The organism is Brotonthovivens ammoniilytica, assembly GCF_025566885.1.
Taxonomy (GTDB): domain Bacteria; phylum Bacillota; class Clostridia; order Lachnospirales; family Lachnospiraceae; genus Brotonthovivens; species Brotonthovivens ammoniilytica.
On sequence record NZ_JAOQJQ010000005.1, the window covers coordinates 142,632 to 200,302 of the forward strand.

Annotated in this window: 54 protein-coding genes, 3 tRNA genes and 2 pseudogenes (1 of these 59 only partly in view); 22 read left to right on the forward strand and 37 right to left on the reverse strand. The window is 43.7% G+C overall.

Annotated features, from left to right (window positions below):
- The 6 genes from spoIIR to hisC form a co-directional block, all read right to left on the reverse strand.
- Positions 1-543, reverse strand: a 543-nt coding sequence (gene spoIIR / locus OCV88_RS12320; RefSeq protein ID WP_158425879.1) for a stage II sporulation protein R, incomplete at its 3' end; no start/stop codon positions are given.
- 111 nt (positions 544-654) lie between these two features.
- Complete coding sequence (locus OCV88_RS12325; RefSeq protein WP_158425747.1) at positions 655-2,718, reverse strand: GerAB/ArcD/ProY family transporter; 2,064 nt, start codon at positions 2,716-2,718, stop codon at positions 655-657.
- Positions 2,719-4,257, reverse strand: a complete 1,539-nt coding sequence (locus OCV88_RS12330) for a spore germination protein (protein ID WP_158425748.1) — start codon at positions 4,255-4,257, stop codon at positions 2,719-2,721. It lies immediately after the preceding gene.
- A gap of 157 nt (positions 4,258-4,414) precedes the next feature.
- A complete protein-coding gene (locus OCV88_RS12335; RefSeq protein ID WP_158425749.1) occupies positions 4,415-5,089 on the reverse strand; it encodes a GntR family transcriptional regulator in 675 nt (224 codons plus the stop codon).
- A gap of 55 nt (positions 5,090-5,144) precedes the next feature.
- A complete protein-coding gene (gene ispE, locus OCV88_RS12340; protein ID WP_158425750.1) occupies positions 5,145-6,017 on the reverse strand; it encodes a 4-(cytidine 5'-diphospho)-2-C-methyl-D-erythritol kinase in 873 nt (290 codons plus the stop codon).
- Positions 6,018-6,058: 41 nt separating this feature from the next.
- The gene (gene hisC / locus OCV88_RS12345; protein ID WP_158425751.1) at positions 6,059-7,135 is read right to left on the reverse strand and encodes a histidinol-phosphate transaminase; all 1,077 of its coding nucleotides are present in this window, start codon (positions 7,133-7,135) and stop codon (positions 6,059-6,061) included.
- Positions 7,136-7,434: 299 nt separating this feature from the next.
- On the opposite strand from hisC, the gene OCV88_RS12350 reads away from it, so the two are divergent.
- Entirely contained in the window at positions 7,435-8,685 is a 1,251-nt protein-coding gene (locus OCV88_RS12350) for a PocR ligand-binding domain-containing protein (RefSeq protein WP_158425752.1), read from the forward strand.
- A gap of 89 nt (positions 8,686-8,774) precedes the next feature.
- On the opposite strand, the gene OCV88_RS12355 is transcribed toward OCV88_RS12350, so the two are convergent.
- From OCV88_RS12355 to OCV88_RS12375, 5 genes are all read right to left on the reverse strand, one after another.
- Positions 8,775-9,830: a sulfate/molybdate ABC transporter ATP-binding protein gene (locus OCV88_RS12355; RefSeq protein WP_158425753.1), complete on the reverse strand. Its 1,056-nt coding sequence runs from the start codon at positions 9,828-9,830 to the stop codon at positions 8,775-8,777.
- A gap of 9 nt (positions 9,831-9,839) precedes the next feature.
- The gene (modB, locus tag OCV88_RS12360; protein ID WP_158425754.1) at positions 9,840-10,544 is read right to left on the reverse strand and encodes a molybdate ABC transporter permease subunit; all 705 of its coding nucleotides are present in this window, start codon (positions 10,542-10,544) and stop codon (positions 9,840-9,842) included.
- A 117-nt stretch (positions 10,545-10,661) separates the two neighbouring features.
- Entirely contained in the window at positions 10,662-11,573 is a 912-nt protein-coding gene (modA, locus tag OCV88_RS12365) for a molybdate ABC transporter substrate-binding protein (RefSeq protein ID WP_158425755.1), read from the reverse strand.
- A 345-nt stretch (positions 11,574-11,918) separates the two neighbouring features.
- Positions 11,919-12,800: a substrate-binding domain-containing protein gene (locus OCV88_RS12370; RefSeq protein ID WP_158425756.1), complete on the reverse strand. Its 882-nt coding sequence runs from the start codon at positions 12,798-12,800 to the stop codon at positions 11,919-11,921.
- Between the two features lie 29 nt (positions 12,801-12,829).
- Entirely contained in the window at positions 12,830-14,380 is a 1,551-nt protein-coding gene (locus tag OCV88_RS12375) for a L,D-transpeptidase family protein (RefSeq protein ID WP_158425757.1), read from the reverse strand.
- A 152-nt stretch (positions 14,381-14,532) separates the two neighbouring features.
- On the opposite strand from OCV88_RS12375, the gene OCV88_RS12380 reads away from it, so the two are divergent.
- Positions 14,533-14,606 (forward strand) — tRNA-Pro (locus OCV88_RS12380).
- Positions 14,607-14,630: 24 nt separating this feature from the next.
- The gene (locus tag OCV88_RS12385; protein WP_158425758.1) at positions 14,631-15,299 is read left to right on the forward strand and encodes a phosphatase PAP2 family protein; all 669 of its coding nucleotides are present in this window, start codon (positions 14,631-14,633) and stop codon (positions 15,297-15,299) included.
- A gap of 62 nt (positions 15,300-15,361) precedes the next feature.
- Here OCV88_RS12385 and OCV88_RS12390 read toward each other — a convergent pair whose 3' ends face one another.
- The 10 genes and pseudogenes from OCV88_RS12390 to thyA form a co-directional block, all read right to left on the reverse strand.
- Positions 15,362-16,186 (reverse strand): Mrp/NBP35 family ATP-binding protein, encoded by an 825-nt coding sequence (locus OCV88_RS12390; RefSeq protein WP_158425759.1) that lies wholly within the window; start codon positions 16,184-16,186, stop codon positions 15,362-15,364.
- 180 nt (positions 16,187-16,366) lie between these two features.
- A complete protein-coding gene (gene mtnA / locus OCV88_RS12395; protein ID WP_158425760.1) occupies positions 16,367-17,464 on the reverse strand; it encodes an S-methyl-5-thioribose-1-phosphate isomerase in 1,098 nt (365 codons plus the stop codon).
- A gap of 132 nt (positions 17,465-17,596) precedes the next feature.
- Positions 17,597-18,844 (reverse strand): peptidoglycan-binding protein, encoded by a 1,248-nt coding sequence (locus tag OCV88_RS12400; RefSeq protein WP_158425761.1) that lies wholly within the window; start codon positions 18,842-18,844, stop codon positions 17,597-17,599.
- A 99-nt stretch (positions 18,845-18,943) separates the two neighbouring features.
- Positions 18,944-20,227 (reverse strand): threonine/serine exporter family protein, encoded by a 1,284-nt coding sequence (locus tag OCV88_RS12405; protein WP_158425762.1) that lies wholly within the window; start codon positions 20,225-20,227, stop codon positions 18,944-18,946.
- Between the two features lie 196 nt (positions 20,228-20,423).
- Positions 20,424-21,461 (reverse strand): annotated as a pseudogene (locus tag OCV88_RS12410) (branched-chain amino acid aminotransferase); the annotation flags it as partial.
- 98 nt (positions 21,462-21,559) lie between these two features.
- Entirely contained in the window at positions 21,560-22,057 is a 498-nt protein-coding gene (gene ilvN / locus OCV88_RS12415) for an acetolactate synthase small subunit (RefSeq protein ID WP_158425764.1), read from the reverse strand.
- A 12-nt stretch (positions 22,058-22,069) separates the two neighbouring features.
- Complete coding sequence (ilvB, locus tag OCV88_RS12420; protein ID WP_158425765.1) at positions 22,070-23,797, reverse strand: biosynthetic-type acetolactate synthase large subunit; 1,728 nt, start codon at positions 23,795-23,797, stop codon at positions 22,070-22,072.
- A 19-nt stretch (positions 23,798-23,816) separates the two neighbouring features.
- Complete coding sequence (locus OCV88_RS12425; protein ID WP_158425766.1) at positions 23,817-24,767, reverse strand: AEC family transporter; 951 nt, start codon at positions 24,765-24,767, stop codon at positions 23,817-23,819.
- 3 nt (positions 24,768-24,770) lie between these two features.
- A complete protein-coding gene (locus OCV88_RS12430; protein ID WP_158425767.1) occupies positions 24,771-25,265 on the reverse strand; it encodes a dihydrofolate reductase in 495 nt (164 codons plus the stop codon).
- A 30-nt stretch (positions 25,266-25,295) separates the two neighbouring features.
- Positions 25,296-26,144, reverse strand: a complete 849-nt coding sequence (gene thyA / locus OCV88_RS12435; protein WP_158425768.1) for a thymidylate synthase — start codon at positions 26,142-26,144, stop codon at positions 25,296-25,298.
- A 195-nt stretch (positions 26,145-26,339) separates the two neighbouring features.
- On the opposite strand from thyA, the gene OCV88_RS12440 reads away from it, so the two are divergent.
- A complete protein-coding gene (locus OCV88_RS12440; RefSeq protein WP_158425769.1) occupies positions 26,340-26,579 on the forward strand; it encodes a hypothetical protein in 240 nt (79 codons plus the stop codon).
- A gap of 70 nt (positions 26,580-26,649) precedes the next feature.
- On the opposite strand, the gene OCV88_RS12445 is transcribed toward OCV88_RS12440, so the two are convergent.
- Positions 26,650-27,219, reverse strand: coding sequence for an FMN-binding protein (locus tag OCV88_RS12445; RefSeq protein WP_317258627.1), 570 nt, complete (start codon positions 27,217-27,219; stop codon positions 26,650-26,652).
- Between the two features lie 178 nt (positions 27,220-27,397).
- On the opposite strand from OCV88_RS12445, the gene OCV88_RS12450 reads away from it, so the two are divergent.
- The 3 genes from OCV88_RS12450 (at position 27,398) to OCV88_RS12460 (ending at position 28,559) form a co-directional block, all read left to right on the forward strand.
- Positions 27,398-27,470 (forward strand) — tRNA-Gly (locus tag OCV88_RS12450).
- A gap of 149 nt (positions 27,471-27,619) precedes the next feature.
- A complete protein-coding gene (locus OCV88_RS12455) occupies positions 27,620-27,805 on the forward strand; it encodes a ferredoxin (protein ID WP_158425770.1) in 186 nt (61 codons plus the stop codon).
- Positions 27,806-27,899: 94 nt separating this feature from the next.
- On the forward strand, positions 27,900-28,559 hold the full coding sequence (locus OCV88_RS12460; protein WP_158425771.1) for a YczE/YyaS/YitT family protein: 660 nt from the start codon (positions 27,900-27,902) through the stop codon (positions 28,557-28,559).
- 37 nt (positions 28,560-28,596) lie between these two features.
- Here the strand turns inward: OCV88_RS12460 and OCV88_RS12465 are convergent, their stop codons facing one another.
- Entirely contained in the window at positions 28,597-29,040 is a 444-nt protein-coding gene (locus OCV88_RS12465) for a bifunctional (p)ppGpp synthetase/guanosine-3',5'-bis(diphosphate) 3'-pyrophosphohydrolase (protein ID WP_158425772.1), read from the reverse strand.
- Positions 29,041-29,097: 57 nt separating this feature from the next.
- Complete coding sequence (locus OCV88_RS12470; protein ID WP_158425773.1) at positions 29,098-29,829, reverse strand: S1 RNA-binding domain-containing protein; 732 nt, start codon at positions 29,827-29,829, stop codon at positions 29,098-29,100.
- 441 nt (positions 29,830-30,270) lie between these two features.
- On the opposite strand from OCV88_RS12470, the gene OCV88_RS12475 reads away from it, so the two are divergent.
- Genes OCV88_RS12475 through OCV88_RS12525 form a run of 11 tightly spaced genes read left to right on the forward strand, consistent with a single transcriptional unit; the run spans position 30,271 to position 37,684 of the window.
- The gene (locus OCV88_RS12475; protein WP_158425774.1) at positions 30,271-30,867 is read left to right on the forward strand and encodes a Na+/H+ antiporter subunit E; all 597 of its coding nucleotides are present in this window, start codon (positions 30,271-30,273) and stop codon (positions 30,865-30,867) included.
- Positions 30,849-31,109: an MrpF/PhaF family protein gene (locus OCV88_RS12480; RefSeq protein ID WP_158425775.1), complete on the forward strand. Its 261-nt coding sequence runs from the start codon at positions 30,849-30,851 to the stop codon at positions 31,107-31,109. The genes OCV88_RS12475 and OCV88_RS12480 overlap by 19 nt, the downstream gene beginning before the upstream one ends.
- A complete protein-coding gene (mnhG, locus tag OCV88_RS12485) occupies positions 31,109-31,447 on the forward strand; it encodes a monovalent cation/H(+) antiporter subunit G (RefSeq protein WP_158425776.1) in 339 nt (112 codons plus the stop codon). The genes OCV88_RS12480 and mnhG overlap by 1 nt, the downstream gene beginning before the upstream one ends.
- On the forward strand, positions 31,428-31,673 hold the full coding sequence (locus OCV88_RS12490; protein ID WP_158425777.1) for a Na(+)/H(+) antiporter subunit B: 246 nt from the start codon (positions 31,428-31,430) through the stop codon (positions 31,671-31,673). Before mnhG ends, OCV88_RS12490 begins: the two co-directional genes overlap by 20 nt.
- Positions 31,670-31,966, forward strand: coding sequence for a hydrogen gas-evolving membrane-bound hydrogenase subunit E (gene mbhE, locus OCV88_RS12495; protein WP_158425778.1), 297 nt, complete (start codon positions 31,670-31,672; stop codon positions 31,964-31,966). Before OCV88_RS12490 ends, mbhE begins: the two co-directional genes overlap by 4 nt.
- Complete coding sequence (locus OCV88_RS12500; protein WP_158425779.1) at positions 31,963-32,409, forward strand: MnhB domain-containing protein; 447 nt, start codon at positions 31,963-31,965, stop codon at positions 32,407-32,409. Before mbhE ends, OCV88_RS12500 begins: the two co-directional genes overlap by 4 nt.
- Entirely contained in the window at positions 32,402-32,770 is a 369-nt protein-coding gene (locus OCV88_RS12505; protein ID WP_158425780.1) for a sodium:proton antiporter, read from the forward strand. Before OCV88_RS12500 ends, OCV88_RS12505 begins: the two co-directional genes overlap by 8 nt.
- Before the next feature lie 6 nt (positions 32,771-32,776).
- On the forward strand, positions 32,777-34,273 hold the full coding sequence (locus OCV88_RS12510) for a complex I subunit 5 family protein (protein ID WP_158425781.1): 1,497 nt from the start codon (positions 32,777-32,779) through the stop codon (positions 34,271-34,273).
- Positions 34,274-35,758, forward strand: coding sequence for a monovalent cation/H+ antiporter subunit D family protein (locus OCV88_RS12515; RefSeq protein ID WP_158425782.1), 1,485 nt, complete (start codon positions 34,274-34,276; stop codon positions 35,756-35,758).
- Positions 35,759-35,772: 14 nt separating this feature from the next.
- Positions 35,773-35,997: a hypothetical protein gene (locus OCV88_RS12520; RefSeq protein WP_158425783.1), complete on the forward strand. Its 225-nt coding sequence runs from the start codon at positions 35,773-35,775 to the stop codon at positions 35,995-35,997.
- Positions 35,966-37,684 carry a Na(+)/H(+) antiporter subunit D gene (locus tag OCV88_RS12525; protein WP_158425784.1) on the forward strand — a complete coding sequence of 573 codons (1,719 nt, stop codon included), beginning with the start codon at positions 35,966-35,968 and terminating at the stop codon, positions 37,682-37,684. The genes OCV88_RS12520 and OCV88_RS12525 overlap by 32 nt, the downstream gene beginning before the upstream one ends.
- Positions 37,685-37,790: 106 nt before the next feature.
- On the opposite strand, the gene OCV88_RS12530 is transcribed toward OCV88_RS12525, so the two are convergent.
- On the reverse strand, positions 37,791-39,152 hold the full coding sequence (locus tag OCV88_RS12530; RefSeq protein WP_158425785.1) for a short-chain fatty acid transporter: 1,362 nt from the start codon (positions 39,150-39,152) through the stop codon (positions 37,791-37,793).
- Between the two features lie 220 nt (positions 39,153-39,372).
- Between OCV88_RS12530 and OCV88_RS12535 the strand changes: the two genes are divergently transcribed.
- A tRNA-Gly gene (locus OCV88_RS12535) sits at positions 39,373-39,445 on the forward strand.
- Between the two features lie 123 nt (positions 39,446-39,568).
- Here the strand turns inward: OCV88_RS12535 and OCV88_RS12540 are convergent.
- From OCV88_RS12540 to OCV88_RS12570, 7 genes are all read right to left on the reverse strand, one after another.
- Entirely contained in the window at positions 39,569-39,745 is a 177-nt protein-coding gene (locus OCV88_RS12540) for a hypothetical protein (RefSeq protein WP_262591260.1), read from the reverse strand.
- 36 nt (positions 39,746-39,781) lie between these two features.
- Entirely contained in the window at positions 39,782-40,603 is an 822-nt protein-coding gene (locus tag OCV88_RS12545) for an SH3 domain-containing protein (RefSeq protein ID WP_158425786.1), read from the reverse strand.
- A 240-nt stretch (positions 40,604-40,843) separates the two neighbouring features.
- Complete coding sequence (locus OCV88_RS12550; RefSeq protein WP_158425787.1) at positions 40,844-41,485, reverse strand: ABC transporter permease; 642 nt, start codon at positions 41,483-41,485, stop codon at positions 40,844-40,846.
- Positions 41,482-42,240, reverse strand: a complete 759-nt coding sequence (locus OCV88_RS12555; protein WP_158425788.1) for an ABC transporter ATP-binding protein — start codon at positions 42,238-42,240, stop codon at positions 41,482-41,484. The genes OCV88_RS12550 and OCV88_RS12555 overlap by 4 nt, the downstream gene beginning before the upstream one ends.
- Complete coding sequence (locus OCV88_RS12560; RefSeq protein WP_158425880.1) at positions 42,224-43,174, reverse strand: 4Fe-4S binding protein; 951 nt, start codon at positions 43,172-43,174, stop codon at positions 42,224-42,226. The genes OCV88_RS12555 and OCV88_RS12560 overlap by 17 nt, the downstream gene beginning before the upstream one ends.
- 57 nt (positions 43,175-43,231) lie before the next feature.
- Positions 43,232-44,125 carry a glycine betaine ABC transporter substrate-binding protein gene (locus tag OCV88_RS12565; protein ID WP_158425789.1) on the reverse strand — a complete coding sequence of 298 codons (894 nt, stop codon included), beginning with the start codon at positions 44,123-44,125 and terminating at the stop codon, positions 43,232-43,234.
- 27 nt (positions 44,126-44,152) lie between these two features.
- Positions 44,153-44,785, reverse strand: a complete 633-nt coding sequence (locus OCV88_RS12570) for an ABC transporter permease (RefSeq protein ID WP_158425790.1) — start codon at positions 44,783-44,785, stop codon at positions 44,153-44,155.
- Positions 44,786-45,087: 302 nt separating this feature from the next.
- On the opposite strand from OCV88_RS12570, the gene OCV88_RS12575 reads away from it, so the two are divergent.
- From OCV88_RS12575 to OCV88_RS12585, 3 genes are all read left to right on the forward strand, one after another.
- Positions 45,088-46,713, forward strand: a complete 1,626-nt coding sequence (locus tag OCV88_RS12575; protein ID WP_158425791.1) for a Na/Pi cotransporter family protein — start codon at positions 45,088-45,090, stop codon at positions 46,711-46,713.
- Positions 46,714-47,366: 653 nt separating this feature from the next.
- On the forward strand, positions 47,367-49,670 hold the full coding sequence (locus tag OCV88_RS12580; protein ID WP_158425792.1) for a xanthine dehydrogenase family protein molybdopterin-binding subunit: 2,304 nt from the start codon (positions 47,367-47,369) through the stop codon (positions 49,668-49,670).
- A 113-nt stretch (positions 49,671-49,783) separates the two neighbouring features.
- A complete protein-coding gene (locus tag OCV88_RS12585) occupies positions 49,784-51,796 on the forward strand; it encodes a hydantoinase/oxoprolinase family protein (protein ID WP_158425793.1) in 2,013 nt (670 codons plus the stop codon).
- A 219-nt stretch (positions 51,797-52,015) separates the two neighbouring features.
- Here OCV88_RS12585 and OCV88_RS12590 read toward each other — a convergent pair whose 3' ends face one another.
- The 5 genes and pseudogenes from OCV88_RS12590 to OCV88_RS12610 form a co-directional block, all read right to left on the reverse strand.
- Positions 52,016-52,807 carry an amino acid ABC transporter ATP-binding protein gene (locus tag OCV88_RS12590; protein ID WP_158425794.1) on the reverse strand — a complete coding sequence of 264 codons (792 nt, stop codon included), beginning with the start codon at positions 52,805-52,807 and terminating at the stop codon, positions 52,016-52,018.
- An 11-nt stretch (positions 52,808-52,818) separates the two neighbouring features.
- The gene (locus OCV88_RS12595; RefSeq protein WP_158425795.1) at positions 52,819-53,472 is read right to left on the reverse strand and encodes an amino acid ABC transporter permease; all 654 of its coding nucleotides are present in this window, start codon (positions 53,470-53,472) and stop codon (positions 52,819-52,821) included.
- A 105-nt stretch (positions 53,473-53,577) separates the two neighbouring features.
- A pseudogene (locus tag OCV88_RS16195) lies at positions 53,578-53,970 on the reverse strand (transporter substrate-binding domain-containing protein); the annotation flags it as partial.
- A gap of 474 nt (positions 53,971-54,444) precedes the next feature.
- A complete protein-coding gene (locus OCV88_RS12605) occupies positions 54,445-56,166 on the reverse strand; it encodes an ABC transporter ATP-binding protein (protein ID WP_158425796.1) in 1,722 nt (573 codons plus the stop codon).
- Positions 56,163-57,671 carry the 3' portion of an ABC transporter ATP-binding protein gene (locus tag OCV88_RS12610; protein ID WP_158425797.1) on the reverse strand. The gene runs 270 nt beyond the window's last position, so the window shows 1,509 of its 1,779 coding nt (coding positions 271-1,779); the start codon falls outside the window, past its right edge; it ends in the stop codon at positions 56,163-56,165. Before OCV88_RS12610 ends, OCV88_RS12605 begins: the two co-directional genes overlap by 4 nt.

Consider the following 57,671-nt stretch of genomic DNA (forward strand, 5'->3'; position numbering starts at 1 on the left):
TATGTATCCGAATCTCTGCTTTTCCGGAAGTGTGTACACACTTCCGGAAAAGCAGAGATTCGGATACATAACACACCACCAGTTATGACCTTCCCCCGCACCGATAAGCACCTCAAGAGCCTCATATTCTCCTGCGGGAAAGGATGCTTCCCCATAGTCCTTTTCAGGGAATCTGCAGTCTGTCAGCTTCGCCTCCACTTCATAATCATATCCGTTTTCCCGGATAACTTTCAGCGCGCATTTTTCAATATCACCCAGACTATTTTGTATCATTTCCCGGCTCTTTTCAAGACTTTCTGCTCCTGCAAGGCGTTTCTCCATCATAGTTCCAACGGCATCCCTCACTTTCAGCTTCAGCTGCTGGTCCTCAGCCTCATCGCTGTTTGCCAGCACATGAAACCTAATAACCTTATCTGCAATCCCCTGCTGAATCTGCTGTGCATATATCATCTGGCTGACTGTCAGAGAAAAAATCAGCGCCAGTAAAAATCCTGCAAAAACTTTCAGAACAGATGTATCTGCCCCTGTCCTCCATATCTTCATTTTTTGTCCTCCCTTACTCTGGCAGCGCAGCCCGTATCGCCGGATCCGGCCTCTTTTTCATTTAGGCCGCTGCGCATCTGATATCATTATTACCAGATTCTGGAAGTCTAATCACGTATTTAAAAGTTTTAATCTGACCTCTGCATTTGTGGAAACAATTTTTTCATATGCTTCCGGATTATCCTGATACAATTTATAGAGCTCCCTTTGATATCCGGAAAGTTTTAAAAAGCTGTCTGTAATATCCGTATAGTTCTTTTGAGACTGTTCCTTTACAAACCGGTTCAGCTCCTGCTCCATCTGTGTCTGAGCCAGACTTAAGAGCTCTTCCTGCTCTCCCCCTGACACTACCGTACTCCCGGATACTTTTAAGGTGCCCTTGATAATCAGATCCTGAACGGGAAGCTTTTGCTCCTTTACGCTTTCATTCTCGGCGGCGTAAATATTTCTGTCCGTTTTTATATCTCCTACCGTAATATAAGCGCCGTTTTCCAGTGTCATGGAAACTTTTTTGGCCTGTCCCTGAAGCAGAAACGCCATCCAGGCATCTTTGGCGGAAATACTTCCATGATCGTGCATATTGCTGTAAATCCGATAGGCAGCTACCACCGGCTCGTCTTCTTCCATAGCCAGCTGGGGAATCAGTATCATTTCATTTCTGTTCCGGTACTGGCTGATGAGGCTTTTAATGGTAACTGCCGCCGAAGACTTCAGATCTTCTCTTCCCTGTATCATATCTTCCAGATAAGTTCCCAGAGATTTCCCTACATCCAGCTTGCCGTCAAATATCTTTTCCATATCATCATCCATGGCAACTACATACGTATTCCATGCCATATTTTCATTCTCCATGAAATACCCCAGAAGTTTCTCCATTTTATCTTCCCTCTGCAAGATCTCCGTATCTAAAACCAGCACCTTTAAATGATTAAAATCCAGCGTTTTATCTGTATCCTGGGATACAAATTCCTGGGCCTCAAATAAAGACTGTGCTGTCACCGTTTCAATGGTATCAGCCGTTGCCGCGTCTTTCTGACTGTCATCTGCCGCAAGCTTCGGGCAGGCATAACTGATGTCGTATCCCTGGTCGGCCTGGGATACACCCAAAGCCAGAGGATACATCCGCTGCTCCGGTTCCTTTAGGCTGCAGCCATTTAGCAGACAGAGAATAGCCGCCGCCAGCACCAGAAACAAAATAATCCCAATCCGGCCTTTTCCGGTACTGCGTTTTTTCACTTTTGGCGGACGCAGACTATCTGTCTGCAGTACCCCATAAAAAATAAAGGAATTAAATAACGAAAACAGACTGAAAAACCAGATTGCTACCATCAGCGCATCCTGCCGCTCAAACAGCCCTCCCGGAATCTGAGCCATGGCCATCAAAGAAATAACAGGATATTTTAAAGAAGCCAGAAGATCTGCCTGAAATACCCCCAGTAAAATCAGATATAATCCGATATTTAAAGCCGCAGCCAGACAGATGGTCTGTACCGCTGCGCTCCCGGTCTGCTCCGGCTTGGCACAATAGGGCATAAACAGCACAGCCAGGGCGCTGATCATAAAAAATCCGAAACAGATAACCGTCCCCAGCAGGAAATTCCCCCATCCGGAAAAAAATACCGGAAGCCAGTAATCAGCATTTACGTCCCTTGCTGCCAGTATCAGCATAATAATCAGCGGAACTAAAAGAAACCAGAATAAAATCTCATAAATCCTTGCTCTGCATTCCACGCCCCTGGAAACTCCATATCCACCGGCGATTAGAAGTGTCAGCAGAATAATCCAGATAAATTCTGTGTCCAGCAGCTGATTTTCTATTACTGTAGTCAGAACATACAATAAAAAGCCTCCCAGGGCACAGAATAAAAGTAACAGCAGAAACGCCCGGATTTTTTGAAAAACAGATACAGCAGCCGGCGGGGAATTTTGAACCCTTTGGGCTTCCTGTTTTTCCATCACTTTTTTGATTCTTGCACGGCAGAGTCCTTTAACGAGAACCGCCGCAAGAAATGCGCCTGCAGCCATGGCAAATACTCCATCTGTTCTGCAGATTTTTGCAAGGATTCCCGGCAGCAGCAGACTGCTGATACCGAAAATCTCCAAAAACAGCAGGCGTTTCATCTGACGTATGGATACTTTTCGATTATTCGAAAATAACACTCTATCCTGTTCCATTTATTTTTTACTGCCTCCTTTTTTCCTGAGACGAACACGTTGTGCCGGATTGGCATATATTGGTCTTCTGTTTAATACCCATGCAGGCGGTCGGATCAGGGAATCCCGCTCTCCAAGCATCCCCCTTCCGGAATCTACAAAAGGTGTCATGTACGGGATTCCAAAGCTTTCCAAATGGGACAGATGAATCAAAACAAACAACAATCCCAGAAGGAAACCATAAAAGCCAAAAAACGCACACATAAATATAAATGCAAATTTTAACAGCCGAAATGCCGTTGCAAACTCTTCATTTGGAATAGCAAAAGAGCAAAGCGCCGTAAATGCCACCACAATCACTACCATGGCACTGACAATATTTGCGTCTACCGCAGCCTGTCCGATAATCAGACCTCCTACAATTCCAATGGTATTTCCCATGGCCCCTGGCAGACGCACCCCCGCTTCCCTTAACAGTTCAAAGGACAATTCCATCAACAGCACTTCAATCAATCCGGGAAATGGCACGCCCTGTCTGGCCGCCGCAAAAGACAGCAACAGGGAGGTGGGAAGAATCTGTGTATGAAAATTTGTCACGGCCAGATAAAGCCCCGGCAGTACCATGGATAAAAACGACGCCACATACCTCAGCAGCCGGGTAAAAGATGCAATCTCCCACCGGTTGTAATAATCGTCGCTGGTCTGAATAAATGAATTGTAATCTGTAGGCAGAATCAAAGCCGCCGGAGAATTATCCGTCAGCAGTACAATTCTTCCCTCCATAATCGCCATAGCCGCCCGGTCCGGACGCAGAGTTGTCTGAAATTGTGGAAACGGTGAAATCCAGTTTTCCTCTGTCAGCTGCTCCACACTTCCGCTGTCTAATACCCCGTCGATTTCAAACTGTTCCAGCCGTTCTTCAATGGTTTTTAACAGTCCGGGATCCGCTAAATCCTCTATATAGACAAGGTCCACATTGGTTTTTGACCGGACCCCTACTTTTTTCTCTTTTACTTTCACTTTCGGAGAACGCACCCGTTTCCGAATCAGAGCAGTATTTACTTTTACGGATTCGGCAAAGCCCTCATTGGAACCCCGGATTACTTTTTCAGAATCCGTCTCTGTAACGCCCATTCCCGGATACCCTTTGTCCGGTATTTTTAAAGCTTTATCATATCCGTCCACAAACAAAATCGCATCTCCGGTAAGCATACCGTCTGCGGCCATTTCAATGGTATCCATGGGCGCCGCATCAGAAATGCCCAGACTGTTTCTCTCCACACATAAAAGAACCTGCTGTGAAGGCATCTGGCTTAACCGGTTTAATGTCTCTCCCAGCACCGATTTTTCCAGCATCATATTACCTACAGAGGTTTCAATATACGCTACCATACAGCGGACCTTCATCTCCCGGCCCAAAAGCATTTCCCGCATTTTAATATCGGAACATTCCGAAAACAGGGCCTTATACTGTCTGATATTTTCATCTATGTTCTGGGAAACCGGATGCTGCTGATTTTGGGTTTTTGTATTTTGCTTCGCTTTTTTATTATCTGACATACTTACCACCTGTAATATAAGATTTCCTGTAAAAGGAGTGCGCCTCCCTGCGGAGCGTTATTATGTAACAGGAAGACATTTCCTGTTACATAATAAAAAAGGAATAAGCCAGCGCTTATTCCTTTCATTTCCCATATTTTGTACAGTATTTCTTTTTTTATTCCTGTTCCCGTATCATTTTCTTTACGACTTCTTCCTGATTTTTCAAATGCTGTCTGATAATCTTTACCACCTGCTCCTCATCCCGCAGCTCTAAAGCTTTTACAATTTCATGATGTTCCTGAATCAGCTGAGAATGACGCTGAGTATCTTTCAGATATTCTGTCCGGTAGCGGTACATCTGCTCTCTTAAATTATTCAGAAGCATTGAAAGCTTGGGATTATCCGCGGCTTTATAGATCAGATCATGAAATGTCACATCTGCCTTGGCAAGCTCCACCACATTATCCGCTTTTGTCTTTTCGTCAAACTCAATCATGGCAACTTTCAGTTCCCGAAGCTCACCGTCATTGATTTTATGGCAGGATACTCTTGCCGCCAGCTCCTCTAGTACACAGCGGATCTGAAGAACATCTTCCATATCCTTCTCTGTCATCTTAGCTACCTCCGCTCCTTTGCGCGGAATGGTAATAGCAAGTCCCTCCTGTTCCAGCATCCGGATGGCCTCGCGGATGGGTGTCCGGCTGACTCCCAGCTTTGCCGCCAGCTGAAGCTCCATTAAACGTTCTCCCGGCTTTAACTCTCCTCTGAGAATCGCCGCCCGCAGCGTCTGAAACACCACATCCCTCAGAGGCAGGTATGCGTCCATATTTAATTCAAGATGTTTTGTCATTTCATTCTCTCCTGTCTCTTACAATCCTTACGGTTTTTGTACCTGTTTATTTGAATTACCTTCTGTTATTGTGAATATCAGAAGTATATAAATTCCGGGTAAGCCCCGACTGTTTCAGTGCGTCATATGCCCGTCTGACATCCTTTTCTCCCTGGAAAAGCCCAAAAACAGTTGGACCGCTTCCGCTCATCATGGCATTCAGCGCTCCGTTCTCTATCATCATGGACTTGATTTCATCAATCACCGGATATTTTGGAATCGTAACGGTCTCAAGAATATTTCCCATACCGGAGGCCACATCTTTTAAATTTTTCTTTTTAATGGCTTCTGCAATTTTATCAATATCCGGATGCTTTGTATATTCATTAATACGAAGATTTTCATATACAAACTTCGTGGATACAGAAACCCCGGGCTTTGCAATCAGCACCGGACATTTTGGCATAGGAGGCAGGGGAGACAAAACTTCACCAATTCCTTCTGCAAGGGCAGTTCCCCTCATAATGCAGAATGGCACATCCGCCCCCAGTTTCAGGCCGATTTCCATCAACCTGTCCTGTTTTAACCCCAGCTGAAAAATCCGGTTCATCCCCACCAGCACAGCTGCCGCATCAGAACTTCCCCCCGCCAGTCCGGCAGCCACAGGGATAAACTTCTGCAGAACAATCCGTACGCCTTCTTTTATCTTAAACTCATCCTTCATCAGTTTTGCCGCTCTGTATACAAGATTATCTTCGTTTACCGGAAGATAATACAGATTCGTTTCCACTCTGATGGCCGGGGATTTTGTTTTCTTTATTTCTACCCTGTCGTATAAATGTATGGTCTGCATGATCATCCGTACCTCATGGTACCCGTCTTCCCTTTTTCCGGTTACATCCAGTCCAAGATTAATCTTCGCCAGGGCTTTTAAGCTAATATCATCCATGTTTTCTCTCCACTCTCATATGTAATTCTCCTGCTTTTTCATCACGCCTCTTTTTGTTTCAGCCGCTGAACAAGCGGTTTAAGCACCGCGAAAAACTCATCCATCTCACTATCCGTTCCAATGGTGATGCGCAGATATTCGCTGATTCTCGGGCTGTTGAAATATCTCACATAAATACCGGCTTCTTTCAGGCCTTCAAACAGTTTTTCCGCCGGACAGGTTTCATGTCTGGCAAACACAAAATTGCTCCGGGAATCCGGAAAAGAAAATCCCATTTCTTTTAATTTCTTTTTCGTGCGTTCTCTTGTTGCTATAATCTTTGCCAGTACTTCTTTAAAATATGCCTGATCCAAAAGAGCCGCTCTCCCTGCAGCCAGAGAGGTCTCATTCATGGTATAGGAATTAAAGGAATATTTCACATCGTTCAGATACTTGATCAGCACGGGACTAGCGATGGCATATCCAATCCGCATCCCGGCCATAGACCTGGACTTTGAAAATGTCTGAACTACAATCAGATTTTCAAATCTATTCAAAAGCTTCAGCGCCGACTCCGCACCGAAATCCACATAAGCTTCATCCACAATCACAATCACATCCGGATTGTTCCTTAAAATATCTTCAATATCCGCCAGGGGCAGTTCCACGCCGGTGGGAGCATTGGGATTTGGAAAAATAATTCCGCCATTTGCTCTTCTGTAATCTTCTCTGCGGATGCTAAACTGCTCATCTAAAGGTATTTTTTCATAAGGAATCCGAAGCATGTCCGCCCACACTTCATAAAAAGAATAGGTAATATCGGGAAACAGCACCGGTTTCGTATCATTAAAAAATGTCATAAAACACATAGCAAGTACATCATCAGAGCCAACCCCGGTAAAAACCTGGTCTGTCCCAACTCCGTAAGTCTGTGCAATCGCTTCCACCAGAACCGAACACGCCGGATCCGGATACAGCCGCAGCCGCTTAGCAGAAATCTCCTTTAAGGCTTTTTCCACCCCGGGTGCAGGGGGATATGGGTTTTCATTGGTGTTTAATTTTATAATATGTTCCCCCCGGGGCTGTTCACCCGGTACATAGGGAACTGTTTTTCGAATATTTTTTTCCCAGTTTCTCATTTACTATACTTCTTTCTTACAACTTTCTGCCGCTGTTTGATCACAGATATTTTATCATTTTGTAGATACCAATGCAAACAATATCACTTTTTTTTGTTCTTTTTTTTATACATTACTATTTTTCACTGTATTTACTCTATCTACGATAAACCTTCTCTAAAATTATTCCTATCTGTTCACTATGCTATCTTGAAATTTTTTACAAATATCTATAATTTTTACCTAATTCTTGTATTTTTTTCATAACGTGATATACTGAAAATCAGTGATAAAAACAACTTCATCAAAGGTGATAAACTATGGATTCTTATTTGTATAACATTGTAGAACGCCAGACAGTCTGTGACATGCTGGAATCTTTTTTTGAGTGTATCCATCTGCCGGTACAGCTGATTGATTTTCATGGAAAAATTCTAGAAAGCTATGGCGAAGCATGCGGATACTGTCGAATTATAAAAAAACATACCACGGAAGAAGATTCCTGTGAACGGCTGCATATAAACGCCAGCAAACGTGCCATTGAGCTGGGAGAGACTTATATTTTTTCCTGTCATGCCAACTTAAATCATATTGCATTTCCCCTGGTCAATCAGAATACACTGTTTGGTTCTATTATTGTGGGCCCTTTTTTGATGGACGCCCCGGACTCCACTCTGGTTTTGGGGCTTGATAAACGTTTTCACATGAATACTACTGCACTGCTGGATTTATACGAAGAACTGGATACTATTAAGATTATACCGTCTAATATGGTAACCCATATCAGCCGGCTGCTTTATTTTTTATTTGCAGACCTTATCTCCGAGGGAAAACGGAAGCTGGCAGACAACAAAAACAAATTGGTACAGCAGTCTAAAATTAATGAATCTATTCAAAACCTGAAAAATAACTCCGACCTTCCGCTGACCCCCTATCCTATGGATTTGGAACGGGAACTGATTACAAAGGTTAAAATCGGAAATAAAGAAGAAGCCAAAGCTATTTTAAACGATCTGCTTGGATATGTATTTTTTTCTGAGGGCAACAGTCTGGAATTTGTCAAAACACGCTCTGTGGAGCTGTGCTCCCTGCTTTCTAGAGCCGCCATTGAAGGCGGCGCCACCTCTGACAGCATTTTCAGGATTAATAATCAGTTTCTTATGGCGCAGAGCCAGATCCATACGTTAGACAACCTCTGCTACCGGCTGCAGGAAACAGTAGAAACCTTTACAGAATGTGTATTTAACTATATTCCAAGTAAAAATAATGATATTATTAAAAAGGCCATACAGTATATTTCCCGAAATTTTGCTTCGGATATTACGCTCAAGGATGTGGCAAATCATGTGCACTTAAATCCGGCTTATTTTTCAACGATTTTCAAGCAGTCCACCGGCTCTTCTTTCAAAGAATATCTGAATATGGTGCGGATCGAAGAAAGCAAACGGCTGCTGACAAATACCAATTATTCTGTCATTGATATTTCTATCGCCGCCGGCTTTGAGGATCAGAGCTATTTTTCAAAAGTATTTAAAAAATACACGGGACTGACGCCAAAACAATACCGGTAAACATGAAATTCATAACTGCACCTGACGTTTTAAAAAGGACGCAGACCATCTGCTTTGGATGATCTGTGTCCTTGCTTGTTTACGCTCTCTTAAGTTAAAAGCAACAGCGCATCATCCGGAATATACACCTTCACAAACGCTTCCTCTGCCAGCTCCTTGGCTTTCTGCTTATCTAACAGCACACGAACCTGTCCTTTTCCACCCTCTGCAGGACAAAGTACCAGTTCTGATTCAAACTGCTGCTCTAGCAGATGATCTACCTTTAATACCGCTTCATTTTCTCCTAAAAGTATCTCCATACTCTCTGCAGCGCTGATTTTTATATCATGAGCTCTAGCGCCGATATAAGCGAAGTTTTCCGGTATCTCTCTTTTCGTAACAAAAACCATATTCCAGTCATGGGCCCTTACTTTATGTTCAGAAATACGGGATGCCGCGGAAATATTTCTGCAGCCGGAAATCCGGGCCGCCGCCGCTGTTTTTGGATTTCTGAAAAATTCTTTTTTCTCCTGAATGGTTTCAATATGACCCTGATTTATCACACAGACCCTGTCACACAAATGGTAAACTTCATCTCTGCTGTGGGAAACAAACAGCACTGTCTTATTTACCTTTTCCAGAATCTCCAAAAGCTCTTCTTCCATCTGCCACTTCAGATAGCTGTCCAAGGCAGATAAAGGCTCATCCAGCAGCAAAATATCTGGCTCTGCAGCCATCATCCGGGCCAGAGCAACCCGCTGCTTCTGACCGCCGGAAAGCTGTGTGGGCAGATGTTTTTCAAGCCCCTGCAGCTGAAATTTCTCCACAAAGCTGTCCACCACCTGGCAGGAAGGCTTCTTTCCCATTCCGGACATAATATTTTGTTCTACTGTAAGATTGGGAAACAAAGCGTAATCCTGAAACATATAACCTACCTTACGCTTTTGCGGACGCAGATTAATTCTGGCCCCAGAGTCGAACACTACCCGGTCATTGATCACAATCCTGCCTTCATCCGGGGTCTCAATTCCGGCTATACATTTTAATGTCATGCTTTTTCCGCAGCCGGAGGCTCCCAGCAGTGCAAAAACTTCCTGCTCTGCACAAAAATCAACTTTCAGATGAAAATTACCTATTTTTTTTTGGATATTTACTTCTATGGACATATCTTTCTCCTACCAGCGCTGTATATTCTTCATATTCTTTCCTGCCACCAGATTCATTGCGACAATTACCCCAAAAGCAATCAGCATAATAATTATAACCCACACACCTGCGGTTACATAATCACCGTCCTGGATAACCATAGCAATTTTCTGGGAAATTGTAGAGGTCTTTCCGGGAATATTTCCTGCCAGCATGGAGGTTGCTCCGTATTCTCCCAGAGCTCTGGCAAAAGTAAGAATTGTTCCTGAAATAATTCCGGGTCCTGCATTGGGCACAACAATTCTCCAAAAAATCCGCGTCTCAGGCATTCCAAGGGTACGTCCGGCATAAATAAGATTCATATCCAGCTGCTCAAAAGCTGCTCTTGCGTTCCGGTACATCAGCGGAAATGCAATCACAGTGGCAGCCAGTATACAGCCGCCCCAGGTCTGCACCACGCTGAGTCCGAAATGATCAAATAAAAACATCCCGAAAGGACGTCTTCTGCTAAACAGCAGCAACAAAAAAAAGCCGGCCACCGTAGGCGGCAGAACCATCGGAAGTGTCAGTATGCCGTCTGCAACGGCTTTTACCCTGGGACCTGCGTGAACTACACGATTAGCGGCAAAAATCCCCAGGAAAAACGATATCACCGTGGCAACTGCTCCTGTTTTTAATGAAATCATCAGCGGACTCCAGTCCAGTGACTGAATAATCTCTCCCATAACATTCATCCTTTCTCAATCTGTGGTAACTGACAGAAGCGCCAAAACAAAGCTGTTTGGCGCTCCTGATTAATTATTTAAACCGGCGGGATTGTTATGATACCGGCTTCACAAAAACGTTACCTCTTAGTTTGGTACGTCTGTATCAAAATAATATTTCTGGAAAATCTCTTTTGCTGCATCTGATGTTAAGAAATTAATAAAATCAAGTGCTGCTTTTTTCTCTAATTCATCTGCCTGGTCATTGTTTACCTGAGCAACCGGGTAAATGATGTCGCCAGTTAAATCATAAGGTACAACCTGTAAAATGTCCAGTTTATCTTCCAGACCGTATGTATCTGATTTGTAAACAGTTCCAACTTCGTTAGAGCCTTCCGCTACTGCAGAAGTTACGGCAGTTACATTGGCACATTCATTGATTTCAATTCCGCCCAGAGCATCGGATACTTCTTTTGTAGTAATTTTAGATACATCCTCTGCTTCCGGAAGCATTTTGGAATTAACCATTGCCTGACGTGTGTATTTTCCTGCCGGAACACTGCCGTCAGCAAGTGCAAAGCTGGCTGCGTCTTTGATGTTCTCAAGACCGGTTACCTTTGTATCGCTTCCTTTATGTGTAACTACACAAAGCTGGTTGTTTACAACATTGTATCTGGTTCCGTCAACAACCATCTTGTCATCGTTCTGAAGTGTATCCATCTGTTTTTGTGCTGCTGAGAAAAAGATATCACAGTTTCCGCCTTCTTCAATCTGAGTCAGAAGTGTTCCTGAACTATCATAATTTCCAACAATCTTAACATTTGGCTGTGTTTCATTATATTTCTGAATCAGCTCTTCCATAACGGTATTCAGACTTGCTGCTGCAAAAAGGTTTACTGTTGTCTCGCCCAGCTGATCTCCTTCTGCTCCTGCTGATGCCTGGTCCTCTTTTGTTGTGGAAGTTCCCTGATCTTTATCTGCGTCTTTATTGCCGCATCCAGCTAAAAAGGATGCTCCAAGTACACAGGTTAATAATACTGCTGCAATTCTTCTTTTCATCTTTTTTCCTCCAAAATACTTGTGTTTTGTTATGCCCCTTAGAAAAGGTATATTCATATTGTACAGTTTTTTAACTTTTTGTCAACAAAGCAACTTCGTTTTTCTTCTGTTTTATGATGTTTATTTTCCCTTTATTAATCCATATTCTGCATAACTCGCCAGACTGCTGCCGCTTTAGCTCCTGCTTTATAACAAATGTGCCCTGGCATATTTCCGTGCCGGGCAAGTTGTCTGCGGCACTTTGAAGCTTTGCGCAAGTGTACTTTCCCCAAACGTACAGATGCCTCCGCAAGGCCGCTTTCGCAGCTTTGCCGGAGGCATCCAAAGCAGTTATTCTATTTGTAATTACAACAGCCGTTTCCCTATATTTGTAACATTGTATCCGTCAATAGATTCCGCTTCTTTTCGGAAGCGCTCTGACTGAATGACTTCTACAATTTTCTGATAAGGCTCCCGCTCCAGATCTGAGGTACGGATTACCATATCATAGCTTTCCTCTTTCAGCGGGATAAACTCGATTCCTTCTACCTGCTTGCTTGTTTTTTCATTGCCGATAGACACATCCCCACTGCCTCTTTGCACCATAGAAGCTGCTATGAGGTGAGACTCAGCAATATTTTTATATCCTTTAATACTGCTGGTGGGTATCCCGCCCAGTTTACACATTTCATCAATAAACACCCGGATCCCGCTGCCCTTTTCACGATTAACAAGCACTACATCATCCCGCATAAGGTCTTCAAACTTTGTAATATTTTTCGGATTTCCTTTTTTTACGTACAGCCCCTGCCACCGTTTGATGAGATGAAACACTGCCAGCTGCTCTCCTGGAAGCATACGCTCTACATAAGGAAGATTGTACGTATTACTTTTTCCGTCCCAGAGATGACAGGTTGCAATGTGATCCTCATGCTGATACATTTCATATAATCCATTGTAGCTGCCTAAAGGAGACCGGTAAGCGCGGTAATTTTTAATTTTCATTTCATTAAACATGGCGCACAGCGCATCCAGCATAATGTCCTGTCCGCAAATTACAATATTACAGTTTTCCTCATCCTGTTTAATAATTCCCAGATACTGATACACATCCTTCTGGGCAATACGGAACTGTTTTCCCATTTTAGTAGCTTTTAAATCCCCTCTTTTAATCATTTCATAAACTGTATTTTTTTTCACCTGAAGCATCTCAGCTACTTCTACCGGTGTCAACAAACGCTCGTCCATATTTTCCCCTCTCATCTGCTTTCTATCTATTAGCTGTTATTCTCAGCTGCTTCCCCGTCGCTTTGGGTCTTATCCGTTGTTTTCTCTTCTTCCGTTTTCTTTTCTTCTTTCTTCTCATCCTTCTTATTTTCTGTTTTCTTCTTACTATTTCCGGAAGATTTTTTCACCTGCTCGGTACCCGGAAGATTGTATACCAGTACAGGATCCCCTGTCTTTAACTGTGCAAAAATCTTCTGGGCAGCACTGTATGGAAGATTAATACAGCCGTGGGAGCCGCCTGTTTTGTATATAGTACCTCCAAAAGTACTCCGCCATGTGGCGTCATGAAGTCCTACCCCGCCGTTAAAGGGCATCCAGAACGACACCGGAGAAGCATACCCAGGCCCCCTGAGCACCGCACCTTTTTGTGTATAGGTAACGGCATAGCTTCCGGTGGGTGTTGTATAGCCTTTTGCTACATTTCCGGAAACAAAATCTGTATCCACAACTTTTACTCCGTTCTTATAAAAATATAAGTGCTGGGCTGTCAGATTGATTTCCACATACGTATTTCCATAATCCGCGCCTTTATGGCTTTTTCCTTTTCTTGCATAAACCGGTTCCCTTGTGACTGATTTATGAGCCAGGACATTTTCTTTCAAGGTCTCTATTTCCTTTTCCTGATTCAGCTTCCAGCCGTAATTTCCGGCAGGTACCGTAACCGTTTTTCCCCAGGATGTTTTTAATGTATGTCCCTGATCTACCGTATTATATTTTCCGGCAAAGGCTGATACATATTCTTTTAATGCATCCTCGTTGAAAACCACTTTCATTTTATCATCTGTTTTCAGCCATTTGCTCATTTCTTTTTTACTGACAGTTACAGTCCCCGCATCCAGCATATCATAATTAATTTCTGTCTGCATCAGCTGATTCAGCTTTTCACATGCATCTGTCACTTCCTCTGACTTTTCTGTGTATGCCGGGTCCTGATAGCAGCCGGCCTCCTCTAAATCCAGTTCTTTTTGAAGTTCCATAACAGAAGCTGTAACCTTCTCTTTTAAGATCTCTTCCTGAATGGTAGTCCCGAAAACCGCCGGTTTGATCTCATATGCTTCCTGATCAGAAAAAACGACCTTTGCATTTTCCGGTTTCTGCATCTTTTCCTTATCCATACAGGACAGCCGGCTGATTGTCTGGGCAAATGCATTTTCATTATACTCAAGAGCTGTCCCAGGATTATACTTATGATCTTTTCCTATCTGAAACAGCCAGCCAAAGCTGCCCTGTTCCTTCAAAAGCTTTTCATAGGTGTCGTCAAATACCGCTTTCAGTTCAAAGTCACTGCCCTTTATTGTTTCTATTTTATCCGCCCGCTTTTTTAAGGTAAGCTCATATCCCTCTACCTCATCCCTGATAGTCTGCTGTACCTCTTCCACTGTTTTGCCAAAACAGGACGCTCCGTTAATAAAAGTATTCGGCAGAAAATGTTTCATAAAATAAATTGCAACAATGAAATAGACAACCACAAGCACCAGAACAATCCCTGCCATCAAAAACAAAGTTTTCTGCTTCTTTGTTTTTTCTTTCCAGTTTTTCATAACCCGCTCCTTTGTCTTTTGTATCTGTTCTCTCAAAGTCCGGAAAACACTTAATATTTATTATATAATTTATGAATTTTCTTTGTCAACCTGCAACTTCCTCTTGCAATTATCTGCAAATGTGTTACAATCACTCTTGACCCATATTTTATCGGGGTGTGGCTTAGTCTGGTAAAGCGCTCGTCTGGGGGGCGAGAGATCGCAAGTTCAAATCTTGTCACTCCGATTTTATTTTTTTAGAGGTGATTTCATGAAAAAGTTATTTTTGAAATACAAGCATGGGTTGTGGCTGCTGTATGTCTTTTTTTATTTTCCCTGTTTTTCCTATCTGGAAAAAACAGTAACCACACAGTTTCATGAGATCCACATGTCTGTTGATGATCTGATTCCTTTCTGTGAATATTTTATTATCCCTTATTATCTCTGGTTTTTATTTGTAATTATTGCTGTTATATATTTCTTTTTCAGAGATGCATCAGAATTTAACCGCTTCTGCATTTTTCTTGGAGTAGGTATGACATTGTTTCTTTTTATATCGGCCATTTATCCAAACGGCCATTATTTAAGACCTGAGAACTTCCCCAGGGACAATGTCTTTACAGATCTGGTCCGGCTGTTGTACGAAAGCGATACGCCTACCAATTTATTTCCAAGTATTCATGTATATAATTCCGTTGCCGTAATGCTGGCTGTTCTTTACAGCAGATATTTAAAAAAACGGCCGGTTATCCGCTGGGGCTCTGTAGTCCTCACAATACTGATTATTTTATCTACCTTGTTTTTAAAACAGCATTCTCTTTTTGATGTTCTCACGGCATTTCTGCTGGCATTTGTCATGTGGGGGCTCATCTATAGTCCATGTGCAGTAAAGCTGGCCGGGAAAAAGCCGGTGGGTGATAACAAGGCACAGCAGATATAAATTTAAAGCCCAAAAATAAAGAGTACAAATCTCCTGTAAAAAGGACCTTCGTACTCTTTTTTTTATAAATCCTGAATTTTTTTCACTGCTTCGCCCAGATAGATATTATCTGCTTTATAGAAAATCCCCTGATCTGCCAGCTCTGCGTATGACGGATCCAGCGGCATTTTTCCAAGTACCGGCATAGCCAGCTCTGACGCTATCTCATCAATTTTACTTTCACCAAACAGTTTGATCTCTTTTCCACAGTCCGGACATTTCAGATAACTGTAATTTTCCACTACACCAAGTACAGGAATCTTCATCATCTGCGCCATATTATAGGCTTTTTTGACAATCATCTGTACCAGATCCTGAGGAGAAGTTACAATGACAATCCCGTCTACCGGAAGTGACTGAAACACAGTCAGCGGAACATCTCCGGTTCCCGGAGGCATGTCCACAAATAAATAGTCCAGATCTCCCCAGAAAACATCGCTCCAAAACTGTTTTACAACTCCTGCAAGCACCGGACCTCTCCAGATTACAGGTGCTTCCTCATCTTCCATCAACAGATTGATAGACATAATTTTTGTTCCATCCTCCGCTTCAATGGGAAGAATCCCCTGATCGGTTCCCTGTGCCGGTCCATGGATTCCAAACATCTTCGGTATAGAGGGGCCTGTAATATCAGCATCCATAATACCTACCTGGTATCCCTGTTTTCTCATCATTGCAGCCAGTGAACCGGTTACAAAAGATTTTCCAACACCACCTTTTCCACTGACAACCCCGATTACTTTTTTCACAGATGAATATTGATTCAGCTGTTCTAATAGACTTTCCGGCTGACCGGAACATCCTTCACAGCTTTCAGATGTGCATCCGCTGCAGCTGTTTTCTGCCATATCTTTTTCCTCCTTTTGCAAATTCCATCTGCTGTTACGTTTTACATCCCACAGCAGATATCAGATTTTATTAGTATACCCTCTTTTTTCCAAAAAAGGAAGGTTTCTGTGCATCTTTCCTGCCTGAATATCCCTTTTATATTCTGATGCTCACTTTATTTTCTGCCCCGCTGCTATTTCCTATACGCCTTCTGCTTCTATTGCTTCTTTTTTTGCGAAGATTTCTTTTAATGATTCTGAATAAGGAGCTCTGGCAATACCGTACTCTGTAACAATACCGGCAATCAAACTGTGATCCGTAACATCAAAAGCCGGATTGAATACCTTCACACCCTCAGGGGCCATCCGCTCCTGATACCACATTTCAGTTACCTCTTCCGGTTTCCTCTGCTCAATTTTGATTGCATCCCCGTTCGGCGTACTCAGATCTATGGTTGATGTAGGAGCGCAAATGTAGACTGGCACCTGATACTGTTTTGCCACAGCTGCCACTACAGACGTTCCGATTTTATTGGCGGTATCTCCATTGGCCGCCACTCTGTCACAGCCGACAAATACCGCATTTACCCAGCCATTTTTCATAACCGTGGCAGACATATTGTCACAAATTAAAGTGACATCCACACCGGAAGCATAAAGCTCGAAAGCTGTGAGACGGGCTCCCTGCAACAGAGGCCTTGTCTCATCTGCAAATACTCTGAACCCATATCCTTTTTCCTGTCCAAGATAAATGGGTGCAGTGGCAGTTCCATACTTGCTGGCTGCCAGTTTACCAGCATTACAGTGAGTCAAAATTCCATCTCCCGGTTTTACCAGACTTAAACCGTACTCTCCGATTGTTCTGCACACGCGGATATCCTCTTCCTGAATCTTAATGGATTCTTTCTTTAACAGCTGTTTCAGCTCTGGTACTGTTTTATCACTGTTCCTGATTATTACCTGCTCCATACGGTTTAAAGCCCAGGAAAGATTTACCGCTGTAGGTCTGGATGAATCCAGATATTCTTTCTGCTTTTTAAACTCTGCATAAAAGGTATCATAATCTTGCGTGTCAATGCCTTTTGCAAGTATGTAAATCCCATATGCGGCGGCTACACCAATAGCCGGGGCCCCTCTTACCTGGAGCAGGTAAATGGCGTCCCATATTTCCTGAGCCGTTTTTAAAGATATTAACTCAATGTTCCCCGGCAGCTTTGTCTGATCAATAATCACTACTGCACTGTTATCATCATCTAGTGAAACAGTATCGTAATCCATAATATTTCTCTGTATTTCCATGACTTCCTCCTGATATCCTGCTGTATTTTGTATAAACATTATATAAACTTTAAGGTTCAGTTGCAAGCAGCATCCCCCGGATCCAAAAAAAGAACCCGGGGGGACATATTATATTGCCTTCGTATATAGTTTTTACATCAGCTCTGCAATTCTGCTGACACCTACATAAATCTGTGAAATCTTATACCAGGTGGCAAAATCCACAACTCCCGTTACCGGAAGACCAAATACTGACTGAAATTTTTCCACAGAAGCCTGTGTCAGGGGACCAAAGATTCCATCGGCGGTAATCTTTGGAATCGCCGGATAATTCCTTGCAATGGTATTAAGCTGTTCCTGCATCTGCCGCACCTTATCTCCGCTAGAACCCGTCTGTAGATTATATCCGGGCCAGGATGAAGGTACTCCCGAAATTTCATCGGCAGTGTTAATGTACATATTGCTTCCATAATAATATCTTATAATTTCAAGAGCTGAATACCCCTGATCCCCCAGATACTTAGACCCCCACTGTGAAAGCCAGTTTGGACAGGTTACATTTTTTCCATCACAATACTGAGTAAGAATTGGCTGTCTGACATTTGGTCTTGCAAGAAAACTGTTAAATATTTCATCTACAATCTGAGAAATATTAGAAAAGATATTGCGCCCATAGGACCACTTTTGATCGTATGCGGTGGAGGATGTAATGGTAAAATTGTATCCTTTGTTCCTGTACCACTCTGTGAAAACCCTGTTTAAGGTAAAGGACATAATCGCCAGAATATTAGCCCGGATTGTTTCCTCCGGCCAGGTAGTATAAATTTCACTGGAAGCCACATTTTTAATATAATCCCGATAACGCACATAATAGTCTCTTGCGGAGTTATCACTGGGCGGACCGTCATGAACAATTACAAATTCCGGAATCACTACCCTGCTTAAAACAATTTCTCCGGATTCACCCACCGGTTTGATCTCCGCCTCCGGTTCTTTCGGAGGGAAATCACCGGAAAGGGTATTGGGAGGAACTACAATATTTCTCGGGTCTTCCTGTGCCACTTCCGCTGGATTCATAGAAACAGGCTGAAGTGCAAGGGAATCCGGAAACACCTGCGTACCTGTAACATTTACTGACCGGTAGCCTTCCGCCTCAATCTGAATATTATATTCCGCAAAGGGCAAAGGGGCCTCCGGGTCCATGGAATACTCCAATGGAGGAGTGTCTAATGTAATCTGTTCTGTCTGTCCGGAAATATTTGTAGTGAGATCTGCAATCTCCTGTTCCGGTTCATCTGTTCGAAACACCCGGATTCTGGCGTCTCTCACCGGTTCTAGTCCAATGGTGGATGTTAAATTTATCTGAAGTCTGCCTGATTCTGATGCGCTGATAGCTGCCAACTTACCGCCTCGTAAAAATTCTCTTATTTTATTCTATGCAAAAGGTTTCCACTTTTTGAATGTTTTCCTTCATTTTTTTATATTTCCGCATGTTTCGTTTCATTTTGTCGATTTATGCATCCATTTCAGATATTTATAACGCTCTACACCTTCTCTAAAAAAGCCGTAAGTCTTAGTAAACATAATAAATGCAATCAAAAAACCTACTTCTATCCCCAGCAGTGTGGTAAAGGTAGCCTCTCCTTCCAGATAAAACTGTTGAATGTCTCCATTTACTAAAGCGGCTACCGCCTGATAAAAATCCTTTCCCGGAAGGAGTGCAATCACCGCCGGTATTAGAAAGATATTAGCGGGAGCCTTTAAAATCCTGGCGGCCATCTCAGAATAAAAGCAGACTGCAATGGCTGCAATGGCATTGGCCAGAAACAGATTTTCCACGATATTTGACGCCAGCAGCAATACCAGCCAGGCAATGGCCCCTCCCACTGCCGCAGTCCAAATCTTGTCTCGTTCAATATGAAAAAATACGGAAAAACCAACGGAGCCGATAATGGCGGTTATCGTCTGCACCGCCAGATGCACTGTATTTGGTCCCTGCTCCACAACATTTACATAACCGCCTCCAAGGGTTACGTTGGCAATAAAAAAACCTCCGGCTATGGCCGCCGCAATTAAAATGGCCTCAATAGACCTGTATACACCGGTGAGAATATCCCCATGGAGCATATCTTTTAGGGAGTTACACAATGCCAGAGTGGGAATAAACAGCATAATATCCCCCATCATTATTTTATCCAGATGGTCTCCCAATCCCAGACTGACAAATAAAATTGCCAGCCAGCCGGTAACCATGCAGGCAAAAAGTGTATAAACCAGTTTATTTGCAGTGGCTGTCTTAAGAAGCTGGTCAAAGAAAAATACAAACAGCCCTAAAATCCCGGCGGCCAGTCCGTCCAGAAGATTTCCTCCGAAAAATACAGTCAGAGCTCCTGCCGAAATCATATAACACAAAATATCCAGCCAGGTCCGTTTTCTGCTTCTTGCAATTTCCTCCAGGCGCTTTTGAATTTCTTCTACCCCCGGTCTGTTTCTGCAGATATATCTGGCCAGAGCATTGTAACATTCCAGCTTTCTTAAGTTTGTGCCAAATCCATTAATCCGCTTTGCCTGAGTGGATTTTGTTCCGTTCTCCCACTTTACCGTTGTAAGCACCAGCGCTGTAATGGAAAATACTTCACTGGATTTTGCCCCATAGGCCTTCATAATCCGTGAAATGGTATCTTCCACCCTTCTGACTTCGGCTCCGGACTGTACCATACAGCGCCCGATTTCCAGTGCGCACTCTAGTATATCCTCTCGATTGATTTCTGTCGTCTGACCCATAGTCTGTCTCCTGTCTTAAAGCTTTCCCACCAGATGCATTTATTATGTCCATCCAAACAGCCAGGTACACTGTGAATTTCCCGGCATTTCCTTTTTTGTGAAACAAAGGACAGGCATTTCCCGTTCTGGTGACCGCTTCTTCCTAAGTTTCTCCATCAACAAAAAATGTCTGTCCTGTTACATTTGATCTGCTCTGTTATTCAATTACACGAATCCAGCCTTTTGGCGCTTCTGCCCTTCCCTGCTGAATATCCACAAGGGTTGTATAAAGTTTCTTTGTAATGGGCCCCATTTCCTCCATACCGCTTGGGAAGCAGATCTCTGTTCCGTGATCTACAACCTTTCCAACAGGAGAGATAACCGCCGCTGTTCCACACAGGCCGCACTCGGCAAAATCCTTCAGCTCTTCTTTATACACTTCTCTGTGTTCTACCGGAAGTCCCAAACAATGTTCTGCCACATACATCAGCGAACGCCGTGTAATAGACGGCAGAATACTGTCGGATTTCGGTGTTACAACTTTACCGTCTTTTGTAATAAAAATAAAGTTTGCCCCGCCGGTTTCCTCTACTTTCGTTCTGGTAGCAGCATCCAGATACATATTTTCATCGTATCCTTCCCCATGAGCTGTTACAATTGCATGAAGGCTCATGGCATAATTCAATCCTGCTTTAATATGTCCGGTTCCATGAGGCGCCGCACGGTCAAAATCACTGATCTTAATGGTCAGCGGTTTGATTCCGCCTTTAAAATACGGTCCAACCGGTGTACAGAATACACGGAACTGATATTCATCCGCAGGCTTTACTCCAATTACCGGATTACTTCCGAAAATATACGGGCGGATATAAAGGGCTGCTCCTGTGCCATAAGGCGGAACAAAGGCTGCATTGGCTTTTACTGTTTTTTCTACCGCCTCAATAAATTTATCCTCCGGATATACCGGTATTTCCAGACGGCGGGCGGAGTCAGCAAGACGTGCCGCATTTAAGTCCGGACGGAAAATTACAATCTGACCATCCGCAGTTGTATATGCTTTCAGCCCTTCAAATACTGTCTGGGCATACTGCAATACCCCGGCACATTCGCTGATTACAACATTAGAATCAGTAATCAAAGCTCCGTCATCCCATGCTCCGTCTTTAAAATATGACACAAAACGATAGTCTGTTTCACAATATCCAAATCCCAGATTCTCCCAGTCAATATTTTTCTTTTCCATTTTTACAACTTCCTTTCTTTTGTCCCCAACACAGAGTCTATGATAAAGATTCCTTCATTCATCTTTTAATCCCACACCATTATACTTCGTTCCCGCCACATGTCAAGAAACTATCTGCAGGAAGTGCTGATGGATTCCACAGCCACTGCGCCGCCCCGGACTGTTTCAATATGACTGAAGCTGCCCTTTAACAGCGCCACCAGCTCATTAATCCTGCGCTCCGGCAGTTTACATTCCAGCAGAACGCTGTCAGCGCCGATATCGGCCACTTCCACATCAAAGGCCTGGGCAATCCTGAATACTTCCGCCTTGTCCGCATCTGAACATTTTTTCACCTTGGCAAACAGTATCTCCTTCATATGTATGGGGGTATTGGTTAAATCCAGCACTTTAATTACCTCCACCATTCGGTTTAACTGCTTTTTAATCTGTTCAAAGGTAATGTCATCGCAGGTGGCACAGATCGTCATCCTGGAGGTATCCTCATTTTCTGTGACACCTACTGTAAGACTTTTCAGGTTATAGGATTTTCCGGCGAACAATCCGCTGATTTTTGCAAGAACACCAACCTGATTTTCTACATATAATGCAATCCATCTGTCTTTCATTGCTCTTTCCTCCTATTTCCCTTTCAAAATCATTTCATTCATCGCTTTTCCGCCAGGCACCATAGGAAGTACAATATCTTCTGTGGCAATCATAAATTCAATCACGGTACTTGCATCTGTATTGGCTTTTGCCGCTTCAATAGCCGGAATGATATCTTCTTCCTTTGTTACGCGGATTCCATGAACACCATAGCTTTCTGCCCATTTCATAAAATCCGGTTCATACGGCGGACAGTTTTCATTTGGCCCTTTACAAAAATCCGGGCATCCCTTTCTTCTCCGCAGACAGGTTGCCGCATAACGTTTTCCATAAAACAGCTGCTGCATCTGGCGCACCATTCCAAGGTAATAATTATTTAACAGACATACAATCACCGGAGCATCCTCCATTACAGAAGTTGCCATCTCCTGCATATTCATCTGAAATCCGCCATCACCGGTGATACAGACTACAGGCTTTTTAGGATGTGCAATCTTGGCGCCTACAGCTGCCGGGAAACCAAATCCCATGGTTCCAAGCCCCCCGGAAGTAATAATTGTCTTTTTATCGTTCACTTCCAGATACTGAGAAGCCCACATCTGATGCTGTCCCACATCGGTGACATAGGTAACCTCTTCAAATGCCTGATTTAACCCTTCCATAATCATCTGGGGGGACATCCCCTTATCTCTGCGCATTTCCAGAGGATTTTCCTGCTGCCATACTGCTATCTGTTTTAACCATTCTTCCGTATCTTTTTCTTCCACCCACTCAACCATCTGTTCCAGTGCAATTTTAGCATCTGCAACAATGGGAACGTCTACCACTACATTTCTGGAAATAGCAGCAGCATCTATGTCCACATGAACAATTTTAGCTTTCGGTGCAAATTCGTTTAAATCTCCGGTAATCCGGTCGTTAAAACGGGTGCCGATGGAAAACAGTACATCACATTTGGACACTGCAATATTGGCCGCATAACGTCCATGCATTCCGCTGTTTCCTATATAATACGGATTATCACTTGCAACCGCGCCTTTTCCCATAACCGTTGTAACAACCGGAATATGTGTGCGGTTGACAACCTCCTCAAGAAGCTCACTTGCACCTGCAATCTTGATACCCCCTCCGGCTAAAATCACAGGCCTTCTGGCTACTTTTAATAATTTTACAGCCTTTTTCAGCTGTCCTAAATGTACGCCCTCATTTGGTTTATATCCTCTGATATCTACACTTTCCGGATACTCCGCCGGACCGGACGCCAGCTGTATATCTTTGGGAAGATCCACAAGTACCGGACCTGGTTTTCCGGAAGCGGCAATCTGGAATGCCATCTTTAAGATCTTTCCCAGATCCTTTCGGTCTCTGACTGTAACACCGTATTTTGTAATGCTTCTTGTCATGCCTACAATATCTACTTCCTGAAAAGCATCATTCCCAATAAGGCTTAAAGGTACCTGTCCGGTAAAAACCACCATGGGAATACTGTCATAAAAGGCATCCGCAATTGCGGTAATGGTATTAGTGGCACCAGGACCGCTGGTTACAAGACATACGCTGACTTTTCCTGTTTCCCTGGCATATCCTTCCGCCTCATGCACCAGCGCCTGCTCATGCCGGGGCAGTACAAGATGAATCTCATTGTCCCGGTACAGTTCATCAAACAGATCGGTAACTGTTCCTCCCGGATATGCAAATATTGTATCTACACCCTCTTCCTTCAGGGCTTTTACAAACATTTTTTTTCCTGTAATATCCATATCAAAATCTCCTTAACGTCTATATCCATCCCACACTTTTCAGAATAAAAATCCATCCCGTCAGTGTGACCGCTGCAAGCAATGTGGTTGTCACAACAATACTTGCTGTCAATACGCCGTCATTGTTCATATTTTTTGCCATAATATAGCAGCTGGGAGTAGCCGGCGCTGCAAGCATAATAACAAGCGCTACCATTTTCTCCCCTCTGAATCCAAATGCTGCTGCAATGGGAACAAAGATGGCTGCCTGGGCAATCAGCTTAATAAATGCCGATGCCAGTGTCGGTTTAATTTTGGCCAGTGCTTTTTTTCCTTCAAATCCCGCGCCTAAAGCAATCAAAGCCAGTGGGGTCGCCATCTGGGCAGTGGAGCTTACGGTCTTATTGATAAGGGTAGGCAGTGGATTATGTAATAATGCCACAATAAGACCGAGGACAATGGCAATAATAATCGGATTTTTAAGAATATTAATGCCGGCCTGCTTCAGTCTTCCCGTACTATGATCTCCTTTAGGGTCACTGCCCTCAAAGGTAAGTACAAGTACTGAAAATATATTATACAGCGGTACTGCTCCGATAATCATCAGAGAACCCATGGTAGCCGATCCATATATATTCTGGATAAAGGCCAGTCCCATGACAGCCGCACTGCTTCGAAAAGATGCCTGGGTAAAAGCCCCGATCATCGTTTTGTCTTTCATAAAAATTTTTGCCAGTCCCCAGACACCCCAGAAACAGATGGTTGTTGAAACCGCGCAGAACAGCACAAATTTCAGATCAAACACATTCTGTATGTCAACTGTTGACAAATCCCGAAACAACAGGAACGGCAGTGTAACCTTAAAATTAAATTTGTTAGCTATGGTTACAAAGTTATCATTCAGCATTCCAATGCGTCTCAGCACATATCCCAGCACCATTACAAGAAAAATAGGGATTGTTACATTAACGCTGAAAAGCAGATTATTCATTGATTACGCCTTCTTTTTTTCATATTTGTAAAAATAATATTCCAGATCAAAATAGGTCTGTTCCTCACTGTCTGCTGTGATCACCCACTCCGGATTTTCATCCAGATTCGGAAAATAAGAATCTGCCTCATATTCATAGTCTATTTTTGTAATATGAGCTACCTCACATTCATCTACCAGCTGACGGTAAACACTTTCTCCGCCGATCACATAAATACGCTCAGAAGGGTATTTTTTCAGTTCTTCACGAAGCTCTTCCATATCATGTACTATCACCGCATCCTTCACCTGATAGGAACGATCCGAGGTCAGTACAATGTTTGTCCGCTTCTTTAAGGGCAGTCCGTTTGGAAAGCTCTCCAGTGTCTTCCTTCCCATAACAACCACATTTCCGGTTGTTACCTCCCGGAAAAATTTCATATCTGCCGGAATACTCACCAGCAGTTTATTGTTCAGGCCGATGGCCCAGTTTTTATCTACAGCTGCAATCAGATTCATGATCTTTTCCTTCCCTCTTCCACTGCAATATTACACGGCAATGGGAATATTTGTAATCTGGGGACCTGTGACATAATCGTCCAGTCTCACATCATTTCTTGTAAACTGATAAAAGTCCTTCACTTCCGGATTCAGCCAGAACTTCGGCGCAGGATAGCTCTCCCGGCTGATGAGTTCTTTAATCAGCGGCACATGGCGGTCATAAATATGGGCATCCGCAATAACATGTACAAACTCTCCCGCCTGCATATCACATACCTGAGCCAGCATATGTAAAAGCACCGCATACTGACACACATTCCAGTTATTTGCCGCCAGAATATCCTGTGATCTCTGATTTAAAATACCGTTTAATACCAGCTTCTCACAGTCCGGCCTCTTAGTCACATTAAAGGTCATACTATAAGCGCATGGATACAGATTCATTTCATGCAGGTCCTGGTGTACATAAATATTTGTCATAATACGCCGGCTGTATGGATTATGCTTCAGATCGTAAATCACCCGGTCTACCTGATCCATCATGCCTTCCTTATACTGATGCTTCACCCCCATCTGATAACCGTAAGCTTTTCCAATAGAACCTGTCTCATCTGCCCATTCATCCCACACATGACTGTGCAGATCATGAATATTACTGGACTTCTGCTGCCAAATCCAAAGCATTTCATCTGTACAGCTTTTGATAGCCGTTTTTCTTAAGGTCAGCGCCGGAAACTCTTTTGACAGATCATAGCGGTTTACCACGCCAAATTGCTTGATGGTATAAGCAGAGGTACCGTCCTCCCATTTGGGACGCACTTTTTCTCCCTCTGTACTGGTTCCATGTTCTATAATATCTCTGCACATAGAGATAAATACCTGATCTGCGTAACTCATGATTTTGCCCTCCTGACCGTAATATCAGTATATAAAAAAAGCTAATTTGCACTATTATAGCAAAAGATACTCTATATATAAAGTAGTTACCGGGTACATACTTATTATTTATTTCCCCAAAAACCCCTTTCCCTTTACCGGCAAAATAGTGTATACTAAAAAAGTATAAATTTACGAAGTTTAAAGGAGTTTCCCATGAGTCAGGCAAAAGTGGACCGATATAAAGAAGAGAAAAAGAACCGGAAGAAAATTATTAAAAAAGAAAAACGGAAAAAAACAGGACTGAAAATACTAGGCGTGCTCATCTGTGCAGCTTTCGCCGCCTGGATCGGTTTTTCCGGTTACAAGTATGTACAGGACAAAAAACCGGTAACCAAAACTGATATTAATCTGGATGCCACCCAGGATTATCTTAAAACGTTAAATGAAAATTAAAACAGAATCTATTCCGTACTTACAGACAGGGAGAAGCATAAAATTATGTTTCTCCCTGTTATTTTCCTGATTATTTTTTGCTGTCATCAGACTTTTGCGTCTGCTCACTGCCTGTTTTCTCATTTTCATCCTGAACGGACTCTGATTGTTCTTTGGATGCATTTCCGTCCGCACTTTTATCCTCACCGCCCTCTGATGGGTCAGAAGCATTTTCTCCCCTGGCCTTATCCAATGCATTATTTACCGCATTCAGCAGCATGGTGGCAGTATACTGGTTTTCTTCCGAATATGTAATATCATCCAGCGATTGTTTTTCATAAATCTGCTGACTGATACTATCCATGGATGACTGCATCAAAGGATACATAGTTGCCACGGATTCATCCAGATTTACAAAGGAAACAGCGTTGATATGATTTTCATCTACTACTACCTGGACATCAATTGTCTGCCCCTGAAATTGTATAGAAGAAGTATATACTCCCGCTGTATATGCAGCCGTCTCTTCCGCCTCTTTATCTTTTCCCGGCCGGAACATAAATACCAGCAGCAGGATCAGTACAATCGCCAGAACAATAAAAACCAGCGTATAGATTAACTCTTTCATCCGAAATACAACAATTTTTGTTTTTCCACTCAAAGTATATCTCCCTCCTCAAACCACACTTTGTAAATCATATGAAAGAATTTAAAAAATATGACTGAAAATCTCAGAAAACAATTTTTTTAAGTTTTTTTAAGTTTGTAAAATTCCTTGTTGACAACTTCTGATTCTTACGGTATATTATTACCTGTGCTTAACACAAGTTAAGCTGTATGCGCGAGTGGCTCAGTTGGTGGAGCACGACCTTGCCAAGGTCGGGGTCGCGGGTTCGAGTCCCGTCTCGCGCTTTTTTGATGTCCGGATGTAGTATCCGGCATTTCTTTTTTATCAGGACGTTTTACGTTTTCCTTTTTGTTTTCCCGGAGCATCCTTTGCATAATCAAAGCTGCAATGGGTAACCTAACGTTATGTAATACCCACAGAAAGGAGAACAGCCATGACTGTAACCATTGAAGAAGGATGTATCGGATGCGGACTGTGTGCAGGCACATGTCCAGCAGTTTTTGAAATGGGTGACGACGGACTTGCCCGCGTGCATACACAGCCGTCAGCTTCTGAGGAAGACGACACTCAGACTGCCGCAGACGGATGTCCGGTGAGCGTAATCCATACCGAAGGTTAAATGATGCCTCAGATGACTGTCCTGAAATGTCCAGGGCAGTCATGTTGCAAAAGCGACCCGCCGCAGGCGGACAAAGAGAAAGGAAACATACTATATGTCCAAAAAAGAATATCTGAAACGATACCTGTTTTTCTTCTTAGGTCTGTACATATTAGCCTTTGGCATCGCACTGTCGGCAAAGGCCAGTCTTGGCACCTCCCCGGTAGCCAGTATTCCCTACGTTTTAAGTCTCACCCTGCCGTTTACCATGGGACAGCTCACGATTGTCATACAATCTGTTTATATTCTGATTGAAATCCTGATCTTAAGAAAAAATTTTCGTCCCTTTCAGCTGCTCCAGCTGGGCGTTGTTCTATTATTTGGCTGGTTCAATGATTTATCACTTACCATTCTTTCCGGAGTTTCACCTGATCACTATGCCGTACAGTGGTTTCTCTGCCTTCTCAGTACGTTTATTATCGGGTTTGGGGTCAGCATGGAAATCCGCTCCGGCGTTCTGACTCTGGCTGTTGATGGTCTTGTGCTGACAATCTCTAAAGTATTACAGGCAGAATTTGGAAAAGTCAAGACGATCTTTGACTGCTGCCAGGTGGCCATTGCTGTAATTTGTTCTTTCGTAATTTCTCATAAACTTATGGGTGTCCGGGAAGGAACCGTTGCAGCTGCTATTCTGGTGGGGATGACTATCAAATTATATAATAAGAAATTAAATCGTTTTTATGAACGAATCGGGCTGGTTCCTGTACAAAAATAAAACCGGCCTGACCATAAAAACTATCTGAAAAATCTTTTTACATGTCTTCTAACAGCGCTCTTGCTCTGCTGTATTTTTCTGCCCACCAGTCTTTTTTCTCCTGGGGAATTCCATCATCCTTTGAAAATCTGGTAACATCGCTGTTGTGGGCCAGATCCGCCAGTTTAACCGCCCTGGCTGCAGGATTCTTTTTTATTTCTGCAACGTAATCCATATATGGAACGCCTTTTTCATGGGTCAAAAGTCCCACTGCTTCCAGCACCTGATCTGAAAATCCCATGTCCTTTAAGTCCTCCAGCGTATAACCGCTGTCCTCCACCACATCATGGAGCAGCGCCACAGCCACCGTCACCTCACCCTCCATCTGTTCTGCCAGATAAAAGGGATGAAATACATAGGGCATCCCTGTTTGATCTGTCTGATCTTTGTGCGCCTCAAAGCAGAGCTTTAACGCCTTTTTTGTCATATCTGTGTAAATCATACTCTTCCTCCCGTACAAATTAAAACGGCACAACCAGAAATTGTGCCGCTTTTCATCTTAGATATGTAGATTTTTAAACAAGTCACCCAGTGAAGTACCGATCTCCTCTGATTTTGGAATCTGAACTTTCACTTCCTCTTCCTGCTCCTTCTCTTCCATCAGAGTCCTCATGCTAAGCCCCAGTTTTCCATCCTGATTTTTAATAACCTTGACAGTAACTTTTTGTCCCTCTTCAAGGACCGCCCCGGGATGCTTAATTCTCTGAGTACTGATCTGGGATACATGAAGCAGACCGCTGATATCGTCTCCAAGATCAACAAAAGCTCCATAGGTCTGCAGGGAATCTACTGTTCCTTCCAGCACTGCTCCCACCTTAATATCCGCAATTTTTTTCTTTCTTGCATCCGCTGCTTCCTCCCGGAGGATTTCCCGTGCAGAAAGCACCAGCTTATTTTTTTCCTGGTCTGCATTGATAACTTTCACACGCACCTCACGGCCCAGCCATGGATTGGTATCTTCCACCGGTTTTAAATCCAGACGGGATGCCGGAATAAATCCTCTGATGCCTTCCACCAGAGCAATCACTCCTTTATTGACAATTCCTGAAACGGTCACTGTGAGAATCTCTTTTTTCTCCAGATATTCCTGAATTTTCTGCCATGCAAGTAAGGTATCGGTATCATATTCACCGTCTCCCATTACTTTATAAGATTCCTCAAGCTCTGTTGAAAAATCATCCATTGTTTCTTTTTGTGCCATTTCGGCTGCTGTTTTAACTTCTTCTGCCATTCCTGTTTCCTATCCTTTCCGTCAGACATACGCTTATTATAACTTCTAAAATCGCAAAATAAAAGAAATCTTTCCTAAACTTTTTGTAAACACCCGGATGTTTTTTGAAAAACAGACTGAAATCTTTCACTCTTCCCAACAGATATCCAGATATTTTCAGAATGCTTTCGTATTTTTTTTCATACATATCCTAAATTGTCAGATTTCCGTCCATTTTACAATTGAATATATTGTTACTATATAGTCTATACTGGTATACATGCAGAAAAAACCAATTAGTTTCTTATGACGGCAGACATGCCGAGCACCTTTTTCTGAAAAAACAGATTCTTAACTGTTCTTATCTGACAGATATGCCAGTGAAGAACATATATAAATCCAGAACACAAATTCAACCGGACATAAAATGTCTGAAACATATCAAAAACATGGGGGATACATATGAAAAAAAGATTATATCTGGACGATAAGGACGTCGTTGGAAACCCGGTCTGTCATTATGCCAGGTTTTCTATTTACCTGTTCATATTCTGGCTTTTAATCAGTGGATCTTTGCATCTGAAATTTTTGATTATCGGTATCATTGCATCACTTACTGTAGCCTGGGTATGTACACCGCTTTTTATGATCCGCAATCAGTCGCAGACGAAAAAATATTTTGCTCTGGCAGTACCGCTGCCCGGTCTTGCCGTCTACCTGATCTGGCTTTTAAAAGAACTGATTTTGTCTAACATTGATGTGGCAAAGGCTGTTCTGAAAAAAAGTCTTCCGATTACTCCGGAGGTCATCCGGTTTCAGGTAAAATACGATAATCCGCTGGCCATCACACTGCTGGCCAATTCCATCACCCTTACGCCGGGTACTCTGACGTTAAATGTAACCGCCGATGGGATTTTTGAGATTCATTCCCTGACGCCTGCAGCATCTGAAGGAATCAAAAGCGGCAGCATGGCCAAAAAAGTTGCCCGTCTTTTACGGGAACCGGATTATTTCACCGTTATTTCAGAAGGAGGGACTCTATGCACACCATCTACCTGATTATTATGGCCGTCTTACTGTTCATTATTTTTCTGATGGTCATTAAAATGATCAAAGGCCCTTCCATATATGACCGTATGAACGGACTTTCTGTTATCGGCGCTAATGTTGTGATTCTGCTTGTTCTGTACGGCTTTTTAGACGGCCGGCCGGAAATGTTTATTGATATCGCCATTGCATACGGAATCCTCGGCTTTGTAACTAACATCATTGTAGCAAAATATCTGGGAGGGAAAAAATAATGCTTACTGTTCGCGAAATCATTTCCGCCTGTTTTCTTTTTGCAGGTTTGTTTTTCTGTGTTATCACAAGCATCGGGATCAGCCGGCTTCCGGACTTTTACTCCCGGTGTCATACATCCGGCAACAGCGAGACCATCGGTCTTTTGCTGACCTGTACCGGTTTTATTATCAACACGGGATTTCATATTTTATCTGTTAAAATTGCTATTTTATTTATACTTGTCTGTATATGTAATCCCATTGGAACGCATATCCTGGCAAGAACCGCTTATCAGACCGGTTATAAAATGTCGGTTAGCAGCAGAAAGGAGGCGGACCATGCAGATTCTAATCATTGAAGCAGTTTTACTTCTGTTTCTGATTTTTATTACCATTGCTATTATATTTGACCCGGATTTATTTGCATGCACACTTTTATTCTGCGCCTTCAGCTTTTGTGCAGTACTTACATATCTGATCTTCGGTTCTCCTGACGTTGCCTTCACAGAAGCGGTCATTGGTACTATGTCTACCGTATTTTTTGCCGTTGCTCTGAAAAAAGTGGACAGGTGGTGTAAAAAATGAGACAAAAAATTGTAACCTTTCTTGTACTTGCGTTTATGACTGCCGCATTTTGTCTTGGTTCTAAATACCTTCCGGCAATCGGCGATAAGGATTCTGCTCCAAACTCGCATGTATCCAATTATTATATTGAAAACAGCAAAAAAGATACCGGAGCAGATAATATCGTATCCGGAACCCTGGCGGATTACAGGGGCTTTGATACCATGCTGGAAACCTCCGTTATGTTTGTATCAGGTCTGGTTGTTACTTTAATTCTGGTCAGTGAAAAGAAAAAGGGGGACAAGAAAAAATGAAAAAACGATTTGGCGGAACGATCCTGGATATTTCCACACGTCTGATTATTCCTTTTTCCATGATGTATGCCATCTATGTGCTGGCAGCCGGCGAGCTGGGCCCCGGCGGCGGCTTTCAGGCGGGAGCTGTCCTGGCCCTTGGAATTGTTTTCTCCCGGCTGGTAAAAGGGAAAAATTCCTTTTTCAGCATCAGCGGCACTACTGCTGCAGGCATTGCCGGGCTGGGAGCTTTTCTATACTGTTTTACCGGATGGCTGACCTTTTCTAACGGCGGACAGTTTCTGGAATACGGACATCTTCCTTTTAAATGGCTGGATTATGTACATCTGCATGAACTTGGTATCTTCCTGATCGAAGCAGGGGTTACTATCTGCGTTATGATGACAATTACCACCATTCTAGAAGCGTTACTAAAGAGAGAGGATTTTGAGGATCATGATTGATACATTAAATACATTTCTTGCATCCCGGGGGATTTACTGCCTTGTTTTTATCCTGTTTTTCCTGGGTGTTTACGGCATGATCAGCTGTAAAAACTATATGAAAAAAATGATGTGCATGAATATTATGCAGATTGCCGTCATCCTGTTTTTTCTCTGCTTTTCAGAGAAACTTGGAGCAATGATTCCTGTTCTAGACGGTGTCACCTCCAACGCTGACGCCTATTCAAACCCGCTGCCCCACGCACTGATGCTGACGGCAATTGTTGTAAGCTTAGGCACCACAGGCGTAGCTTTAGCACTTCTTATGCGATTAAAAGAAAGCTATGGTTCCGTGGAAGAAGATGAAATTTTACGGAGGTAACTGCAAATGGTTCTGACAACACATCTGCCGGTTCTGATTGTGCTTTTGCCACTGTCTGCCGCCCTTTTATGCACTTTTTTAAGCAAGATCATGGGGCAGCTTGGAAAAATCCTTGTCATTGCTTCACTGGCAGCTTCTTTTCTTTGTTCCGCCGGCCTTTTATACCAGGTATTTCAAACCGGTGAACATACGATACATTATTATATGGGCAACTGGGCCCCGCCTATCGGCATTGAATTTGTCATTGACCCGTTAAACGGCATCCTGACAGTTTTTCTCACCTTTATTGCTTTGTGTACTTCTGTCTACTGTATCTGCTTTGTGCAGAATAAAAGCTTTATTCAGTCCGGCGGCTTTTACGCCCTTCTTGGACTTTTAACCGTGGGTCTGTGCGGTATGACATTAACCGGTGACGTTTTTAACCTGTATGTATTTCTGGAGGTTTCCTCACTATCCTGTTACGGGCTTGTGGCTATGGGGGGCAAACGTTCTGTGCTGGCAGCATTTCGATATCTGCTGATTGGAACTATCGGCGCATCCTTTTACCTGATGGCCATCGGACTTTTATATGCTCTGACAGGTACTTTGAATATGGCCGATATGGCGGCACTGCTTCAGGGACAGATGCATTCACCTTTGGTGATTTTAGCCTGCGCCTGTCTGGTAGGGGCATTCGGAATCAAAATGGCGATTTTCCCCTTCCATATCTGGCAGCCGGACGCATATTCCTATGCACATCCCGGAGCATCTGCCCTGATCTCCGGCGCTATGAGTAAGGTTCCGGCCTTTGCTATGATCCGCTTTTTCTTCTTTATCTTTGGCATCCGCCACTGGATTATCGAAGACGTCACGGAAATTCTCGGCATTCTGGGTGCCGTGGGCATGATTTTCGGCTCCCTGATGGCAATCAGGCAGACAGATTTCAGACGTATGCTGGCTTACTCTAGTGTAGCCCAGCTTGGATATGTAGCTCTTGGTATTGGAATCGGCAATCTTTACGGCGTCACCGGCTCCTTCCTTCATATATTGAATCACATTTTTATGAAGGGAGGACTGTTCCTGATTATCGGAGCTATCCAGTACCGTTTCGGAATTGTGGATATCCGCCACTTCGGCCAGTTACATAAAAAAATGCCTGTGACCTGTTTTTCGCTGGTAATCGCCTCTCTGGCTATGGTAGGTATTCCTCCTGCCGGCGGTTTTTTCAGCAAGTGGTATCTCCTTACCGGAGCCATGGACCGGCAGCTGTACATCTATATGTTTGTCCTGATTGCCAGCAGCCTGTTAAATGCCGTTTATTTCCTGAGAGTTCTGGAAAAAATCTTTATTTCTCCGGCATCTGCGGAATTATCAGAAAAAGGAAAGGTTCCAAAGCATCTAGAACTGCCTCTTACTATGCTGATTCCGCTTCTGATCTTCGGCATTGGAAATATTGCTATGGGTATCTTAAACAGCGGCATTACTTCTAACCTTATATTACCAACATTACAGGGGGTATTTTAAATGATAATTACTGATATAAGACCTGTCCTGGCTGCCGGATTCCCCTTGCTGGCATGTATACTGATATTATTTTCAAGCAAAAAACCAAATCTGCGGGAATTTTTCAGCATTGCCTGCGCTGTGGGCGCCGCCGGTCTGATCTATTCCATGGCAGGAGATGTCCACGGGGGAACCGTATATGAATGGACCTTGTTTCAGGCCACTGACACCATCTCTTTTACCCTCCGGACAGATGCCGCCGGTATGCTTTTTGCCTGCGTTTCTTCTACGTTATACGTAATTGTAATTTTTTACGCCATCGGCTATATGCGGGGACACCATGAAAAAAATCAGACAGGATTTTATGCATTTTTTGCAATCTGTATCTGTTCTGCTATTGGAATCGCATTTTCCGCAAACCTGGTTACCTTTTTCATCTTTTTTGAAATGCTTACTATGGCCACCTGGCCCCTGGTATTCCATGAACGAAATGAAGAGGCCAAATTTTCCGGCAGAAAATATTTAATTTACACGTTAATCCCAGGACAGTTTTTTCTGATGGGAATTATCATGGTATCCGGCATCAGCGATACCCTTACCTTTCAGCCGGGAGGATTTTTAAATGCTTCTGCAGGCTCTGCCGGTATGCTGATTGTACTGTTCTTCCTGCTGACAGGGGCCGGAGCTGTCAAAGCCGGCATTATGCCGTTTCACGGATGGCTGCCCGCGGCTATGATCGCGCCTACACCAGTAAGCGCACTGCTGCACGCCGTTGCCGTTGTAAAAGCCGGCGCATTCTGTGTCATCCGCATGATCGGATATGTATTCGGTCCGGGGCTGTTAAAGGAAATCGGCGCCGCTCAGATACTTTTATGGCTTGCAGTTTTTACCATTATCGTATCTTCCCTGATCGCATTAAGGCAGGACAACTTAAAACGGCGGCTGGCCTATTCCACCGTTGGACAGCTGTCCTATATTATCCTGGGGGCCTGCCTTCTAACCTCCCATGGTTTTACGGGTTCTCTGTTTCACATCGTGGCCCATGCGCTGATGAAAATTACTCTGTTTATGTGCGCCGGTGCCATTATTGTCACTACTCACAAAAACAATGTCAGTGAAATGAAAGGTATCGGACGCCAGATGCCCGTTACTATGATCTGCTTTACCATAGCCTCCCTTGGCATTATCGGGCTTCCTTTTATTGTGGGATTTACCAGTAAATGGAATCTGGCTCTGGGAGCCTTATATATGGGACAGCCGGTTTATATCGCCATCCTGCTTACCAGCTCCATGCTTGGCCTTGCCTATCTGCTGCCCATTACTTATACTGCTTTTTTCAGCAAAAACACAGACAGCGAGTTTACCCGTTTAAAAGAAGCCAGTCCTTTTATGCTGATTCCTATCTGTATCACTGCAGCTCTGACAATTATTTTAGGTATTCTGCCAAACTTTGGACTAAATCTCTATGACCTGGCAGAAATAGCTGCCAGCGCAGTGGTACCTTAAAAAAGGAGAGACTTATGAGTAAAACAAAAAAAATTGTCTATATCCTGATCGCCCTGATTTTGATTTTATCTTTCGTTCTTCAGCTTTTATTTGAGGGCCCCTCCGGCGCCGGTTTTTATATTATTTTCGGCTTTGCGGGAGCCTGGATTTTAATTCTGTTTTCCAAACGGATCCTGGCTCCATTGCTGCAGAAATCAGAAGATTACTATGATGGAGATGGAGGTAATGATGATCACTAATATTCATCCTGGTATATTTTTAATTATCTGCGGTATAATCACCGCAGTGATGCCTGAAAAATGGCGTAAGTTTTTCCTGATCGGATGCCCTGCAGTTACGTTTCTTTTTGCCATGCAGCTGAAAATCGGAGATTCTGCAGCTATCGTACTGTCCGAACAGTACACCCTCCATTATCTTGAGGTTACAAAGGAGAACTATATTTTCCTGTTTGTATTTTCACTGATGGCGCTGATTGGCGGAATCTATGCGGCACACAACAGCAATCGTCTGGAGGCTTTCGCCTCTATGGGGTACGCCGGCGGAGCTTTAGGCGTTACTCTTGCCGGAGGCTGGCTGACATTAATCCTTTTCTGGGAATTTATGGCTGTAACCTCCCTGTTTTTAATCTGGGGCAGTCACACAAAGAAGGCCACCAAGGCCGGTTTTCGCTATCTGCTGATTCATATGCTGGGCGGCAACCTTTTACTCTTTGGAATACTGATAAAATTTTTCCAGGGGGAACCCATGATTATCAACCTTACGGGAACCCATGATATCGCATTCTGGCTGATTTTCTCTGGCATGGCCATCAATGCAGCTATTGTGCCCGTACATGCCTGGGTGCCTGACGCATATCCCCAGGGAACTGTCACAGGCAGCGTCTACTTAAGCTCCTTTACCACAAAACTGGCTGTCTTATGTCTGATTCGTGTATTTGCAGGCTCTCAGATGCTCATTGTCCTGGGACTTATTATGATACTGTACGGCGCCTGCTTTGCATTAATTGAAAACGATATCCGCAGGCTTTTGTCCTACCACATTATCAGCCAGCTTGGCTTCATGGTAGCTGATGTAGGCCTTGGCACAGAACTGGCAGTCAACGGCGCCTCTGCTCTGGCTTTCAGTAATGTGTTATATAAGTCGCTGTTGTTTATGTGCGCCGGTGCCATTATTACTGCCACCGGAATCCGGAAAATCAATCAGCTTGGAGGACTGGCGAAAAAAATGCCTGTGCTGTGCATCTTTTTCTTTGTGGCGGCGCTTTCCATTGCCGGAGTTCCGCTTTTCTGCGGCTTTACCTGCAAATCCTTATCAATGACTGCAGCTGCCGGAGCCGGATATCACGCTGTAGAGCTGTTAATGATGCTTGGAAGTATCGGTACCGCCCTGTCAATTCCTTTTAAAATGGGATACTTTATTTTCTTTGGAAAAGACCGGAATCTCTCTGTAAAACCTATTCCCAAAAATATGTATGCGGCCATGGGAATCGGTGCGTTCTGCTGTATCCTTTTCGGGCTGGCGCCAAACCTGGTTTACCGGATGCTTCCATACACTATGAACTATCACCCGTATGGCATTGCTCATATACTGGAGTACGTACAGCTCCTTCCGGCCGCTCTGCTTCCATTTTTAATGTATTTAAACAAAATGGAGCCTCATACAGCCCTGACGCTGGATACAGGCTGGTTTGCCAGAGTTCCCCTTAAAAAATTTATTCATGGGATATCCGGATTTTTCTTTAAAGTACAGGAGCTTGTAGATACAAACGGCAGAAAAGTTTACCGGAATCTGAAACGCTCCTTTACAGATAATACCTCCGCCAGAAATGCCGATACAGAACGACGGCAGATTGGAGAAGGAATGCTGGCTATTTTAATTGTTATTATAGTAGTTGTTCTGTTTATCTTAATAAAACATATGAGGTAATTATCCCTAAAAAATATCCTGATGGTTTTAACGCAGCTTATAGTTTGCGTGTTTTACCATCAGGATATTTTTTCTATCACACTTCTGATTTTAGCAGAGATTCACTTTACGCCAGCAACGGCACCAGGAACAAAAATCCGCCGCATATAATCAGTCCTGTTACAATCAGAACCACCGCACAATATCCCATAATATCCCTTGCTCCAAGACCTGCAATTCCAAGGGCCGGCAGTGCCCAGAAGGGCTGCAGCATATTTGTCCAGGCATCTCCCCAGGAAATCGCCATTCCGGTAATGGCCGGAGCCACCCCCAGAAGATTTCCTGCCGGCATCATAATGGGCGCCTGCACTGCCCACTGCCCGCCTCCGGAGGGTACGAAAAAGTTTACCACTCCTGCCGCAAGGAAAGAAAACACCGGAAAAGTAACGGTATTAGAAATATTTACAAAGAAACTGCTGATAGCTCCCGCCAGTGAAATCCCGCCGGCACCGACGCCGGTCATAATTCCCATAATTCCCGCATAAAACGGAAACTGAAGAATAATTCCTCCTGCACTTTTTGCAGCGTTCATAATAGCCCTCACATAACTGATAGGGGTTTTATGAAAAATAAGGCCAAGAACAAGAAAAATCAGATTTACAATATTCAGGGAAAGGTTAAAGGAACCGGATGAAACAAAGTAAAACACCAGATACACAATTCCCAGAGCTGCAATCACCCAGGAGAGAATCATACTGTTCTCTAGTTTCTCTGCGGGGGTATGAGGATTCGGAATTTTTTCTGTCTCATCAATTAAAAGGGCCGGGTCTACAGCTACCACCTCAGAATCTGCGGGATGCATTCTGGCATTTACAAAAGAAACCACCAGAATAATTACTGCCACCAGAATCAGATTCCATGGGGCAAAGATAGTCTCAGATGTAGGCACCGACGCAGTTACTGCCCCTGCTGTCGTTGTCTTTAAGCTTTCATCCCAGGAAGCCAGTGTCAGCGGAATAGAGCCGGAAATACCTCCATGCCATACCACAAAACCCGAATAGGCAGAGGCTATCAGCAGACGGTAATCAACCCGGGCAACTTTTTTTGCAATTTCTTTCGCCAAAATCGCACCGACTACCAGACCAAATCCCCAATTTAACCAGCAGCAGAGCATAGAAATTACCGTTACAAATATAATAGCCTGAACCGGCTGCTTTGGAACAGAGGCCAGACGGGTAATCAGACGTTTTACAGCCGGCGCATTGGCAAAAGCAGTTCCAAACACAAGCACCAGAGCCATCTGCATGGAAAATGCAAGCAGTTCCCATATCCCCTGGCCCCAGCAGTCCGCAACTTCCAGCGGGTTCATTCCAGTTACGGGAATCGCCGCAATAAATACAACAATGGTCAGTATAATACAAAATATGAATGCATCCGGCAAAAAACGCTGCACCAGATGAACACATCCGTTTGTAAATTTTTTAAACATACGTAATCTCCTGTTAAAAATCCGAGACATTTTGTCTTCGGGATATGTGAAAAGAGAAATTTTCCTCTTTATCCAGTGATTAGCATTTCCAGCTGCTGTACTTTTTAGTCATTTTTCTATTTCCATTACTCCCATATTTATACAATTTTTTCAAAAAAGGAATTGACAATTCTTTCACATTGCCGTATACTATAATTCGTGTTCAGCACAAAACAGTTATGCGCGAGTGGCTCAGTTGGTGGAGCACGACCTTGCCAAGGTCGGGGTCGCGGGTTCGAGTCCCGTCTCGCGCTCTTTTAGAAGTATTATCAGTGATAATACTTCTTTTTTTGTTTGTGTGCTATGAACGTGCACAACCAAAAGCAGCCGGAAGCTGACATCACCCCGGCTGCTTTTCGTATGAATGAAATATTGTATTACCACTGGGACATACACTGCCCCTGACTGCTCAACGTATCCTTCACTTTTATTTTAATTTTTTCCAGAAGTTTATATTTTTCATAATTATAAGCTTCCTGGTTGGACTGAAGCATCTGAGTCTGCTCTTTACAGATCAGCTCCAGCAAAATATTCTTTTCTTTTTGTTTTAGCACGCTGCTCCCCCTTTTATTCTGCTTACAGATCATTTTCTACTCAACTGATTCTTTTTTATCATAAATCCGTACTGTTTTAACCGGACTGTTCCAGCTCTCATCTGCACTGGAAATATTCCCCGACCTCCAGACTCTTTTTACAAGTGCATCTGCATCTACTACAAATTCCGCCAAAGAGCCGTCAAAAGTGACTCTTTTAGAAGCATCCGTATGTCTGTCTGATTTACAGTCTGCAAGAATACACGGAATCACCGTTCCGTTTTCAAGAATCAGATCAAAATACGTTCCAATTGCTGTTGTATAATAGCTTCCCACAGCAACACAGAACCGGCCGTCAACCTGCCGGATCCCGTACTGACCGGTATAAGCTTTCTGCTGCAGCTTATACTGGGGACTTGATGTTGATGTAATGGCAGTATAAGGCATAAAACTCTTTGTAGTATTTTTAGCCCCGGGAAAATCCCGGTACTGTATTTTCTGATCTGTCAGATATCTTTTATGTAGATATCCCCTGTTTTCACCATATAAAACCTCATACCAGTCATTATCATATTCTGTATACATAACTTCTGTATTATAGGAAATCACCTCCATGACCGCTCCGTCCTGTGCAGGTTTTTCCCTGAAGTTTACATTGGCGCTGGTCCATCCCTGTATAAATACCTCCTGTGCGGCCTGTTTTACCTCTTCGCTGTTATCTTCCACTTCTCTGTGTATCTCCAAATTTCTGACACAGTTCATTTTGAATGCCTGATACTGATATCCCCGGCTTTTCTGCCAGACTTCCTGTCCGCACACAGGCACGGCCAGGGTCAATATACCCAGAACCGCCAATATCATACATATCCGTTTCATCATTTACCTGTTATCTCTTTCCTTTCTATTCATTAAATTATGCAGCATACTTTGTCCTTCTGCTTACTATTATTGGCAATTTTTGCAAAACTTAATCCATTTTAAACCAGACAAAACTGGTACATGCAGGTCACAAACTTAAGTATATGCAGATAACAGGCAAAAAATACCAAAAAGCCGGAAAAAATTCCGGCCTTTTCAATATTATTTGTAATGATAAACTCATTTTTCTCTATTTGAATTTTAATTTATGTGGTATACACTCTTTTTTATTTTCTTTTCAATTGCTTTTAGGACACCGTTAGCAGCCAGCACCAGTATTACACAAAGAATCGTTCCCCAGACAATTTTTACTGCATTCTGGGTTCTCATACCGTCAAAAAGCACAGAGCCCAGTCCTCCTGCCCCGATGGTCGCTCCAATCGTTGCGATACCGATGGTGGAAATAATGGCAATATGAATCCCCGCCGCAATAGAATCCAGCGCCAATGGAAACCGTATTCTGGAAAAAATCTGCCTGTCTGTCATCCCCATTCCCACAGCCGCTTCCAAAATCCCCGGATCTATCATCTGCAGGCCTTCGGTGAAACTTCGCACCAGAATATACTGATTATAAACTACAAGAACCAGTATAGCCGTCCTGCTTCCCAATCCTGTCAGAGGAATCAGCAGAGCAAACAGTGCCAGACTTGGAATTGCATATATCATGCTGCAGATACGCATCACCCAGGCCGAAATCCGTTTTTTATTCATAATAAACACTGAGATCACCATGGCAAGGCAAATAGAAATCAGCAGCGTAACAAAAACCATTTGGAGATGCTCCAGCATAGCCGTTATTAATTTGTCATAATGCCGGACTGTATATTCTATAAAACGCGTCATTTCAAAAACTCCAGACCTTCCACAACAGATTTCATCAGCGAAGCAACATATTCATTGGCCGGATTATTTACAATTTCTCTGGGAGGGGCAAATTGCTTAATTTCTCCCTGGTCCATAATCAAAACCCTGGTCCCCAGCTTTAGTGCCTCAGTAATATCATGTGTAACAAACAGAAAGGTTTTCTGACTGCTCTGGTGGATGGACAGCAGCTCATCCTGCAGTTTCCCTCTGTTAATAGCATCTATTGCCCCAAAAGGTTCATCCAGAAGCATAATCTTTGGATCCGCCGCCAGGGCTCTTGCCAGCCCCACACGCTGCTGCTGGCCTCCAGAAAGCTGCGCCGGATACCGGCTGCAAAACTCTTCCGGATCAAGATTTACCATTCTTAAAAGCTCATGGGTCCGGCTTTCAATGCTTTCCTTTTCCCAGTTTAAAATTTCCGGAACTACAGCGATATTTTTAGCAACAGTCATATGCGGAAACAAACCAATCTGCTGAATCACATAGCCGATGCCCTGTCTTAGCTTTACAGGATCCTTCTGTCTGATATTTTCTCCAAATATAAAAATTTCGCCAGAGGTCGGTTCATATAAACGATTTACCATTTTCATCAAGGTCGTCTTCCCGCAGCCGGAAGTGCCCAGAATTGTCACCAGCTCTCCTGCCCGGATCTGAAAACTTACATGATTGACCGCATTTTTCACTCCCTGGGGAAATTTTTTTGTCACATCTTTAAATTCAACCGCAATCTCCATCCTCATTCCTCTTTTCCAGCATCAGCGCTCCCCCAGGACATCCGGTCACACACAGACCGCAGCCCTGGCATCTGTCAGCATTCTGTATACAGAGATCCCCCTCTGTTGAAAACACCTTGAATCTGCATCTTTTCCTGCACTTTCCACACCCAATGCATTTTTCTAAGTCAATTTTCACACAATAAGATACTTTCGGCCAGATTCCAAGACTATTACGGTACCTGGCCCCGCGAAACAGATAGCAGCAGTCTGTACAACAGTTACAGATACCTCCGGGATTGATTGTATGAATCAATCCTTTTTTATCTGCCATACGGACAATTTCCTTAGCTTCTTCTTTGGTAATCGCCCGGGCCTGCCCCCGTTTCACAAAAGAATTTGGCGCAGTTCGATAGGTAATACAGGTTTCTGTGGGCTGGCCGCAGTTTTGAATCAGCCGCCGGCAGTCACACAACGCCAGATAAGGTGTATCATCCCGCCCGTCAATAAAGGAGAGCACATCCCACAGGGGCAGCACCTCATCCTGAGTGGGGCGTTTATTCTTAGTTTCTCCCAGTGAATCTGTATAAGCTTTAAAGTACCAGGCATCTAATCTTTCTTTGCATTCTCTAGGCAGCAGATCATAAGCTTTTATTTCCTCTGTTGCAAAAATATCCAGACGTCCGTAAAAACTTCCCAGACAATAGGAAACACCGTCTTCTCCCTTGTTCAATATGCCCCGGTGAAAATATAAGCGAATCAGCATTTCTGCCTCTGCATGATCTTTTGCCAGCTTCCATTCTATCAAAAACTCTGCCAGCTTTTGGGGGCTTATACATTGTTCTGCGGGCAGCCTTATAATCAGCTGTTTGTCTTTATCGGTAAGTATCCGGTCCAGAATCTCATATCCCGCTTCCGGAATCTTAAATTTTTCAATAATAATTTTATTTTCCATCACTTTTTTTACAGGGAAAGCATGGGGCTTTCCCTGGCTTCTTATTTATCTTTTTACTTATTTTAATGTTTCATAGAAATCAGCCGCCACGTCATCATATTCTTCCTTTTGAATATCCACCGCCGCGTTTAACTCTGTCATAGTCTCTGTATCAATCTGCTGGCTGATATGATTAATAATATTTTCCGCTTCCGGATATTTTTCCAGCACATCGGCTCTCACCACAGGAATAATGTTGTAAGGGGGCCAGAATTTTTTATCATCTTCCAGCAATACAAACTCATCACTGCTAAGCTGGGCATCTGTTGTATATGCAGGTACGCAGTCTACCTCATCGCTTTCCAGCACCTGATATTTCAGTGCGTTATCAAATGAATTTTCCGATGCAAAAGCAAATTCACCGTAAGCTTTTTTAAGCCCTGCCATACCATCCTCCCGTTCATAAAAATCAGAGGTACTTCCAAATCGTATTTTCCCGGCCTGTTTCTGCAGATCCGAAATCGTACGGATTCCATATTTCTGAGCCACATCCGCTCTCATGGCCAGACCGTTTCCATCACTTGCAGCGCACATCTCTAAAACATCCAGCTGATACTTTTGGGCATACATCTCTTTTACGGTATTATAAACCTCCTGGGTATCCGTCATCATTGGCTGCTCTAATATGGTCATCAGTGCTGTGCCGGTATATTCCGGATAAATATCTATATCGCCCTGACACACAGCCTGATGTATCACCGCATTGGAAACTTCAAATTCACGCTGAACCTCAAAACCTTCATCCTCAAGGGCCAGCGCATACAGCTCACTTAAAATCAGATTTTCTGTAAATCCCTTGGAACCTACTATAATCTTTTTGCTTTCAGCATCATCCTTTTTACCGCTCTGGCACGCAGTCAGAGACACGGCAGCTGCTGCCGCAAGGAGGATGCATAATATTCTCTTTTTCATAAGATTTTCTCCTTTATCATCTGCTATCTACATACTATATTTTAAAAACCACTTCTCTATCTTTCCAAGAAGCAGCTGGCCCAGCAGGGTCAGTGCCGCAACAGACACAGCGCCAATTACCAGATACTCTGTTTTCATCAGACTGATTCCATTATAAATAAGGACACCAAGACCTCCGCTGCCTATATACGCAGCTAAAGCTGCACTGGCAATTACTTCAGAGGCCGCCATCTTAATGCCTCCCATAATGTAGGGCATTGCCAGCGGAAACTGCACCTGGTAAAACATACGCTTCTCATCCATTCCCACTGCTTTTGCAGTTTCTATCATAAAAGCCGGAACCTGAGCAAATCCCAGGGTCGTCTGGATCAATACCGGAGGCACCGCCAGTACCGTAAGCGCCGTCAGAGCCGGTTTCATGCCAATTCCCATAACGGGAATCAAAATCACCAGCACGGCCAGGCTTGGAACAATCCTTAAGGTACTGAAAAAAGTCATAATAAACTTTTTGACTCTGGGAAAAGAAAGACAGAGAATACCGCAGGGAACACCAATTACAACAGCCAGCCCCACAGCAGTCAGACTAATATAAATATGCTGCCACACCATCTGAAAATAGGTCTGCCAGTTATTTACAAAATAATCAATATATACCTGCATAAAATTCCCCTTCCCACAAAAATCCTGTTTTTTCATGCTCATGCTATTTTAGCACGCAATTTCTGCTTAATCTACCTAAAAATGACTGTTTTTTCTGTCAAATACTGATTATTTTCACGAAATATGAAAACCCCAATTTCTTTTCAGATAATCTTCGGTCTCAATAGTTCACAAAAATGCCAGTTATTTCACATAATTTTCACTTACTTTTTACAAACTTTTAACTTTTATTGCCAACCGTCTAACAAGCTGATAATATTAAAATATAAATATTATTTTTTATATACTTAGGAGATAAGAAAATGTCTATCACAGAAATTTTTTCGCTTTTAGGCGGTGTTGGACTGTTCCTTCTTGGAATGTCAATTATGTCAACCGGCCTGAGAAATGCATGCGGAGATAACCTCCAGATCATTTTGGAACACGCTACCAAAAACAAAGTGATTGCCGTGCTGGTAGGACTGGGAATGACCATGCTGATTCAGAGTTCATCAGCAACCGACGTTATGGTTATCGGCTTCGTAAACTCAGCTATGATGAACCTGTCCCAGGCCATCGGAGTTATTATGGGCGCCAATATCGGTACTACCGTTACTGCTCAGATTACCGCATTTAATTTAAGCGCAATTACCCCCCTGCTTCTTTTTGCAGGCGCAGTGATGTATCTGTTTGTAAAGCGCAGCATTATCCGGCATATCGGATCCGTAATTATGGGATTTGGTATGCTTTTTCAGGGAATTTCCCTGATGAAACTGGCCATCGCACCCCTTTCTGAAAGCGAAGGTTTCATTGATTTTCTTTCTACATTAAATAATCCGGCTCTTGCGCTGGTATTTGGTGTGGCATTTACTGCACTGCTGCAGAGTTCTTCGTCCTCCACCGTAATATTCCAGGCGTTTGCCATCCAGGGCTTATTAAGCTATGACGTAGCTGTATACCTTGTAATCGGAGCTGCTATCGGTTCCGTAACACCAAACCTGCTGGCAGCCCTGACAGCCAACAGAAACGGCAAACGGGCCGCAATTTTAAATCTTTTATTTAACCTGATACGTGCAGGTATTTTAGTGGCGCTGATTAATATCTTTCCGATGCTGCTTACCTTTATTCAGAATTTATCACCGGGAGATGTGGGGCGCCAGATTGCCAATACCCATACAATTTTTGCCATTATTGCTGTACTGATTGAACTGCCCTTTGCCAACAAAATTGTCAAACTCTCTCAGAAAATTATTCCTGTCAAACCGGAAGAGACACAAAAAAGCAAGGACCGCTCTTTACAGTATATGACACAAATCACCAAACTGACACCGGTAGTTGCTTTAAACCAGGCACAGCTTGAGATCACAAGAATGGGGAAACTTGCAGCGGAAAATCTGCAGCTGGCATTAAATGAATTTTTCAATAACAGCACCGCAAAAATGCTTGATATCAAAGAGCGTGAAGAAACCGTTGACATTCTTAACCGCTGTATTTCAGATGAAATGGCAGAGCTTCGTTCTATGGAGCTGACATCAGAGAACATCAAAAAGGTTTCCATGATGACCATTGCCCAGACGGACATTGAACGGCTCTCAGATCATGCGGAAAATATCATTGAATATGTAGATAAGCTCAGATCAAAAAAGGCCTGTATCTCGCCGGAAGCCCTGGAGGAGCTGAAAGATATGGCTCAAAACACCATGAAGGCCGTGCACTTGTCTCTTGACATTTTTTCCTCTGAAAACTATGATCTGCTTTCTGAAATTGAAGAAATCGAATCCGTAGTTGACCGTCAGGAAAAGACTTTTATCGACAATCACATTGAACGTTTGATGCGTTCTGACTGCACTCCAATCAGCGGCATTATTTTCTCGGATCTGGTAACAGATCTTGAACGCTGTTCAGATCACGCCATCAACATTGCCTATTCTTTAAAAGAACGAATATAAAATCTAACAAAAAAGGCACAGAGACCAACGTTTCTGTGCCTTTTTTGTTAGATATTCTCCGCCTGCGGCGGGTCGCTTTTGCGACATGACTCCATTCCACCGCAGTGCGATCCACAGCAAAGCGTTTATTTCTCTATAGGAATTGGTACTTTTCAGCTTTATCACAACCCAATATCTCCTATAGAGAAATAAAAAAGGCAGCCATCGATCTGCTGCCTTTTTTAGGAGAAGGTATTTTTTACTATGGGGTGTAGCAAAAAACTATATAATGTATTGGGGGTTTTTACAGTTATTATTATAATCAAAATGCTCCCGGAAGTGTGCTCAAAGATATAAATTTTTTCAATCTTTTTTTATACATTATTGCCAATCAATCCCAGTTACTCATTTGTAACTATGTGGCATTTTTCATAATTTCCACTTCTGTTTTTCAACACTTCTCCAATGTGAACGATCTCATTTGTCTGAATTGTTTTTATTTTTATATTTTATTCCAGTTTTATCAGTTAATAATAGTTGTCATATTTTTTCTTCTACAGCTTGTATCCAAAAATAGTTCCACATCTTTTCAGACTGGTCTGGGGAACACGAAAATGTTATACTGTCGTTAAGAAAATTTATACGTTTCATAATAAATAAAGGAGTAAAACATTATGTCTCAGACAGAAAATAAAAAAATAAAGTATGTCCATCAGCCTGTAGTCAAGAAAGATGCCATGGCACTGCTCACTGGACAGCCGGTTTACACAGATGACCTGGCTCCTGCCGACTGTTTATGTGTAAAACTGCTGAGAAGCCCCCATGCCCATGCTCTGATTCAGGAGATTGACACCAAAACCGCCCAAATGGTTCCGGGCATTGTATGTGTTCTTACTTATAAAGACGTTCCCCGCAGACGCTTTACTATGGCCGGCCAGACCTACCCGGAGGAAAGTCCTTACGACCGGTATATTCTAGAACAAAGGGTTCGTTTCGTGGGAGACACTGTAGCAATTGTTGCCGGTGAATCAGAAAGGGCGGTGGACAGAGCACTGAAATTAATTAAAGTTAATTATCAGATTTTAGAACCGGTGCTTGATATCCATACTGCCAAAGACAACCCGGTGCTTGTTCACCCGGAAGAGGACTGGCATTCCTTTTTAGACAGATCTATATCTGACAACCGCCGGAATCTCTGTGCCACACTTTCAGACTCCCATGGGGATACCGAAGCTGTCATGGCCGATTGTGATGTTGTCCTGGAAGAGACTTATCATATTCCCGCTGTACAGCAGGCCATGATGGAAACCTTCCGCACCTACACCACCATGGATGCTTTCGGACGTCTGACCATTGTCAGCTCCACACAGGTTCCTTTCCATGTAAGAAAGTCTGTAGCCACAGCTCTTGATATTCCAAAGTCAAGAGTGCGTGTTATCAAGCCCAGAATCGGAGGCGGATTTGGTGCAAAACAAACCGCTATTACAGAAGTTTATCCGGCCATTGTTACTTTAAAAACCGGTCGGCCCGCGAAAATCATATTTACCAGAAAGGAATCTCTCACAGCATCTTCCCCCCGGCATGAAATGGAAATCACAGTAAAAATAGGTGCCATGAAAACAGGAAAAATCCGGGCTTTTTCCATTTATTCCCTGTCAAATACAGGTGCATATGGAGAACACGGTCCTTCCACCGTTAATCTTACATATGAGGAAAGCGTCTCTCTCTATCAGCCGGAGGCATTTTCCTTTGCAGCCGATGTAGTATATACCAATCATATGTCTGCCGGCGCCTACCGGGGTTACGGAGCCACACAGGGAATTTTTGCAGTGGAATCTCTCATCAATCAACTGGCGGATACTCTGAATATAGATCCTGTAGAGCTTCGAATGCAGAATATTACCCGGCAGGGTGATATGATGCACTCTTATTTCCACAGCATCGCCACCAGCTGTACCTTAGATCAGTGTCTGCAGCGCACATCAGAACTTATCGGCTGGGAGAAAGATTCCCCGGTACAGATTCTGGAAAACGGACATATCCGTGCTAAAGGCCTTGCGCTGGCCATGCAGAGTTCCGGGATTCCTTTTATTGATGTAGGATCTGCCACACTCAAACTTTCGGACGACGGCTTTTATAACCTGTTAATCGGAGCCACTGATATGGGCACCGGCTGTGATACCATACTGGCTCAGATGGCCGCCGACTGCCTGCAGACCCCCATTGAAAATATTGTAGTAACCGGTGTTGATACGGACTCATCCCCTTATGACTCCGGCTCCTATGCTTCCAGCACAACCTATGTAACCGGTACGGCAGTTGTAAAAGCCTGTCAGCAAATGGTAGAAAATATTTTAAAAACAGGGGCCATGCTTTTGAAAGTCAGTGACTGGCAGACCCTTTATTTTGACGGAAACAAAGTCACAGATCCAGAATCAGGAAAAGAACTGACCCTATCAGACATTGCCTATCAGGCCATGAGTATTGCCGCCCCTGCCCTGTCCGCCAGTGTCAGTTACACAGCCCCCGCCTCCCCGCCTCCTTTTATGGCAGGAGCCGCTGAAATTGATCTGGATCCGGAAACCGGAAAAATACAGCTGGTTCATTTTGCCGCCGTTGTGGACTGCGGTACTGTCATCAATACAGCCCTGGCCAAAGTCCAGACAGAAGGTGGAATTGTACAGGGTATCGGCATGGCTCTCACAGAAGATGTCTGGTATGATAAGGCCGGCCATAATTTCAGCAATTCCTTTTTACAATATAAAATACCTGCACGCACGGATATTGGAACTATAACGGTGGAATTTGCTGAAAGCTATGAAGAATCCGGACCATTCGGCGCAAAATCCATCGGGGAAATCGTCATCAATACCTCTGCTCCCGCCATCGCCCATGCCGTTCATAATGCCTGCGGCGTATGGTTTCGACACCTTCCCATTACACCGGAAAAAGTGTTAAAAGCAACCGGAAAAATCTGATTCTGCCATATTTTTTATTTATCCAAAAAATATTAGATAAATAAAAAATATTTCCAAGTCTCTTTTTACCATTCTGTTATACTAACAAAAAAGCAAAAAACAGGAGGTAACTTATGCTTGGACTTGGAATTGATACCGGGGGGACCTGCACCGATGCCGTAATATACGATCTGGACTCCCGGCAGATACTTTCACATACAAAAACACGAACAACCCACGCTGATCTGACACAGTGTATTTTGCAGGTTATGAAAGACCTTCCCCAGGATCTGCTCCACAAGGCAGACTTTATTGCTCTTTCCACCACCCTGGCAACCAATGCCTGCGTGGAGGGAAAGGGCGGCCGGGCCAAACTGGTTTTTATCGGTCTTGAGCCTGAAGAAGCCTCCAGGCAGGCAGCCTCATACGGACTTCCTCCCATGGAAGAAATATACTGCCTTCCGGCTCATATTCCCCTGGATACCGCACAAATCACCGAACCGGACTGGACACAGTTCCGGGCAGATCTCTCCGTTCAGTTTCAAAATTACGACAGCGTTGCCATCACTCAGCTGAATGCCCGCCAGAACAACGGCGCTTTCGAGAAAAAAGCAAAAGAGATCATAATGGAAGAGCTGGGCCTTCCATGTATTACCGGCTATGAGCTGTTCCAGGAATACAATATTTACCGCAGGGGAGCCAGCGCACTTTTAAATGCCCGGCTGATTCCTGTGATCCAGGAATTTTTAAGCGCTATCCGCACATCCTTAGATCAGATGGACTTAAACCGCCCTATCGTCATTGTAAGAAGCGACGGCACTATGATGAGTGAAGCATATGCCTGTGAGCGTCCCATTGAAACCCTTCTGTGCGGCCCTGCCGCAAGTATTATGGGTGCTATGGAGCTTTGCTCTGAGCCAAACCAGGTTATTATTGATATGGGAGGTACAACCAGCGATATTGCCCTGGTAAAAGACGGCATTCCGGTACGCGTCACAAACGGAATCCAGATCGGCAGCTGGAAAACTTTTGTTCACGGCATGTTCGTTGATACTTTCGGTCTGGGGGGCGACAGCACCATCTGCAGAGATAACAACGGAGTCCTCTCTCTGGATACTGTACGCAGCATTCCTCTCTGTATGCTTGCCAGCATTTACCCCCAGGTGACGGAAAAAATTCACAAGTTAAATACAGATGAAGTAAAACATAGCAAAAATCTTTTTGAATTTTATGTTCTGTTAAAAGACATTTCCCACAGTCCGCTATATACAGACCGTGAGAAACAGTTCTGTAAGGCCTTAAAGGACGGCCCCCTTCTGATTCGTGAAGCAGCCGCCTCCATCCGGGAGGATATTTACTGCTTCGACATCCACCGGCTGGAATCAGAAGGAGTTGTAATGAAATCTGCCCTGACGCCTACTGATATTATGCATATCAAAGGGGATTTTAAAGGATACGACAGCACGGCATCCCAGGAGGCCGTCTCCTTTCTGGCACGAAATCTAAAGCTTACAGAAAGCGATCTTTGTGACCAGGTTTACCGGATGATCCGCAAAAAAATATTTATGAACGTCTTAAGGATTCTGATGAAAGATTCTCATCCTCAGCAAAAAGATTCTCTGATGGAAAAGCTGGAGTTTCTGTATGAATCTGCCTATCAGAACGCCTGCCAAGAACAGACCGCCTTTTTTTCACCGGACTTTAAGCTGAATGCCGTTCTTGTAGGAATCGGTGCCCCTGTACACGTCTTCCTTCCGGAAGCGGCCAAAATGCTTGGCGTAAAATGCTATATTCCCGAATTTGCCCCTGTAGCCAATGCTCTTGGCGCTGTCGTAGGCAATATTTCCGCTGAGGCAACTATTGAAATTAAGCAGATCAGCTCCATAGGAAATGCCGATCAGTATTATTTTACCGGGCGCCCGGAATACGGCTTTTACGATACCCTGGAAGAAGCAGAAAAAGCGGCCCGGCAGGCTGCAAAGCAGGATGCTTCCGAAAAAGCCCTTCGCCAGGGAGCTGCAGATCAGCTCACTGTAACATTTTCCAGCCACGAGCACAGCGCTATGACAAACTTCGGAAAAATGTTTTTAAGTTATGACGTCACCGCTTCTGTGATTGGGCATATGCAGTTTTCTGATTCCGTATAAACGGTAAATAAAAAAGAATGTGCAAAGCACATTTTCCGCTATATCACAACACAGTATTTCCTACAGAGCAAAAAAGCACTTTTGTCTCAGTTCAAAATCTGATCTGCCGCTCTGCATCCTGATATTTCAGGGGCATATGATTTGACTGAGACAAGAGTGCTTTTAAATTTTAAATGTTTAGAGGTTTTCTTTCAAACTTCCTGTTTGAAAAATATGCTGTTACTGATTTCCCTGTGCATATCTGCTGAGGAACTGCTTTGTACGCTCTTCTTTTGGATGGTCAATCACCTGTTTTGCGTCTCCCTGCTCAACAATATAACCGTCATCCATAAAAATAATCTGATCTGCCACATTTCTTGCAAAATCCATCTCATGAGTAACAATAATCATTGTGGTGTTCTTATCCGCAAGGCCCCGGATGACTTTTAACACCTCTCCGGTAAGCTCCGGATCCAGCGCTGATGTAGGTTCATCAAAACACAGGATATCCGGTTCCAGCGCAAGAGCTCTTGCAATAGCCACACGCTGCTGCTGTCCCCCGGACAGCTGGTGGGGATAATGGTTAATACGGTCAGACAGCCCCATCTGTGCCAGCAATGCTTTTCCATGGGCTTCGATCTGCTCATAGACCGCTTTTTTCTGATCTTTATAATCGGGGCGCTCCTGAGCCAGAAGCTTTTCTGCCAGAATTACATTTTCCAGCGCCGTATACTGGGGAAACAGATTAAACGACTGGAAAACCATCCCGAAATGCAGGCGCTTCTTTCTAAGCATTTCCTCTTTTTCATGTTTATTAACCGCTGCGTCAAACAGGGTTTCTCCTGCCACCGAAAAATTGCCGCCATTAGGTGTCTCAAGAAAATTCAGACATCGCAGCAATGTAGTCTTTCCGGAACCGGAAGAACCGATAATTGCCAGTGCATTTCCTTCTTCCAGGGAAAAGCTGACATCTTTCAGAACCTTGGTTTTTCCAAAATGTTTTTCAATGTTATTTACTTCCAGAATCGCCATGTTTTCCCTCCTTATTTAAAATAGTTTAATCTGCGTTCAATGTAGTTAAATACCAGGGTAAGAACTCCTACAAACGCCAGATAAAATACACCGGTATAGAACAAAGGCCATACAAGTCCTGCTGATTTCATAAATGAGAATCCTGCAAATGTTAGCTCATAAGCCGCGATAATCCGGGCCAGAGAAGTATCTTTTACAAGTGTAATAATCTCATTTGACATAGGCGGAACAACCCGTTTAATCATCTGCAGCAAAGTAATCTTAAAGAAAATCTGTCTGCGGGTCATGCCAAGCACCTCACCTGCTTCCCTTTGTCCTGCAGGGACGCCCTCAATGCCGCCCCGGAAAATAACGGAAAAATAACAGGCATAGTTGATGGTAAAGGCAACTACTGTAGCCGTAACCCTTCCGGTCTCATTTCCGCTCCAGATATTGTATCCCAGCATTCCCGGAAGATAAAAAATAACAATCAGCTGCAGCATCAGCGGTGTTCCTCTGATGATCCAGACAATTACCTGAACAATATAACGAACCGGTTTCCACTTACTCATAGACCCAAATGAGATAATCAGCCCCAGGGGCAGTGCAAAAACAAGGGTCAGAGCGAAGATTTCCAGCGTTGTCAGGAAACCAAATAACAATTCCTGCGTGACGTTCCAAAACATAATTTTCTCTCCTCTGATCTGTTAAAACGGACTTCACATGATAAGGCAGAGAGCACTGCGCCCTCTGCCTTTCGCATCCATATTAAGATTTTGTACGGTTTATTTTGACGGTACAACGACAACCTGTGCGTTATTGCAGTATGCATTAGTGCATTCCATTGCAGATGTAACTTCATCTGTGAGGGTCATGCCGTTCCATACTACATCCAGGTTTTTAGATTCCAGTTCCATGATTTTTGTGTCCCAGTCAATCTCCACAAACTGAATCTTTACACCCAGCTTTTCTGCAACCAGCTTTGCCATATCAGCATCAAAACCAATCCAGTCGCCATTGTCATCTTTGTAATCCATAGGTTCGAACTCTGTAATACCTACTACCAGTGTTCCCTTATCCTGAATATAAGCTACATCGCTGTCTTTCTCAGCTGCTTTATATTCAGACTCACCCTGCTCTACAAGAGCATCCTGTACACCGTATTTTTCTGCAATTTCTTTCATAGAGCCGTCAGCATAAGTTTCGGAAAATACCGCATTAATATAAGAAGCCAGATCAGATCCTTTGCGGCATCCAACTCCGTACTCTTCGGTTGTCAGCTCATCTGTATGTTTCATATCCGGATAGCTTGTTCCTTCCCCGATCATGGCTCCGGCCATAAGCAGGTCTATAATCGCTGCGTCAGAAGTTCCAGAAGATACTTCCATCAGCGCATCCGCCTGTGAAGATACTGCATTATATTTGAAGTCTTTTTCCTTTGCAGCGGCCTCACCGGCAGAACCTGCCTCCACCGCATAGGTCATTTTTGTTTCGTCAGCTGCACTGCCGCCCTGATCGGCATCTTTACCGCCGCATCCTGCAAATGTCAGACCTGCAGTTAAAACGGCCAACATAACTACCAGTTTCTTTTTCATATGTCCTCTCCTCTAAACTATGTTACAATATTGAATACTTGAGTATTCTACCATAGTAGCACACTAAAGTAAAGAGGATTTCCTCTGATTTTTCACCATCTTGGTATATATTCCGTTTCGTTCCATTAACTCTTCCGGCGTTCCCTGCTCCACTGACCTTCCATCGGAAAGTACAACAATTTTATCCGCCCCGGCAACTGTCCGCATCCGGTGGGCGATAATCAGCACCGTTTTCTTCTCTATCAGCCTTGACAGGGCAGTTTGAATCTGTGTCTCGTTTTCCACATCCAGGGAGGCGGTTGCCTCATCCAGCAGAATAATAGGAGCGTCCTTTAAAAATGCTCTGGCAATAGAAATACGCTGCCGCTCTCCTCCTGAGAGTTCACAGCCATTTTCTCCGATACGGCTGTTCCACTTCTCTGGAAGCTTTTCTACAAACTCTGCACAGCCTGCCAAAGAAGCCGCCGCCAGCACCTCCTGATCGGAGGCATCCTTTCTGCCGATTCTGATATTTTCCATAATAGTATTGTCAAACAGGGTTACATCCTGAAATACGATAGAATACAGCGACATCAGCGTCTCCGGATCAATTCCTGCAATATCCATGCCTCCCACCGTAATCCTTCCGGACTGTATATCCCAAAACCTGGCGGCCAGACGTGATACGGTAGTTTTTCCTCCTCCGGAAGGACCCACCAGCGCAGTCACCTGTCCCTGTTTCGCTGTAAAGGAAACGTCTTTGAGTACCGTTTCTTTTTGGTTATAGGAAAATCCCACATGCTCAAATACAATATCATATCCCCGGTTTGTCAGGCAGTTTTCACCGGTCTGCACCGGGTACTTCAAAATTTCATTCATCCTTCCAATATTTGTCCGGGTACTGATTACAGCTGCAAGATTTTGCAGGGCGCTCTGCAAAGGATCATAAAGCCTTGATACTACCAGCAGAAAAACAAAAAATGTTAAAATATCCAAAGAACCTTTCATCAGCAGCACAGACCCTGCCAGTGCCACAGTAGCGATTCCAAGCTTTAAAATCAAAGATGCGCTGACAACAAATACAGCTGTTCCAAATTCTGAAATTACAGCTCTTTTTTCTACTGCTTTAATCTTACGATCTAACCCTTCCAGATAACTGTCCTCCGCGTTGCACGCCTTTAAATCCCTGACAGTTTCCAGGCATTCCTGAATACCGTCGGCGCAGGCCATTTTTGCATCCATCTGCCGTTCATTCAGCTTTTCTTGTACTTTTGCAGAAAATCCTACAATTGCAAAAGATACGGGAAGCACCCACAGCGCTGCCAGAGCCATCCTCCAGTCAAACGCAAACAGGCCGATGGAAATCAATACGGTAGATATTACAGAGCCTATCAGTTCCGGAATAAAATGCGAGAAACTCTGTTCTAGAAATGTGCAGTCTGCCATAATTGTGCTGGTCAGATCTGCCAGATCCTTTTTTCCGAAAAAGGAAAGAGGGATTTTTCTAAGCTTTTCCGCCAGTGATACCCTTCTGATTCCACTCTCAACATAAGTGGCAAAATAAGTAGCGTTATACTGGAACCAGGTAGTTAAAAGCAGCAGTAAAATGCACAAAATACAGCCGGCCAGATAAAAACCCCATCCATAAGTTCTGCCCCCAAAAAGCAGGTCTTTAATCAACAGATAAAGCATTCCCACAGGAAACATCAAAGACAGATTCTGAAAAACACATGCGATGCATCCTTTCACAAGATCTTTTGCCCCCTGGCGGGACAATGCAAACTTTTCCTGAAGCCATTTTATCATAGAGCGCCTCCTTCCCTGGAAACCTTCCATGCTGCGGATGTCTGATAGTTTTCCCACATCCTGGCGAATATCCCATTCTGATTCATCAGTTCTTCTCCAGTGCCTTCTTCACAGATTTCTCCGTCTTTTAGCACATAAATACGGCTGGCATTTATTACCGTTGAAAGACGGTGGGCGATCATAATTACAGTTTTTTTCCTGGACAATTCTGCAAAGGCTTCCTGGAACCGGCTTTCATTATCCGGATCCGCAAAGGCAGTTGCCTCATCTAGAATAACCACCGGCGTATTTTGCAGCATAACTCTTGCTATAGCAATCCGCTGCTGTTCCCCGCCGGACAAATACACGCCCCGGCTTCCAATTACAGTGTCGATACCATCCGGCAGTTTTTCGATAATATCCATACACTGAGCGGCTTTCAACGCCGCCATAACCTCTTCCCTGGAAGTCTCAGGTCTTCCCATCCGGACATTTTCCAGAATAGAGTCCTTCACCAGATGACTGTTCTGGAATACAAAGGATACCGTCTCCATGAGCTCCTTTTTGGAAATTTCCCTGACATTAACTCCTCCTATCAGTACATTCCCCTGCTGCGCATCAAAAAAACGCGCTATAAGATTTGCAAGTGTTGTTTTCCCTCCTCCGGAAGGCCCCACAAATGCCGCAGTTTCACCGGGAGCAATTTTAAGGGAAATATCATGTACGGCATCCTTAGTTCCGTCATAGCTGTAGCTTACATGACTTAAAACCACAGACGCATCCACAGGTGATTTGGGCTTCCCGGGTTCCCCAAGAGGCTTTATCTCTAAAACACTGTCAATCCTTCCCAGGGCATCTTCCACGATCATTGCATTTTCACTCTGAAACATAATTCTGGTAAGGGTCAAAGAAATAACCGGAGTAATAATAATATAAAACAGCAGATTCAACAGAAGTTCCTGTGTAACACCCCCCCTGGCCAAAATCAGCCCTCCGGCAATTAAAAATGCAAAAACACTGTTAACCGCCGCCGTATACAGCATCATAGGACCTCTAAGCTGCCTGGTATAGGCAATCACCCAGGTCTGATAACGGTCGATGGCATCTTTAAATTTCTTAAAGGAAAAAACCGTCTGTCCAAAAGTTTTCACAACAGGAATCCCCCGGACATATTCCACAGCCTCGTTTGACATGTCATCTAAAGCATTCTGGTATTCACTCATTTTCTGCTGCATACCAGAGCCGGTCATACTCATCATAATCAAAAAACCAAGGACCACAGGAATCAGGCTTAAGAGGCCAAGCCTGAAGTCAAATACAAACAGCAGTACCAAAAGTCCCACCGGCGTGGCAATGGCCCCCGCCTTATCCGGCAGCTGATGAGCCAGATAGGTTTCTGTTGCCGCGCTGGATTCATTGACAATTTTTCTAAGCTTCCCGCTTCCAAAACCATCCGCAAATCCCATGGGCAGCTTTACAATATGATGCATCGTTTTAATTCTGATATTAGATGCAATTCTGAAAGC

Coding starts and splice junctions, on each gene's coding strand:
- OCV88_RS12325 (WP_158425747.1), bottom strand. CDS start 2,718: ATGGAACAGGATAGAGTGTTATTTTCGAATAATCGAAAAGTATCCATA.
- OCV88_RS12330 (WP_158425748.1), bottom strand. CDS start 4,257: ATGTCAGATAATAAAAAAGCGAAGCAAAATACAAAAACCCAAAATCAG.
- OCV88_RS12335 (WP_158425749.1), bottom strand. CDS start 5,089: ATGACAAAACATCTTGAATTAAATATGGACGCATACCTGCCTCTGAGG.
- ispE (WP_158425750.1), bottom strand. CDS start 6,017: ATGGATGATATTAGCTTAAAAGCCCTGGCGAAGATTAATCTTGGACTG.
- hisC (WP_158425751.1), bottom strand. CDS start 7,135: ATGAGAAACTGGGAAAAAAATATTCGAAAAACAGTTCCCTATGTACCG.
- OCV88_RS12350 (WP_158425752.1), top strand. CDS start 7,435: ATGGATTCTTATTTGTATAACATTGTAGAACGCCAGACAGTCTGTGAC.
- OCV88_RS12355 (WP_158425753.1), bottom strand. CDS start 9,830: ATGTCCATAGAAGTAAATATCCAAAAAAAAATAGGTAATTTTCATCTG.
- modB (WP_158425754.1), bottom strand. CDS start 10,544: ATGAATGTTATGGGAGAGATTATTCAGTCACTGGACTGGAGTCCGCTG.
- modA (WP_158425755.1), bottom strand. CDS start 11,573: ATGAAAAGAAGAATTGCAGCAGTATTATTAACCTGTGTACTTGGAGCA.
- OCV88_RS12370 (WP_158425756.1), bottom strand. CDS start 12,800: ATGGACGAGCGTTTGTTGACACCGGTAGAAGTAGCTGAGATGCTTCAG.
- OCV88_RS12375 (WP_158425757.1), bottom strand. CDS start 14,380: ATGAAAAACTGGAAAGAAAAAACAAAGAAGCAGAAAACTTTGTTTTTG.
- OCV88_RS12385 (WP_158425758.1), top strand. CDS start 14,631: ATGAAAAAGTTATTTTTGAAATACAAGCATGGGTTGTGGCTGCTGTAT.
- OCV88_RS12390 (WP_158425759.1), bottom strand. CDS start 16,186: ATGGCAGAAAACAGCTGCAGCGGATGCACATCTGAAAGCTGTGAAGGA.
- mtnA (WP_158425760.1), bottom strand. CDS start 17,464: ATGGAAATACAGAGAAATATTATGGATTACGATACTGTTTCACTAGAT.
- OCV88_RS12405 (WP_158425762.1), bottom strand. CDS start 20,227: ATGGGTCAGACGACAGAAATCAATCGAGAGGATATACTAGAGTGCGCA.
- ilvN (WP_158425764.1), bottom strand. CDS start 22,057: ATGAAAGACAGATGGATTGCATTATATGTAGAAAATCAGGTTGGTGTT.
- ilvB (WP_158425765.1), bottom strand. CDS start 23,797: ATGGATATTACAGGAAAAAAAATGTTTGTAAAAGCCCTGAAGGAAGAG.
- OCV88_RS12425 (WP_158425766.1), bottom strand. CDS start 24,767: ATGAATAATCTGCTTTTCAGCGTTAATGTAACAATCCCTATTTTTCTT.
- OCV88_RS12430 (WP_158425767.1), bottom strand. CDS start 25,265: ATGAATCTGATTGCAGCTGTAGATAAAAACTGGGCCATCGGCCTGAAC.
- thyA (WP_158425768.1), bottom strand. CDS start 26,144: ATGAGTTACGCAGATCAGGTATTTATCTCTATGTGCAGAGATATTATA.
- OCV88_RS12440 (WP_158425769.1), top strand. CDS start 26,340: ATGAGTCAGGCAAAAGTGGACCGATATAAAGAAGAGAAAAAGAACCGG.
- OCV88_RS12455 (WP_158425770.1), top strand. CDS start 27,620: ATGACTGTAACCATTGAAGAAGGATGTATCGGATGCGGACTGTGTGCA.
- OCV88_RS12460 (WP_158425771.1), top strand. CDS start 27,900: ATGTCCAAAAAAGAATATCTGAAACGATACCTGTTTTTCTTCTTAGGT.
- OCV88_RS12465 (WP_158425772.1), bottom strand. CDS start 29,040: ATGATTTACACAGATATGACAAAAAAGGCGTTAAAGCTCTGCTTTGAG.
- OCV88_RS12470 (WP_158425773.1), bottom strand. CDS start 29,829: ATGGCAGAAGAAGTTAAAACAGCAGCCGAAATGGCACAAAAAGAAACA.
- OCV88_RS12475 (WP_158425774.1), top strand. CDS start 30,271: ATGAAAAAAAGATTATATCTGGACGATAAGGACGTCGTTGGAAACCCG.
- OCV88_RS12480 (WP_158425775.1), top strand. CDS start 30,849: ATGCACACCATCTACCTGATTATTATGGCCGTCTTACTGTTCATTATT.
- mnhG (WP_158425776.1), top strand. CDS start 31,109: ATGCTTACTGTTCGCGAAATCATTTCCGCCTGTTTTCTTTTTGCAGGT.
- OCV88_RS12490 (WP_158425777.1), top strand. CDS start 31,428: ATGCAGATTCTAATCATTGAAGCAGTTTTACTTCTGTTTCTGATTTTT.
- mbhE (WP_158425778.1), top strand. CDS start 31,670: ATGAGACAAAAAATTGTAACCTTTCTTGTACTTGCGTTTATGACTGCC.
- OCV88_RS12500 (WP_158425779.1), top strand. CDS start 31,963: ATGAAAAAACGATTTGGCGGAACGATCCTGGATATTTCCACACGTCTG.
- OCV88_RS12505 (WP_158425780.1), top strand. CDS start 32,402: ATGATTGATACATTAAATACATTTCTTGCATCCCGGGGGATTTACTGC.
- OCV88_RS12510 (WP_158425781.1), top strand. CDS start 32,777: ATGGTTCTGACAACACATCTGCCGGTTCTGATTGTGCTTTTGCCACTG.
- OCV88_RS12515 (WP_158425782.1), top strand. CDS start 34,274: ATGATAATTACTGATATAAGACCTGTCCTGGCTGCCGGATTCCCCTTG.
- OCV88_RS12520 (WP_158425783.1), top strand. CDS start 35,773: ATGAGTAAAACAAAAAAAATTGTCTATATCCTGATCGCCCTGATTTTG.
- OCV88_RS12525 (WP_158425784.1), top strand. CDS start 35,966: ATGATGGAGATGGAGGTAATGATGATCACTAATATTCATCCTGGTATA.
- OCV88_RS12530 (WP_158425785.1), bottom strand. CDS start 39,152: ATGTTTAAAAAATTTACAAACGGATGTGTTCATCTGGTGCAGCGTTTT.
- OCV88_RS12545 (WP_158425786.1), bottom strand. CDS start 40,603: ATGATGAAACGGATATGTATGATATTGGCGGTTCTGGGTATATTGACC.
- OCV88_RS12550 (WP_158425787.1), bottom strand. CDS start 41,485: ATGACGCGTTTTATAGAATATACAGTCCGGCATTATGACAAATTAATA.
- OCV88_RS12555 (WP_158425788.1), bottom strand. CDS start 42,240: ATGGAGATTGCGGTTGAATTTAAAGATGTGACAAAAAAATTTCCCCAG.
- OCV88_RS12560 (WP_158425880.1), bottom strand. CDS start 43,174: ATGGAAAATAAAATTATTATTGAAAAATTTAAGATTCCGGAAGCGGGA.
- OCV88_RS12565 (WP_158425789.1), bottom strand. CDS start 44,125: ATGAAAAAGAGAATATTATGCATCCTCCTTGCGGCAGCAGCTGCCGTG.
- OCV88_RS12570 (WP_158425790.1), bottom strand. CDS start 44,785: ATGCAGGTATATATTGATTATTTTGTAAATAACTGGCAGACCTATTTT.
- OCV88_RS12575 (WP_158425791.1), top strand. CDS start 45,088: ATGTCTATCACAGAAATTTTTTCGCTTTTAGGCGGTGTTGGACTGTTC.
- OCV88_RS12580 (WP_158425792.1), top strand. CDS start 47,367: ATGTCTCAGACAGAAAATAAAAAAATAAAGTATGTCCATCAGCCTGTA.
- OCV88_RS12585 (WP_158425793.1), top strand. CDS start 49,784: ATGCTTGGACTTGGAATTGATACCGGGGGGACCTGCACCGATGCCGTA.
- OCV88_RS12590 (WP_158425794.1), bottom strand. CDS start 52,807: ATGGCGATTCTGGAAGTAAATAACATTGAAAAACATTTTGGAAAAACC.
- OCV88_RS12595 (WP_158425795.1), bottom strand. CDS start 53,472: ATGTTTTGGAACGTCACGCAGGAATTGTTATTTGGTTTCCTGACAACG.
- OCV88_RS12605 (WP_158425796.1), bottom strand. CDS start 56,166: ATGATAAAATGGCTTCAGGAAAAGTTTGCATTGTCCCGCCAGGGGGCA.